The sequence below is a fragment of the Streptomyces sp. NPDC003027 genome, assembly GCF_053591435.1.
In genome coordinates this window covers 1-45828 of the sequence record NZ_JBSFTU010000049.1, presented here as the reverse complement: position 1 = coordinate 45828, position 45828 = coordinate 1, and the positions used below count along the sequence as shown (strand labels likewise).

Genomic DNA, 45828 nt, shown 5'->3' with positions numbered 1-45828 from the left:
GTCACCGCCGTCGCCGTCGCCGCCCTGCTCGCCGCCCCGCGTCATCCGCGGGTGCTGGGGGCGCTGGCCGGCTTCGGGGCGATGCTGAAGGTGTGTCGGCTCGGCGGCACCGCCAGGGAGGCGTGACCGGTCAGGCCGGCCAGATCTCGCGGACCTGCCTCAGCCGTCGCGCCCGATGCGCGGGTCGGCGTCCCGGACCATCGTGGCGCGGCTCTCCGCCGTGCACGGCGGCCACTTCTCCCCGGGTCCTGCTCGCACACGAAGGAGACCCAGGCCCGGCGCATCCGCGTCGGCGAGCGTCCGCGACGGTGCGTCGCCCTCGGCGTCGAGCAGGTCGAATCCGAACGGCAGGTCGATACAGTGGTCCGCCTGGGAGCGGGTCGACGGGAGGGGCGGGGCGGTGACCATCGGCTCCGATACAGCGGTCGGAATCGTCATCCTGGCCACCGGCGCGGCCTTGATGGCGGCGGGAGCCACCTGGAAGGGGCGCGCCGTCAGGCCGTTGTCCCCCAAGCGGGCGCGGGCGGTGGCCGAGCGCGCCTCCGCCCGGGCTCTGCTGCGCGCGGCCGACGTGGCGATCGCCTCCGCGCGCGGGGCGGCCGCACCGGGTGAGCCGGTCATCGTCACCGTCGAGGACGTCGAACGGGTGGCCCGGGAGCACTTCGGGCAGGTGGACGTCGAGCGGCCACGGGCCGCCGCGGCCCTGCGGCGGCAGTACGAGCGCGGCGCGTGCGACGCCGACTGCGTGACCGACGCCTACGGCTGACGTTCCGGCCCTCCGGCCGGTTCGGCGGTGGTGCTACGACGGGTCGACGACGCCTTCGGGTACGGGTGTCGCCTGGTGGTGGTACATGCGCCATCCGGTGCCGTCGGCCGTGCGGCGCCACAGTGAACTGCGGCGGGCGCGATGCCCGTCGATGACCGTCTCGTAGGTCAGATGGACAATGCCGGGTGCCAGCACGACTCCTGTCATGGCGGAGGGCTCGTGGCGTGGGCCGTCCTCCGTGGCGCCGGCCATCTCGGGGAGTGCGGCGAGCATGGTGTCGTACGTCCAGCGGCGGCCGGAGGCGCCGATCTCGACGAACTCGGGGTCGAGGAGTGCGGCGGCGAGCGACCGGGAGGTGCGGACCGCCGGGTCCATGAGCCGCAGCTCGGCGGCGACGGCCTGGGAGACCTCCGCGGCGCCGCCGGTCGCACCCGGCTCGTCGGCGGCGGGGGCCCTGACGACGCCGCTCGGGTCGGCCGCCCGGGCGTCCTCGGCAGCCTGGCGGGTCTCGACGAGCCTGGCCGCCCCGCTCGCCCCCGTCGCGTCGGCGGCTTTCCCGTTCTCGTCGCGGATCCCGCCCTCGTGCCCGCCGCTCACAGCGCGATCCAGTAGCGTCGCTTGCGGCCGAGTTCCGTCTCGCGGATGTCCTCCAGAACGCCGCCGTTGCGCTCGATGGTGCGCGCCGAGGCGATGTTGTCGTCGTCGCACGTCACCAGGACGCGGTCGAGCCCCAGCGCGCGGGCCTCGGGGAGGACCGCGCCCAGGGCCCAGGTGGCGAGTCCCCGGCGGCGGGCGGAGGGGCGGATGCTGTAGCCGATGTGGCCGCCGGCCCGCAGCAGGATGTCGTTCAGTTCATGTCGCAGATCGATGGCGCCCAGGTACGCCCCGTCCTCGACGATCCACCAGTGGGTGGCGTGGACCGAGCCTTCGGCGAGCGGCCTCGTGGGGTCGGACTGGTCGCGGAGTCGGCCCACCCACGCGGCGAAGACCTCGGGGATCGCCAAGGCGCCGTCCAGCGCGAGCCGCATACCGGCACCGTCCTGGTGGGCACCGGGACTCCACTCGGCATGAGCTTCGAGCCAGGAGGAGTGCAGACGTGCCGTGGGGGCGATCAGTTCGGGCATGCGGGCGACGATAACAGCCCAACGCCCCCGTGATCAGCGGATATCCGGTCCGGCCGCGCCCTCGCGACGGCGGCTCACGGTCCCCCGTCAGGGGTCAGGTGCTCTGGGCCGTGGCGTAGTCGCCGAAGCCGACCCAGTCCAGGGCCACGCACGGTTCGTCACCGAGGACCAGCGCGTCATGCCCGGGGGTGACCGTGAAGAAGTCTCCCGGACCCACCTCGCCGGACTCGCCGTCGTCCATGACGATCTTCATCCGGCCGCTCACCACATAACCGACGTGGGACGCCTGGCAACTGTCGGTGCCCGCGATCGGCTTGACGTGCTTCGACCACTGCCAGCCCGGCTCGAAAACCGCCCGGCCCACCGGGCCGTGCTCGGTGGTGAGCAGGTCCAGCCTGCCCTTGCCCTCCTCGAAGGGGCGGGTCTCATCCGCGGAGTCGAAGCTCCGCCGCACGAATCCGGTCATGATCATCCGCCTCCCGGCGGTGGCGCGTGACAACCCCGAGTCCTCTTCCAGGCTACGCCGGGCCGGCCCTCCGGACCGGCCGCCCGCACATCGGCCCCGCCGCAGTGATCGCATCGGCAACTGTTCACCGGACGGTTTCTTCGTCCGGCGGTAGCGGCACATCCGCAGGCCGTTTCCTGTGCGCATCCTTTACCGGACAGAACTACACATAAAGGCCAGATAAGAGCACAATGAAACCGCGGCACAATGCCGCACGCGTGGTCAGACGTGTATGACGCCAGAAGGAGGCGAGTCGTATGTCTGACGTCTCTCACCGTCCCGGTGATATCAGGGGCCACCCTGACGCACCAGAAATGCGTGAGCGCTACTCCAGGATGCTCCAGACCCGGGGCGTCACGGCAGTCGAAGAACTCGTGATGCTCGCGGGTGTCTGGGCAGCGATCTCCGCATACACGGTTCACTTCGCAGCCGCCAGGCCAGAACTCGCCCTCAGCAACCTGGTCGTCGGTATCGCGCTCGCGGTCGTCGGCCTGTGCATGTCGATGGCTCCGGAGCGGACGGGCGATCTCAACCTCGCCGTCCTGCTGATGGGCGCCTGGCTGATCATCTCTCCCTGGGTGGTCGTCAGGGACCCCGGCACCGGTGCGATCCTGAGCAACGTCATCACCGGCGCGTGCGTCTGCCTCTTCGCGCTCGTCGCAGGCGGTCTGCTGATGAGCAAGAGGAAGACGTGACCCATCACTGATCCTCTTCCGACCGGTGCCGCATCCGCGTGGATGCGGCACCGTTCCTTGTGCGTTCACGCACACGCGGCACAAACCCAGACACACCGGCGCCCAATGCCCCCTAGCAGGTAACGAATTGACCCACGCCGTTTCGGCCACATAAGTTCTGCGTAAGCTTGCTCCACAGGGACAGGCTCCCGCATCACATCCCAGTCCTTGGGGGGACAAAGTGAACTGGTACCTCGACGTTCTCAAGAAGTACGCGGTATTCAGCGGCCGTGCGCGCCGCAAGGAATTCTGGATGTTCACGCTCTTCAACGTGCTCATCAGCATCGTGCTCTCGGTCATCGACGCCGCGCTGGGCATCCAGCTGCTCAGCCTGATCTACACGCTGGCCGTGCTGATCCCGGCGCTCGCGGTCTCCGTCCGCCGACTGCACGACACCGGCCGCTCCGGCTGGTGGATCCTCATCGGCCTGGTGCCGCTCGTCGGCTTCATCATCCTCATCGTGTTCTACGCGAGCGAGGGCAACCAGACCGAGAACGCCCACGGCCCGAACCCGAAGCTCGCGCCCGCGTACTGACGGTAGCCCGCGTACTGGCAGTAGTGCTCCGAAGCCCCCGGAAGGTTCCTTCCGGGGGCTTCGCCCGTTTCCGGCGGCTTCCGCGCAGTACGGACACGCCCTGGCCAGTGACGGTTCGTAGCATTCACCGGTCCCGCCTTGTGCACACTGGCGCACGACCCGCCTCCCCGGCCGCCCCTAGCCTCGCCGCATCAGTACGAACGAGGGGCGGTACCGGTGAACTGGCTCATCCACGACTACCGCGAGAGCGATCTCGCCGCTGTGGTCCATCTGATCGACACCACGGCCGAACTCGGACAGGAGTCGGTCTTCTCCCTGGCCGAGTGCATCGGCGCCCTGACCTCCCGTCAGCCCGCGGTCGTCGCCGTCCACCAGGGCGCGCCCATCGGTGCGGCCCTGGCCTGTGTGACCGGCGAGCGGGCCTGGGTGATGCGCATCGCCATCTCCTCGGCGTGGCGCGGCCGGGGCCTGGCCAGCGCGCTCCTGGTCGAGCTGGAGCGGCGGCTCGTCGCGGCGCGGGTCGGGCGGATCGCGTACGTACTCCCGGAGGAGGACCTGCTCGGCGAGGGGCTCCTCAACGCCGGCTACACGCGCCAGCCGGCCGTCGCCTACTTCGAGAAGGTCGAGCCGCTGCACGGGCCCGCCGCCAACCTGCTCGACGACCTCGGCGGACGGCTCCTGCCGGGCGACCTGTGGGCCAAGGTGGCCGGCATGGAGCGCGAGAAGGACCTGATCGAACGGCGTGTCGTGCTTCCCCTCGCCGAGCCGGAGCGCGCGGCGCGGCACGGTGTGCGCCCGCCGCGCGCGGTGGGCCTGTTCGGCCCTCCGGGTACGGGCAAGACCACCTTCGCGCGGGGCATCGCCTCGCGGCTCGGCTGGCCGTTCGTGGAGATCCTGCCCTCCCGTCTCGCCGACGAGGGCAACCTGGCGGCCGCGCTGCGCTCCGCGTTCGCCCGGATCGCGGAGCTTGAGCGGGTCCTGGTCTTCATCGACGAGGTCGAGGAGATCGCACCGGTCCGCTCCGAGCCCGCGCAGCCCGGCGGCATGCACGGCGTGACCAACGAACTGCTCAAGCTGATACCGGGCTTCCGGGAGCGCGACGAACGGCTGCTGGTCTGCGCGACCAACTCGATCCGCTCCCTCGACCCGGCCTTCCTCCGTCCCGGCCGGTTCGACTACCTCATCCCCATCGGGACGCCCGACAAGGCCGCCCGGGCCGCGATCTGGGCGCGCTACACCGGCGGCCGGGCCGATGTGGACATCGACGAACTGGTCACGGCGAGCGAGCTGTTCACCCCGGCCGACATCGAGCACGCGGCCCGGATCGCCGCCCAGAACTCCTTCGAGCGCGACCTCGTCGCGGTGGGGGCCCGAGGTGGCGTCGAGGAACGGGTACCGGGCGCGAGCACCGCGGACTATCTGGAGGCGATCGCCCAGTGCCGCCCGACGGTGACGCCGGAGATGATCACCCAGTTCGAGTCGGACATCACCACCCACGCACGCTTCTGACGCGCCCACCGGGATCCGCGCCGTCCTCCCGTGCGAGCGGCGGCGCGGCCCCGCCCGCCGCTGCCTACCCTGTCCACCGGGCGGTTTCCGCCGCTCGGCGACGACAGGGGGCTGGTCCGTGGAGCGGTACGAGGGGCTCGAGATCATGACCGTGACGACGGTCGAGGAGCTGGAGTCCTGGCTGGAGACACACCACGCCGAGGCCCCCGGTGTGTGGCTGAGGATCGCCAGGAAGGGTGCGGGGGGCGAGTCGCTGTCCCTTCCCGAGGTGCTCGACTGCATGCTCTGCTTCGGCTGGATCGACGGGCAGCGCAAGGGCGGGGACGGCGTGTACTACTTCCAGAAGTACACGCCACGCCGGCGGAGCAGCCTCTGGTCGCAGGTGAACGTCCGCAAGGTGGAGGCGCTCCTGTCGGCCGGGCGGATGCGGGAGCCTGGGCTCGCGGAGGTACGGGCGGCGCAGGCCGACGGGCGGTGGGCGTCCGCGTACCCCTCCCAGAGGGAGGCGACCGTGCCGGACGATCTGACGGCAGCTCTGGCGGCGGACGACCGGGCGCGGGAGTTCTACGAGAGCCTGGGGAAGACCGACCGGTATCTGGTGGTCCTGCGCTTGTGGCAGGCCCGGGCGCCGGAGGTCCGGGCGCAGCGGCTGGAGCGGATGATCGCGCGCCTGGCGGCGGGCGAGAAGGTGCGCTGACGGCGCGGCGGACAGGTCAGGCCCGCTTGCGGTAGAGCACCTGATGGGCGTCGAACTCCTCGAAGGAGGCGGCGTGGGTCATGCCGATGCCCTCCAGGAGCCGCCGGGAGCGGTCGTTCGCCTCCTGGGTCACCGCGACCACGCTGGGCGTGCCCTCCAGGGCCCGGTCGACGGCGGCGGCGACGGCCTCGCGGGCGTAGCCGTGGCCCCAGTGCTCGGGCAGGAACTGGTACGACACCTCCGTCTCCCCGTCCCGCGCGTCCCACTCCAGCGTCACCAGGCCGAGCAGCGCCCCGTCCGACGCCCGTACCACCGCGTGGACGCCGGGGGCCCCGACGATCCGCCGCTGGCGAATCCGTACGACGTGGTCGGCGACCGGACCGCCCAGGTGATGACGGACCGTCGGGTCCGTCCACAGCCGCGTGACGGCCGGGACGTCGCCGGTGCGCACGGGCCGCAGCAGCAGCCGTCGGGTGGTGAGCGTCCAGGTTGCCCGGTGGCCCGCGGCCGGCGCGGAGGAGGTGGCCATGGATCGATCATGGCACTCCCGCCGGATCGTGCGCGCTCCGCGTCCGGGACGAGATGACGGAGCGTCGGCGCCGTCCCGGGCGCGCCGGTGCGGGGCCCGGGTCGGCCGTGGGTGTGAGCGGTGAGCGCCTCCGAGCCACGGCTTCGGGTGGCCGCCGTGTCGCCCCCGGCTCAGCGCATCCGGCGCTGGAGCGCGGCCAGCGCGCCGGGCTGACGGCCCGGTACCTGGCGGCGCAGGGCGATGAGCGCGGGGCCCAGTTCGCGGGCGCGGGCGGGGTCCTGGATCTGTTCCCACTGGTGGTGGGCCCGGTCGACGGCGCCTTCGACGTCGGGGTCGCCGGGGCCCTGGCGCAGGCCGAGTCGGGCCTGGGCAGCGGCGATCCACAACTCGCAGCTGCGGGCGGGCTCTCCGGCGAGCCGCGCGAGGTCGGCGCGCACCTCCATCCAGTGCACGGCCTCCTGCGAGCGCGCGCCGTACCGCCGCAACGCCTCCCGTTCCCAGGCGGCCGCCACCGCGATGGCCTCCCCGTGCCGTCCGGCCTGCGCCGCGGCGAGGATCTCGCGGTGCGGGTCGTGAGCGGCTGCGACGGCCGACGCTCCACCACTGGTGCCGTGCGGCGAACGGGACGACGGCGACATGGTCGGGGCCGGCTCCGCGGGTCGGGCGGTCACATCGGACGGCGTCGCGGGGGTGGGGGAAGGACCCCCGCCGGGCGCGATCGCCGCGCCTGCCTGACCCGAAGGCCCCCATGTGCCCGAAGGTCCCCGTGTGCCCGACGGCACAGGCGGCGCCACCGGTGCAGGGCCCGCGGCTCCGGCCGGAGTCGGCCACGCACCGGGCGGCGTATCCACTCCCATGCGGCCCGACCGCCCGCCGTCGGTGGGGGCAGCCCCTGCCGGAGCCAGGGGCGCCGCCGGACCGACCGCCGCCGACGCCCCGGACGGCACGGCCGGCACGGCCGGCACGACACGGTCCGCAAGGCCGCCGGACAACGACGACGCCCCGAGCGGCGCGGAGGAGACCTCGACCGGCCCCGACGTCCCTGCGGGCGGCGTCGCTCCCTCCCTGAGCGACCCGGCAGGAGCCCCCGGGGCGGGAAGGCCGGCCGGCGGCGGCCACTCGCTCGGGGCCACGGCCTCGACCACCGGACCCGAAGGACCGGTGCCGGTCCGCGACTCGCTCGCCGGAGCGGTCTGTTCCGGCACCGTGGGCGCGGGACGGATGGGCGCCACAGGAAGGGGCGCCGCGGCCACCGGAAGCGACCCCGCCGGCACGCCAAGAGACGCCCCCGACCCCGGAAGCAGCCCCGGCGCCACAGGAAGTGGCGCGGACGCCCCCGGAAGCGACCCCGGCGCCACCGGCAGGGACGTCGCCGGGGCCCCGCCTCCAGGTCCCACCGGCCCGGCCGTCACCGGAGTCGGAATCCATCCACCCCCCGCCCCCTCCCCCGCGGGGCCGACAGCATGCGGTGGCGCCCCCGTCGGGGCGAGCAGCAGCGCGTCGCTTCCCGCCGTGCGCGCGGCCGCCTCCTCGTGAAGCTGGGCCAGGGACGGACGGGCGCCCGTGCGCCAGATCGTGGCGAAGGTGCGCAGGTACTCCGGTGTGGCGGGCTCGCCACGGCGAGGGGCCGGGGCGACACGCCCGTACAGGAGCGGGCCGGGCCCGAGGGACAGGAGCCCGGGCGTGGCGGTCAGGCGTTGCCAGAGCTCCGCCTCCACGACCAGGTCCGCCACCACCGTCGTCGTCCCCGGGCCGCGCACCGCGAGTTCGGCCGCCAGCCAGTGCCACGGCAGCCCGGTGTAGCGCAGCGTCGTCGACGTCGTGCGGGCGAGCGCCAGATGCGGCAGGTGCTGGCGGCGGTCCAGATGGACCTGGCCCGCGAGGTAGACCGCCATCGGCCCCGGCGTCGCCGCGGCCGCCCGCAACCGGGTCAGAACGGTCTGCGGGTCCAGCGGGTCGGCCAGTTCGACCACCGTCGCCGACGGCGTGCCGGTCAGCACGCTCGGGGGCACCGCCGCCAGCGCCGGAAGCACCGACGCCGCGTCCATCGCCCTGCCCCGTCCGGTCGGCGCAGCCGCCAGCAGCACCGCCGTACCCACCGTGTCCACCTCGTCGCTCACCACAGCAGCACCGTAACCCGAGAGCCGGTGGCCGATAATCGGCGGGCCGTTGGCATATGTCAGAAGCACCACCGGATCGAGTGTTGCCAAATCGCTTACGGCCTGCGTCAGCCTGTGCAACAGTCGTGTCCGGGCCTTGTTTTCCACACCTGGCCGCGCCGCGCCTGTATCGGAGTACGACATGCCGTCCCATCTGTTCGCGGACCGTCCCGCCCAGCCGCCGGAGCCCGGCATGGTGGACGCGTTGATCTCGCAGACACGCCGTCTGCGCGGTGACGTGGACGCCGTGCGCCGGGACGCCGTACTGGACGAGGACGACCCCCGTAACCGCTGGCAGCGCGCCCTGTGCGATCTCGCGGTGCACCAACTCGACGACCTGGGCTCCCACTTGAGCCAGCTCAAGGTCGGCCTCCCCGACGAGCTGCCCACCACGCCCGGCTCCGCCCCGGAGAGCGACACCGGCACCGGCTTCCCGTCCGAACCGGGCGCCGCCTACGGCGATCCCGCCCCGGCGCCCACCGGTTCCCTGCTGAGCCGTGTGGGCAGCGCCGAGTGGAATCTGCTCACCGACGAGGTCAGCTGGTCCGAGGAGCTGTTCCAGATCTTCGGCCGCGCCCCGGAGAGCGGCCCCATGTCGCTCGACGAGCTTCCGTCGATGGTCTTCGCCGAGGACCAGCCGCTGCTCCAGGCGATGGTGACGGACTGTCTGATCGACGGGAAGCCGATCGACGGCGAGTTCCGGATCGTCCGCACCGACGGCCGGGTCCGTACGCTGCACATGATGGGCGAGCCGGTCCTCGACGAGGACGGCTGCACCGCCTCCATGTGGGCCGTTTTACGGGACGTCAGCGAACTGCGCCGCAGTGAGCGCGCGGTCCGTGAGTCCCGTGACTCGCTCCAGCGCCGTCGGCACATCGAGCGCACGGAGCACCGAGTCGCCGTCGAGCTCCAGGAAGCCGTGCTCCCGCCCTGGCGCGGTTCGCTCAGCTTCGCCCACGGCGGCCCGGGCGCGCCGCTCGACGTGGCGGGCCACTACCTGCCCGCCTCGACGACCGGTCTGATCGGCGGCGACTGGTACGACGCGCTCGCCCTCCCGGACGGGGACGCGCTGCTGACGGTGGGCGACCTGACCGGGCACGGCGTCTCCGCCACCTCCTCGATGGCCATGCTCCTCGGCGCCCTGCGCGGCATGGCCGTGGCCGGGATCCGGCCGGGCGCCCTGATGAGCCATCTCAACCAGCTCCTTGAAACCGCCGTGCAGCCGGCCCTCGGCAGCGCGATGTGCTGCCGTTACGACCCGGCGGGCCAGACGCTCTCCTGGGCGCAGGCCGGTCACCCCGCCCCGCTGCTCTTCCGCGACGGGACGGGGCGCGCCCTGGCCCGGCCCGACGGTGTGCTCCTGGGAGCGACGACCGGGGCCGCGTACGAGGAGGCCGAAGTCCGGCTGCTCCCCGGTGACCTGCTGATCCTGCACACGGACGGGCTGACCCGGGGTACGGGCGGCGCGCAGGACGACTCGGGCACGCGGCGCCTGCTCGCGCTCGCGCCACGACTGGCCGGGGCGCGGGACGCGCAGGACTGCGTACGCGCGGTGGTCGAGGAGTTCGGCGAGGCCCCCCGTGAGGACGACGCCTGTGTGATGGTGGTCCGGGTCGGTCGGTAGGCGCGCGACCGCGCCTCGGTGGGCATACCGGCGATCGCCGGTGTGCCCTTTCTCTCGTACGTACGGGGATGGCCGCCCTGGTGCTGGCGTACGGTGCGGGTGCCGCGGGTCGCCCCGGGTGCCGGTGCGGTGGGACGGGCGGCTCAGACGTCGCCGAACCCGGGGCGCTTCGTCGCGGGCCCGGGCAGTGCGAGCGCGATCTCCTCGCGCAGGTCCTCGATCCGGGCGTAGCCCGCGTACTGCCCGGTCAGCCGGTACATCTCGCGGAGCCGGTCCCAGGTGCGGTGCGAGGAGGTCTCCCCCATCGACACCAGCGCCAGCCGGGCGTACCGGTCGGCCTGTTCCGGGTCGTCGGCGATGAAGCACGCCGAGGCGAGCGAGATGTAGTCGAAGAGCTTGGAGCGGTTGTGGCCGCTGCGGCGGAGTTCGAGCGCCAGCTTGGCGTGGCGCTGCGCCGGTACCGCGGCCGCCGGATCGTGCTCGGCGAGGGTGCGGTAGGCGAGGGCCTGCATGCCGTGCATGTCCGCCTCGTCGAAGTTCTGCATCCAGCTCGGCGGCTTCTCGTTGTTCCGGTCGGAGACGAAGAGCTCCTCGGCCTCGCCGAGGGTCCGCCTCATGGCCTGCCCCTTGCCCATCGACGCCTGCGCCCACGCCTCGATGGTCTGCAGCATCGCCTGGGTGCGCGGCAGGACTTCCTCGCCCGAGCCGGACTTGGCGAGCTTCATCAGGTCGAGGGCCTCGTCGGGCCGGCCGAGGTGGACCATCTGCCGGGCGGCGCGGGAGAGCGCCTCGCCCGCGCGAGGCCGGTCGCCGCCCTCGCGGGCCGCGTGGGCGGCGATGACGAAGTACTTCTGGGCGGTGGGTTCGAGGCCCACGTCGTGGGACATCCAGCCGGCGAGGACCGCCAGATTGGCGGCGACGCCCCACAGGCGCCGCTGGAGGTGGTCGGGGTGGCGGTAGGCGAGCATGCCGCCCACCTCGTTGAGCTGGCCCACGACCGCCTTGCGCTGGAGGCCGCCGCCCCGGGAGGCGTCCCAGGCGCGGAACACCTCCACCGAGCGCTCCAGTGCCTCGATCTCCTCCGACCCGATGGGGGCGGCCTCGTAGCGGTCGAACCCGGCGGGGTCGGCGTGGAGGGGATCGGTGCCACGCGGGAGGTCGGTCTTGCGTGCGGGGTCGGTGTGGAGCCAGTCGTGCATGGCGTTGCTGAGTGCGGCGCCCGCGGTGAGTGCGGCGCCCGCGCCCACCAGGCCGCGTCGGTTGAGCATGAGGTCCATTCCCGTGAATTCGGTGAGGACCGCCGCCGTACGCTCGGGCGCCCACGGCAGCCCGTCAGGGTTGTCGTCATTCCTGACGTTCTGCCGTTTCCCGGCGCGCCCGTGTCGTACGAACCCGAGGTCCTCGATGGTCACGACACGGCCGAGTCGCTCGGTGAACAGTGCTGCCAGCACCCGCGGAACGGGATCGCGCGGGGTCTCCCCCATGTCGATCCACCGCCTCACCCGCGAGGTGTCGGTCGCCAGCTGGGGGTGGCCCATGGCCGCCGCCTGCCGGTTCACGAGTCTCGCGAGTTCGCCCTTGGACCAGCCGGTGAGGCCGAAGAGGTCCGACAGGCGGGTGTTGGTTTGTCCGGTCACGTCTAAGCCCCCAGGTTCTCGGCTGAGTTGACAGTAACCCCGTGTCATAGGGCTGGCGACTATTCGCCAGGGTTCGCCAGGGTGCGCCCGATGTTCCGCCACCCGCGCCCGGGTGTCGGGTAGGAACGCGCCACCCCGCCTTGGCAACCGGCCCTCATTCCCCAGGGTGCGGACCGGAGGCCGGGCGGGGCGACGCACGCAACTCGTCGGCACACGAAGGGATCTGTCTCCTCCATGTACACAGCATCGTCCTCCGTGTCCGCCCCGCCCCGGCCGCAGCACCGTTCCGTGCCGGCCGGCAGCGGACCGTATCTCGCCCCCGCGGCCCAGCCCGTACGGGCCCGGCGCTGGCCGGGGGGTGTGACCCAGCCGCCCAGCGGGAGAATCGATCTGTCCGGCCCGCAGGGCGCGCAGGTGCGCATGGCCATCGCGTCCGTCCACCGGATCTGCCCGGAGTTCAACCCGGTGCAGGTGCTGCGGCGCAGTGGCCGTTCGGTCCTGATCGTGGGCACGACCGGGCGGACGACGGCGGTCGCGAAGTGTTTACTGGACCATTCCCCCGCGTGGGTCGAGCGGTTCCAGCACGAAATAGCTTCTTACCGCGCCTTCGTCCGGCACCGCCCGCCGGTGCGCGCTCCGCGGCTCATCGCCGCGGACCCGGAGAACTGCGCGCTGGTGATCGAGCGGATGCCGGGACGGGCGGCGGCGCTGACGCGCCACCCCGTGGAGGCTCCGCCCCGGGCGGACATCCGTGCGGCGCTCGGTGCGATCGCCCGGCTCAACGCCTGGCGTCCGCCGGCCGGGACCTTCGACGCGCCGCTCGACTACGGGACGAGGATCGCGCGCTACCACGAGCTGGGCCTGTTCACGGACCGTGACCGGGACGATCTGCAGAAGCTGCTGCACGGTCTGGCGCACGCGGGCGGCCGCCAGGGCATGGGCCAGTTCTGCCACGGCGACGCCCTCCTCTCCAACATCCTCCTCTCCCCCACGGGCCCGGTCCTGGTCGACTGGGAGCACGCGGGCTGGTATCTGCCCGGGTACGACCTGGCGACGCTGTGGGCGGTGCTGGGTGACGCTCCGCCGGCCCGGCGTCAGATCAGCCAGCTGGCGCAGCAGGCGGGTCCGGCGTCGCGGGACGCCTTCCTGGTGAACCTGATGATCGTGCTGACGCGGGAGATCCGTACGTACGAGACGGCGGTGCAGCGCACCATCAAGGAGGCGCCGCCCGCCGGTTCCGTTCCCGTCCCCTCCGGTGCGGTCTCGCCCGGTGAGGAGCAGCGGCTGCTGCTGCGGCGGCTGCACGACGACTGCGCCATGGCACGGCGGGCCGTGCGCGCCGCGGTCGGCACGCGTTGACGGCGCGGCACGCGTCGACGAGAGGACAGGCGTCGACGGCGCGCGCACGCCGGCCGGTTCCACGGGGGATCGCTCGTCGCGCCCGGTGCCGACACACCGGGCGCGAGGGGCGTCATCGATTCCGGGCGCCGCCCGGCACCGGCATTGGTCCACTCCACTGACGCGCCGCAGGCCCGGGCCATGGCGTCGCGAAACTCCGTGAGATGGCGTCTGACATGGGGAATCCCGTGTCGGACAGGGTGATTGACGGAAGGTCGGTGAGCCGATACCCCTGTACGGGTTCGGCCACCGCACGCCCCTCACTCCCCCGTTCCGGAGGCTGCCTTGCACCGTTCCGCCGCACGCAGACGTGTCCCTGGAGCGGTGTGCGCCATGGCGTCCGCCGCTCTGCTGTCGCCCCTCTTCGTCGCCGCCCCCTCCGCCACCGCCGAACCGCGGGAGCCTGCCTCGCTCCAGCGCCAGTTCGCGGCGGCCGCCGCCCGCCAGGGCGTGCCGGAGAGCCTCCTCCTCGCCGTGTCGTACCTCCAGTCGCGGTGGGACGGGCACGGAGGGGCGCCGAGTGTGACGGGCGGCTACGGCCCGATGCACCTGACGGACGCCGTGACCGCGCTCGCCCAGGCCCCGCACCACTCGCACGGGGAGGAGGACGCGCGCGGCGACGACTCCCGTACCCCTCGTCATGGCGCGGAGGCGCGGACCCCGCTGCCGACGGCCGCCGATCTCCCCGCCCGCCTGAAGACCCTGGACCGTGCGGCGGCCCTGTCGGGAATCCCCGCCGAGGAGCTGCGGACGAGCACCGCGGCGAACATCGAGGGCGGGGCCGCGCTGCTCGCCGCGGCCCAGCGGGAGTCGGGCCGGCCGCTCAGCGCCGACCCGGCCGACTGGTTCGGGGCGGTGGCGCGCTACTCCGGCGCGGACGACAGGGCGACCGCGACGACGTACGCGAACGACGTGTACGACATCATCCGCGGCGGTGAGACCCGTACGACCGACAGCGGTCAGGTGGTCACGCTGGCCGCCGACGCGGACATCGCCCCCGCGACCGGGCAGGTGGAGTCCCTCGGGCTGCGGACCGCCGAGGCCGGAGGGACGGAGTGCCCCCGGACGGTCGCCTGCGAGTGGATCCCGGCGCCGTACAAGGAGTTCGGTGACGGGGACTACGGCAACCACGACAAGGCGAACCGGCCCGCGTCCCAGTCCATCGACTACATCATCGTCCATGACACCGAGGCCGCCTGGGACGTCACCCTGAAGCTGGTGCAGGACCCGACGTATGTGTCCTGGCAGTACTCGCTGCGTTCGTCCGACGGGCACATCGCCCAGCATCTGCCGCTCAAGGACGTCGGCTGGCACGCGGGGAACTGGTACGTGAACGCCAAGTCGGTGGGTCTGGAGCACGAGGGGTTCCTGACCTCGCCCGACTCCTGGTACACGGAGGCGATGTACCGGACGTCGGCGCGCCTGGTGCGTCATCTCGCCAAGCTCCACGACATCCCGCTGGACCGGCAGCACATCCTCGGCCACGACAACGTGCCGGGCACGGTCGCCTCGACGATCCGGGGCATGCACACGGACCCGGGCCCGTACTGGGACTGGGCGCACTACTTCCACCTGCTGGGACGTCCGTTCACGCCGAGCGCGGGCCCGGACGCGGGGGTGGTGACGATCCGGCCGGAGTACGCCGAGCACCAGCCGGTGTACACCGGCTGTGTGAAGGCCGGCCAGGCGTGCGCCCCGCACGGCAGCGGCGCGGTCCGGCTGCACACCGCGCCGGGCGCGGACGCCCCGCTGGTGAACGACGTCGGTCTGCGGCCGGGCGGTCAGGACTCGACGACCGGGGTGAACGACACCGGGGCGCGGGCGTCGACCGGCCAGCAGTACGCGGTGGCGGAGCGCCGGGGTGACTGGACGGCGATCTGGTACCTCGGGCAGAAGGCGTGGTTCCACAACCCGAAGGCGGAGCCGACGGCGGTCGGCGCGCGGGGGTGGGTGCTGACCCCGAAGGACGGTGCCGCGGAGATCCCGGTGTACGGGCGCGCCTATCCGGAGGCGTCGGCGTATCCGGCCGGTGTCCCGGTCCAGTCGGTGTCGCCGTTGCCGTACAAGCTGCTCGCGGGGCAGCGGTACGTGGTGGGCGGCCGCACGCCGGGCGAGTACTACTTCGCGCCGGTGTTCGATCCGACGGGACACAAGGTCGTGCGAGGCCAGGAGGAGTACCACGAGATCCAGTTCGGGCACCGGGTCGCCTTCGTGAAGGCCGCCGACGTGCGGGTTTCCCGCGCCTGAGGCCGGTGACGGGGAAAGGTCTCGGGGTGTCGCCGGGCGGGAGGCCCGGCGACACCCCTCGGCGTTGGTATGACTAATACGGGTGCGGCGTGGGCGCCTCGTACGGAGGGTAGGGCTCGACGGACATCGCCCGTCCTCAGCGAGAGGCACCGCACGCATGGCTCAGCCCTTCGTACTGCCGGATTTCTATGTCCCGTATCCGGCGCGGCTCAATCCCCATGTGGAGACCGCCCGCACGCACACCAGGGAGTGGGCGCGGTCGATGGGGATGCTGGAGGGCTCCGGCATCTGGGAGGAGCACGACCTCGAGTCCCACGACTACGCGCTGCTGTGCTCCTACACCCACCCGGACTGTGACGCCGAGGCGCTGTCGCTGGTCACCGACTGGTACACCTGGGTCTTCTTCTTCGACGACCACTTCCTGGAGACCTTCAAGCGCACCCAGGACCGGCCCGGGGGCAAGGCGTATCTGGACCGGTTGCCGCTGTTCATGCCGATGGACCCGACGGCCGCGACGCCCGAGCCGGTCAATCCCGTCGAGGCGGGGCTCGCCGACCTGTGGACGCGCACGGTCCCGTCCATGTCGCCGGCCTGGCGGTCCCGGTTCGCCGAGGCCACCGAGCATCTGCTGTACGAGTCGCTGTGGGAGCTCGACAACATCAACGAGGGGCGGATCGCCAACCCCGTCGAGTACATCGAGATGCGCCGCAAGGTCGGCGGCGCACCCTGGTCGGCCGGGCTCGTCGAGTACGCGGCCGGCGCCGAGGTCCCCGAGCAGGTGGCCCACTCCCGCCCGCTGCGGGTGCTGCGGGACGCGTTCTCGGACGCGGTGCATCTGCGCAACGACCTCTTCTCGTACCAGCGCGAGGTGGAGGACGAGGGAGAGAACAGCAACGGCGTCCTCGTGCTGGAGAAGTTCCTGGGCTGTACGACACAGGAGGCCGCCGACGCCGTCAACGACCTGCTGACCTCGCGGTTGCAGCAGTTCGAGAACACGGCTCTCACCGAAGTGCCGGGGCTCTGTCTGGAGAAGGGGCTGAGCCCGGGGGAGACGGCGGCCGTGGCGGCGTACGCCAAGGGACTCCAGGACTGGCAGTCGGGCGGCCATGAGTGGCACATGCGCTCCAGCCGCTACATGAACGAGGGTCTGGCGCCGGCCGGGCCTTCGCACCTCGACGGGGTGCTCGGCACGTCGGCCCTCGACATCAGGACGCTGTTCGGCCGGCCGGCGGCCTCGCGGCTGCGCTCGCTCTCCCATGTGCCGCACCAGAAGGTGGGGCCGTCGCTGCTGCCCGAGTTCGACCTGCCCTACCCTCTGTCGCTCAGCCCGCACCATCAGGAGGCGAAGCGCCGTTCGGAGGACTGGGCGGAGCGGATGGGGCTCCTGGACGACATCTGGGACCGTCCGATGATGGACGGCTTCGACCTCGCGCTGTGCTCGGCGGGGCTCGACCCGGACGCCACCCTGGAGGAGCTGGAGCTCAGCGCCGAGTGGCTGACCTGGGGTACGTACGGCGACGACTACTACCCGCTCGTCTTCGGCCGGCCGCGCAATCTGCTCGGCGCCAAGGAGTGCACCGAACGGCTCAAGGCGTGCATGCCGCAGGCCGATCCGGCGGCCGGGCGGGCGCTCGCCGTGAGCCCGATGGAGCGGGCGCTGGCCGACCTGTGGGCCCGCACGGCGGAGCCGATGGGGCCCGAGGCCCGAGCCCAGCTGCGCGCCGCCATGGACACCATGCTGGACAGCTGGATGTGGGAGCTGCACAACCAGGCGCAGCACCGGGTGCCCGATCCGGTGGACTACATCGAGATGCGCCGGCTGACCTTCGGCTCGGATCTGACGATGTCGCTGTGCCGGCTGCGGCACGCCGACGGGCTGCCGCCGGCCGTCTACCGCTCCGGCACGGTCCGCGCCCTGGAGAATTCGGCCGCCGACTACGCCAGCCTCCTGAACGACCTCATCTCGTACCAGAAGGAGATCGAGGTCGAGGGCGAGGTGCACAACGGCGTGCTGGTGCTCCAGAAGTTCTTCGACTGCGACTATCCGACCGCCGTGGCGATGGTCGACGACCTGATGCGGGGGCGCCTGCGCCAGTTCGAGCATGTGAAGAAGTACGAACTGCCCATGCTGTACGAGGACTTCGCCCTGGACGACGCGGGCCGCGCGGCGTTCGAGGCGTATGTGCGGGAGCTGGAGGACTGGCTGGCCGGCATCCTCAACTGGCACCAGGGCGTGCGCCGTTACCGTGCCGAAGACGTCCACACCGGAAGCGGTACGGCGCTGGCGCGACGCGGCCCGACGGGGGTCGGCACCTCGGCCGCGCGGCTGGCGGCGCTGTACACGCCGTAGCGCGCGGTCGGCAGGGCGCCGGAGACCCCGGCGCCCTGCCGAGCCCTGGGGGTCAAGAATCCCGCCCGCGCCGGGCCTCGGCCGTTACGTCCGCATCCACGCCGGGCGTCGGTCAGACCGGGCGGTGGCCGCGCAGCTGGTCGAGTTCACGGCGCTCGCGCTTGGTCGGACGCCCGGCGCCCCGGTCGCGGACGCCCGCCAGGGCGACGTGCTCGCGCGGGGGCGGCGGCGGGCTGTTGTCGACATAGGCGGTGGCGGCCACCGGCGGGCCCACCCGCTTGGTGAAAAGCTCCTTCACCTCGACGATCCGCTCCCGGCCGCCGTGGAAGAGGCGTACCTCGTCACCGGGCTTCACGGGCTGGGCGGGCTTGGCCCGCTCGCCGTTGACCTTGACGTGCCCGGCCCGGCAGGCCGCGGCGGCCTGCGAACGGGTCTTGGTGAGGCGTACCGCCCAGATCCAGCTGTCGACGCGCGCGCTCATCTGCCCCCGCTCCCCCGTCAGCCCTGCTGGAACAGCTCGGCCGGCAGCGGCTTGAGAAGCGCGTAGAGGTCGTCCGTGATCGGCCGGTCCCAACTGGCGATCGTCACCAGGACGTTGTCGCTGCGGTCGAACTGCACGCAGGAGATCCGGCTCTCGGAGAGCTTGACGCGGCGGACGATCAGCAGGTTGTCGCCCTGCATCACCGGCATGTCCTCGGTCTCCAGGGCCTCGACCGGCTCGTCGTTCTCCAGGGCCGCGAGAAGCTGCGCGACCTCGAAGGGGATCTGTCCGTCGCCCAGCTCGCGCGCCGGGGAGCCCTCCGGGAGGTTACCGATGATCATCGCGGGGCCGCGGCCGCCGAAGAGGTCGTAGCGCAGGAAGACGCCCTGGCAGGTGCCGTCGGGGGCGGGGAGGAGGCCGGCGCCGAGGTTGCCGGGCCAGTCCCCCGGGTCCATGGCCAGGACGTCGAAGTCCGGGCCCGCGGGTGTGGCGGCGCTGCGGCGGCGGAGGAAGGACATACGGCCATGGTACGTGCCCGGGCGCGCGACACGGCGCGCCGGGGCGGGTCCGGCGCCGCCCGCCTCCGCGCCCGTTCCGGCCCGCGGCCCGACGCCCCGGCGGCGGGCCCGCCGACCCCTCCGACGGTGACCGGTAGCGGCGGCGCGGTCGCGCAGAGTGGTGTCCGGGGGCGTCGGCGGCCGTCACACGGAGGTGCGGGAGGCGCGCTCCGCGAGCCGGCGCAGCACGGCCAACGACTCCTCGGCCCTGGCGTGTTCGACGAAGAGGTGGTCGTGGTGGAAACCGGCCACGACGTTGCAGCTCAGGCCCGCGTCGGCGAGTGCCCGGGCGACCGCCGCCGTCAGCCCCACCGCGTCGAGCGCGGAGTGCACCCGCAGCGTGATCCATCCCGCCACGTAGTCGTACGCCAGGCCGGCCCGGTCGGCCTCCTCCTGGCGTACGACCAGGGTGAGCCCCTCGGTCTCGGCGACGGTGGCGACCGGGGAGAGGCCCGCCGGGACGGGGCCGTCCACGGTGACGAAGACATAGCGGCCGGGGTTGAGCTCCGGCCGCATCCCGGCGACGAGCCGGGTCAGATCACGCTCTGCACTCATGATCACCACCCTAGGTGGCGTGGGACCGCCGGCGGGTGTGACGGGGTGTCAGGTCAGGTCGAACTCGCCCTCGCGCGCGTTGACCACGAACGCCCGCCACTCCGCCGGGGAGAAGATCAGCGACGGGGCCTCCGGCCGTCCTCCGTTGCGCATCGCGATGAAGCCCTCGACGAAGGCGATCTGGACGTCTCCCGCGCCCTGGCTCCCCGATCGCCAGTCGGCGTTGCTGAGGTCGAGTTCCGGCTTGTCCCAGCCCGCGAAGGCGTGCTGGGTGGTGGTGCTCTCCGCCACGTCCGTGCTCCTCCCGCATCCCGCATGGTCGTCGTCCCGGCTCAGCGTAGCGAGCGGCACCGGGGCCGGACAGACCTCACACCGTGGGGGGCCGGTCCGCGACGAGCCACAGGGAGAAGAACCGCGCGCCCCCTCCGTACGCGTGTCCGAGCGCCCTGCGCGCGCCGTCCACCTGGTGCTGGCCGACCGCATCCGGCGCGCACCTGTCCGGTGATCCCGGCCCGCCGCCGGGGCGGCGCGGCCGGGTGCGCCCATGACGACGCCACAGGAGCGACTACTGGGGTGGTGCTGACGGGGTCACGGCGGTCCGGGCGCCGGTGTCCCGGTGGGCGCAGGCCGCGACGGCGACCGCCGTGGCGGCGAGGGCGGCGCTGACCCACACCGCGTCCCGGTGGTCCCCCGTCGTCTCCGTCGCGGCGCCGGCGAGCAGCGGCCCCGCGAACGCACCGACATTCAGCGCGACGGTGGCGAAGGCCCCGCTCAGCGAGGGCGCGTCGGCGGCGACACGCAGGACGCGGTGGACGAGGGCCGACCCGATCCCGAACGACAGCCCGCCCTGGACCGTCGTCAGCAGGAACAGGGGCACGGCGTGCGTCCCCGCGAGGGCCAGCACCGCCCAGCCCGCGGGCAGAGCGCACAGGGCGAGCATCATGCCCCGGCCCAGCCGGCCGTCGGCGGAACGACCCGCTGTCCGCACGCCGGCGAGGGCGCCGATGCCGAAGGCGGCGAGCAGCCCGGGGACCGCGCCCGCCGACAGCCGCGCCACGTCGGTGGCGACGACGGCCAGATAGGCGAAGGTCGCGAACGTCGCCGCGTTGACCAGGATCGCGAGGACCAGTGCCGACCTCACCGCACGGGACCGCAGCGTGCGCGCTTCCCGCCCGACCGAGACGCCGTGCCGACCGGCGGCGTCGGCGGGCGCCGACCGCAGGACGAGCGCGAGCGCGGGCAGGCACAGCGCGGCGACGGCCCAGAAGACCGAACGCCATCCGGCCCAGCCACCGAGCAGAGCACCCGCGGGTACGCCGACGACACAGGCCAGCGTGACTCCCGAGAGCAGGATGGCGGTGGCCCGGGCCCGCCTGGCGGGCGCCACGACGCTGCTCGCGACGGTCATCGCCACGGCCAGGAACCCGGCGTTGGCGATCGCGGCGACGACGCGGGTCGCGAACAGCACGGCGAAGTCGGCCGTGACGGCGCCGACGACGTGCACGACGACGAAGGCGGTCAGGAAGACGGCCAGCGCCCGACGGCGTGGCCATCGCGCGCTCAGCACGGCCATCACCGGCGCTCCGGCGATCATGCCGACGGCGTAGGCGGAGGTGAGGCTCGCGGCGGCTCCGACCGGTACGGACAGGTCATGGGCGATACCGGGTACGAGGCCGGACAACATGAACTCGGAGGTCCCTTGCGCGAAAACGGCAAGGCCGAGGACGTAGAGGAACAGGGGCACGGGAACGGCTCCAGCGTGAGAGGTGCGGACATGAACATCCGCGCGCTGGACGTCGCACCACGTCACCTGTCGCAGGGGGCGGGAGCAGAAACCGGACCAGACGCACGGAGCGCGCGCCGGTCACTCACGGCGAAGCCGGCCGAGGACCTGATCGGTCCTCGGTCAGACCACGCGGCGCCGCCGAGTGACCGGCGGCTCGGTTCTGTCCGACTCCGGGCTCGTCACCCGAGGCACGGTAGCCATGCCGGCACCGGCCATCAACCGGATTTCCGTCAGACCCCGAACTCGCGCAGAACGTCGAGGAACTCCGCCGGACGCGACGCGTGGATCAGGTGGCCGGCCTCGATGGTGACGTGCCGGGCGTCCGGGATGCGGTCGGCCGTCCACGCCTGCTGCTCCTGCGGAAGGTGGCTCTCCCGTCCGCCGCCGAGCACCAGGGTGGGAGCGGTGACGGCGGCCGGGCCCTCGCGCCAGGGCGGGTCCGGGTCGTTCAGCTGGGCGTCGGTCGCCGCGATCCGCCCAGTCGAAGCCGAGGGGGCCGTCCGGGCGGTCGACCGGGCCGCGCCGCAGGACGAGGCGGGGCCGATCCTCGGCGCTCCCCGACGATCACCGCAACGGGGTTCGCCCACAGCGCGATACGGTGGGGTGACCCCACCCCTGGCGACGAAGGATCAGCACCACCATGCCCGACACCCTGCGCGGCGACTGCGCGAACTGCTTCGGGCTGTGCTGTGTCGCTCTCCCCTTCGCCAGGTCGGCGGACTTCGCGGCGGACAAGTCCTCCGGCGATCCCTGCCGGAACCTCCAGGAGGACTTCCGCTGCGGGATCCACACCCGGCTGCGGCCGAGCGGCTACTCCGGCTGCACCGTGTACGACTGCTTCGGCGCCGGCCAGAAGGTCTCGCAGGTCACCTTCGGCGGGGTCTCGTGGCGTGAGGCGCCGGAGAGCGCGCGCCGGATGTACGAGGTCTTCCCCGTGATGCGCCAGCTCCACGAACTGCTGCGCTATCTCACGGAGGCCCTCGCCCTGCCGGCCGCCCGGCCCGTCCACGCCGGCCTGCGGGCGGCGCTCAACCGGGTCGAGGAGCTGACCCGGGGCACGGTGCAGGCCCTGGAGAAGCTGGACGTGGCACCGGTGCGGGCGGAGGTGAACCCGCTGCTGCTGAGGACCAGCGCGCTGGTCCGGGCGGCGGCCGGCGGGAAGACCAAGAACCGGCGGGGCGCCGACCTCATCGGCGCCCGGCTGCGCGGCGCGAAGCTGCGCGGCGCCGACCTGCGCGGGGCGTTGCTGATCGCCGCCGATCTGAGCGGCGCCGATCTCTCCCTGGCCGACCTCATCGGCGCCGATCTGCGGGACGCCGACCTGTCGGGCGCGGATCTGACCGGCGCGCTCTTCCTGACCCAGCCCCAGCTGAACGCGGCCCGGGGCGACGCCGCCACCCGCCTCCCCGCCGGCTTCGACCGCCCCTCGCACTGGGCCCGCTAGACGGGCTCCGGCACGTAGACGTACGGGGTCGTCGTGGTGAGGGCCGTGAAGCCCAGGCGCTGGAGGATCGGGCGGCTGGTGTCGGCCGCGTCGACCTGGACGTAGCGGTGGCCCCGCTCGGCGGCGAGGCGGGTGCGGAAGGCGACCAGGGCGCGGTAGAGGCCCCTGCCCCGCCAGGCTTCGACCGTGCCGCCGCCCCAGAGTCCGGCGAAGTCGGTGCCGGGGTAGAGCTCCAGGCGTGCGGCGCTGACCGGCTCCTGCCCGGCCATGGCCAGGACCGCGGCGACGGTGTCGGGGGCGGTGGCGAGCTGGTCGAGGAGCTGGCGGCCGATGTGCGCGCTGTCCCCGCCGAAGGCGCGGTCGTGGACCTCGGTCACGAGGGCGACCCCGGCCGCGTCGGTGACGGGCCGCAGCTCCACCCCTTCGGGCAGCTCCACGGCGGTGGACAGCGCCGCCGTCTCGGCGGCCATCAGGGTCTCCTGGTCCTCGGCGGTGAACCCGGCGGCGAGGAGCCGTTCGGCGAGGTCGGCCGGGCCGTCGTGGCCGTACACCTTCCACTCGAACGTGCGGCCGTGCTCGGTGTAGTGGCGGATCTGCCCGGCGATGGCGGCGTCGGCGTCGGTCTCGCCGAGTCCTGACCAGAGGACCCCGTTCCAGGTGTGCGCGGGCCCCGTCCGCCGCACGACCCGGCCGTCTCGTTCGACGCTGACGCCGGGGCCTTCGGGGTGGGCGCCGAGCCGCAGCTGCCGGTCGTACAGGGCGCGTACCGCTTGGTGATCGAGGCAGTCCATGGGGGCACTTCAGCATCGGCCGCCGGAGCCCGCAAACGAGTTTCGGGGCTCCGGCGGCCGCGATCGCGCTTCCCGCTACACCGGGGAGTGGCGCAGCGGGGTGAGCTGTTCGATGTCGTAGCGGCGGCGCAGCTCCTCCACGGCCGCGTGGTCGACCTCTCCGCCGGAGCCGAGGATCTCCATCAGCTCCTCGAAGTACCGCTCGTGGTCCGGTGGCGGGGACGCCTGGAACAGCATGCGCGCGGGCTCGCCGGTCGGGTTGGCGAAGGCGTGCGGGCAGCCCGGCGGTACGAGGATCAGGGTGCCGGGGGTGGCCCGCACCGCCCGCTCGCCGGAGGCGGACTCCCAGTCGCGCCAGCGGTCGGGGGTGCGCACCAGCGGTTCGAAGGCGAGGACGTCCAGCTCCCCTTCGAGGACGTAGAAGAGTTCCTCGCTGTGGCCGTGGGTGTGGGCGCCGACGTCGAACCCGGGCGGGACCTCGACCTCGAAGGTGGAGGCGGTCGGCGTGTGCTCCCCGGTGACCTTGAAGGTGACCCGTTGCGCGGCGGTCGTGAGGGTCTTCCCGTGTCCGGGCGGCACGACGAGCCCGTCGCGCGCCTGAATGGCTGTCATCCGGCTGTACGTCCTTTCACCAGGTCACGGGCAGGGTCTCGGGGCCCCGGATCAGGGCGCCGCGCTGCCACTGGATCTCCGTCTCGGGCACGGCGAGGCGCAGTCCCGGGAAACGCTTCCACAGCGAGTCGAGGAGGATCTCGGACTCGATGCGGGCCAGGGCGGAGCCCGGGCAGTAGTGCGGGCCGTGGCCGAAGGCGACATGGGGGTTGTAGTCGCGGTCGAAGTCCAGCCGCTCGGGGTCGGCGAAGACGTCCGGGTCGCGGTTGGCGGTCAGGTAGGAGACGTAGACGGGGTCGCCGCGCGGGATGAGCACGCCTCCGACCTCGACGTCCTCCATGGCGATGCGGGACAGGCCGACGGCGTTGCGGTGCGGGATGTAGCGCAGGAGTTCCTCGACGGCCTGGGGCAGCAGGTCCGGTTCGGCGCGCAGCCGGGCGAGGTGGTCGGGGTGGGTGAGGAGCGCGTACACCATGTTGGCGCTGTTGTTGCGTACCGCGTGCCCGCCGCCGATCTGGATGAGGACGGCGAGGCCGACGGCCTCGTGCTCGTCGAGGGTCGCGTCGTCGACGGCGTCCGCGAGGACGGCGACGAGGGTCTCCTTGCCGGTGCCGTGGCTGCGGCCGATGAGGTCGGTGAAGTACTGCCCCATCTCGGCCTTGGCCTTCTCGCTGGCGTCGTGGCCGGCGCCGGCGGAGATGATCGTGTCGGACCAGTGGGCCATCAGCGGCTGGTCGTCCTCGGGCACGCCCATGAGTTCGCTGACCATGGCGAGCGGGAAGGGCCGGTTGACCATCGCCATGAGGTCGGCGGGGGCGCCGTGTTCCTCCATCGCGTCGAGCAGGCGGTCCATGGTGGCCTGCGCGTGGTCGCGCAGGGACCGCAGGGCGCGGGCGCTGAAGGCGCGGGCGACCACGCGGCGCATCCGGGTGTGGTCGGGCGGGTCGGCGAAGCCGACGGCGCCGTCCATCGGGATGAAGTGGGGGGCGAGCCGGGTGACCTGGCGTCCCCAGACGGCCTGCCGGCTGAAGCGGGGGTCGACGGAGACGAACTTGACGTCCTCGTAGCGGGTGACGAGCCAGGCGTGGCCCTCGCCGTGCGGGAGGCGGACGCGGGTGACCGGGTCCTCGTGCAGCAGCCGGGCGAGCAGGGGGTCGAAGTCGAGGCCGGTGAGGTCGGGCACGGCCCAGAAGTGGACCTGGGGGACATCGGCGGACTCGGCGGTGACAGTCGTGGTCATGGGGCGGCCTTCGCGGGTGCGGGGGCGGGTGCGGTGCTCTCGGGGGTCTCCGCGACGGTGGTCGCGGCGGCGTGGGAGGGCATGCGGGAAGCCCCTGCACACGGGCGTGGCCGGGGGGCGGTGGCAGCAGAACGGCGCAGAACGGGCATGTCCGTCATGGTGGGGCACGGGGTGCGAGGTGGAAACCCCGGGCGTCCACCCGGGGCACCACACTGCGCCGTAAGGGTCAGACCCGGTCGGCGACGATCATCAGATAGTGGAAGCTGCCTTCCTTGTACGCGGTCAGGAACGGGTCCTCGATCCCGGTGGCCACGGAGCACCGCGCCCGCAGCTCCCAGTACGGAATCGTGGCGGCGGTCAGGTCGATGACCTCGATGGGCACGAGGTTGTTCTCCGCGAGCGCCTTGAAGTAGGCGCTGCGGGGGTGGATGTTGCAGGTGTAGTGCTCGTCGATACGGCTGACGGCCTTGGAGCGCAGACCGGTGACGTCGTTGGAGCAGCCGGTGACGCAGACGTACCGGCCGCCGCGGACCAGGAGCCGCGAGAACTCGTCGAAGAGCTCGTAGAGGTCCACGTACATCGTGGTCTCGTTGGTCCAGACGGCCTGGCGGGAAGCGGTGGCGAAGCCGGTGTCCAGCATGTTCCGGAAGTGGAACCTCACCCGGTCGGCGACGCCGCGCTTCTCCGCCTGCGCGTTGGCGAAGTCGACCTGGTACTCGGAGATCGACACGCCGTCGACCTGGCAGCCGAAGCGCTGCTCGGCCATGATGCTGGTCCCGCCGCGCCCGGAGCCGGCGTCGAGGAGCCGGTCGTTCGGGGTGCGCTCGCCCAGGTGGTCGAGGAGCAGGTCGGCCTGGGCGGTCTCCAGGCGGTGGAGCTCCTGGATGATCCGGGCGTCGCGGGTGTCCTCCGGGCCGGTGAGGACCGAGGGGTCGTAGTCGCCGATGCCGTAGTGGTGGTGGTAGAGCCCGTCGATCTCGCCGAGTCTCAGGTTCACCGGGTCCTGCTGGTGGGTGTTCCAGTAGCGCGCCACGGACTCCTGGTAGGGCGTTCGCAGCACGGCGGATGGCGTGGACGTGGTCATGCGCGGGGTTCCTCACATGGTTCGGGGGAGGGATCTGTGGGGGCGGAGGGCGGTACGGCGTCAGTCCGTGCCGCGGTACCGGGCGCTGCCGGCGTGCCATTCACGGTTGCCGCCCACCCAGGCCCACGTTCCGGCCAGGAAGCGGGCCAGCTGCGGGGAGCCGGTACGGGCGAGGGCGGCCGCCTCGGCCTCGTACGTGTGCATCAGCTCGTCGTGGATCAGGACGCTCTGTTCGACCGCCTCCTCCATGGAGCACCGCTCCTCGGAGGCGATCAGCATGGGCAGGCTGAAGTCCGTGGGGTCTTCCTTGCCCATCGAGTACAGATCGTTCATCAGGACCGTCGCGGTGCCGGCCAGATTGAACACGCGGCGCACTCGGGGGTCGGAGAACTCCGCCATCGGCACCTCGTAGCCGGCGATGGCGTCGACCAGGACCATGCAGGGGACGAAGCTGTTCTCGTGGCGGTGCGTCAGGTACTCCCAGACGGGCGGTCGCTGCCCGGTGGTGTGCCAGACGCCTTCCTGGTTGTACGCGACGAACATGATGGCCAGCTCGTGACGGAGCCGGCGCACCTGGGTCGTCGAGGCGAATCCGGTGAGATTGGCCAGGGCGGAGCGCAGGGCCATCGCCACCGGGTCCTTGCGGACCGCCTCCTCCAGCTGGGGGGCGTAGCGCAGCGGGAGCTGGGCCTGGTCGATCACCGAGTGGCAGATCGCGAGGCGCTGGCCCAGCACCTCGTGCCGGGCCTCCTCCACCTCGCAGTCGACGATGTGGTCGTCGACCGCCCATTCGGACAGACCGCACTTGGCCGCCGCGAGGAGCCGCTCCGGGTCGTCCGTCTCGGGGTGCGCGAGCATCATCAGCCGGCCGAAGTTCGCCGAGCGGACCTTGTCGAGGTGGCCGGGGTAGATGCCGACCTCCTCCGCCCACAGGACCAGGCGCTCGTTGACCAGTTCGCCCAGGGCGGGGTCGTCGCGTGCCGCGGGCGGGCAGTACAGCGTCGGCACGCCCTTGGGCGGGGGCGTGCCCGTGGCCGGGGTGGCGGGGGCGGGCCCGGCGGCCGCGCCGGTGCCCACGCGTTCGGCGAGGCGGGCCGCGGAGGTGCCGAGACCGGTGGGCCCACCGAGCGCGGGGACGGTGGGCACCGGTGGGCCGGACGCCCCGGGCGCCTCGGTCCCCGGGGCGGCTGATCCGCCGGAGACAGGAGAGACAGAGGAGAGGGGAGAGCGCGGGATCAGGACACGGGCGGCCGAGGTTCCCAGCCCCGTGGGGCCCGGCGCGAGCCGTGTCACGGCGAGCCTCAGCCGTCTCCCGCCGGAGGGCGCGGGCGAAGGCGAGGGCGGGGCCGGGTCGAGCGACGCGGTCGGCTCGGGAGGCCCGAGCAGCTCGGGCCTCCCCGGTCGTACCGGGTCGGAGAGCACCGCGTCGATCAGCGCCGCCACGTCGTGGGAGCCGGCCGCGGCGGCCATGCGGGAGAGCACGGACACGGCTCAGCCCCCGTACGCGCGCGGCCGGCGCACCGGACGGTGACGGTCAGGCACGCGGACGCACCTCGACGTTCTCCAGGATCCCGATCGCGTCGGGGACCAGTACGGCCGCGGAGTAGTAGGTGGAGACGAGGTAGGAGATGATCGCCCGCTCGTCGATCCCCATGAACCGGCAGTTGAGGCCCGGCTCGATCTCGTCGGGCAGACCGGTCTGGTGCAGGCCGATAACGCCTTCGTTGGTCTCGCCGGTGCGCATGGCGATGATCGAGGAGACCTGGTGCTCGGTCACGGGGATCTTGCCGCAGGGCAGGATCGGCACCCCGCGCCAGGCCGGGATGTGGTGGCCGTCGACGTCCACCGAGCCGAGGGTGATCCCGCGCTTGTTGCACTCCTTGCCGAAGGCGGCGATCGCCCGGGGGTGGGCAAAGAGGTACTGGGTGCCGCGGCGCATGCTCAGCAGGTCGTCGAGGTCGTCCGGCGTGGGCGGTCCCGAGTGGGTCTGGATGCGCTGGTCGAAGTCGGTGTTGTGGAGCAGCCCGAACTCCCGGTTGTTGACCAGCTCGTGCTCCTGGCGCTCGCGGAGCTCCTGGATGGTCAGGCGCAGCTGCTGCTGCGTCTGGTTCATCGGCTGGTTGTAGAGGTCGGCGACGCGGGTGTGCACCTTGAGCACGGTCTGGGCGACGCTCAGTTCGTACTCGCGCGGCCTGGGTTCGTAGTCCGCGAAGGCGCCGGGCAGCGGGACCTCGCCGACATGGCCGGCGCTGAGCTCGATGGCGGCCTCCCCCGCCCTGTTGGTGGGCCGGTGGAATCCGTTGGCCCCCAGGCCCTGGACATGGGCGCGCAGGTTCTCGTACTGGTCCGCGACGGCCTGGTACGCCGTCTGGGGCAGGGCCAGGATCGTCACCCCGGTCGCGGCCTTGGCGGTGAACTCCCATTTGCCGTCGCCGGCGAGGACCTGGCCGCCGAAGGTGTCGCCGTCGCCGAGCCGGCCGAGCAGGGTCTCGTCGCCGTACTTTCCGGTGCCGATCTTCTCGACCTTGCCGTGCGCGATGAGATAGACGTGGTCGGCCTTCTTGCCCGAGTGCACGATCACCTGGCCGGGCTCGTACTCCTTCTGGACGAACCGGTCGGCGAGCGCGCCGAGCGCGGTCGGGTCGGCGAAGCCGCGCAGCAGGGGGAGTTCGGCGAGTTCGGCCGGGATGACCTCGACCTTGGAGCCGCTCTTGACGAAGGTGACGCGGCCGTCGCCGACGACGTACGAGAGCCGCCGGTTGACGCGGTAGGTGCCGCCGGGCGTGTGGATCCAGGGCAGTTTGCGCAGCAGCCAGCGGGAGCTGATGCCCTGCATCTGGGGTTCGGACTTGGTGGTGGTCGCGAGGTTGCGCGCCGCCGCCGTGCTGAGGCTGATCTGGACCTGGCGTACCTCGGCGGAGGGGGCGGGCGCCGGGGCGGCCGCCGGCTCTGTGTCGACCGACATGGGGGCTCCGTTCTGAAGCTTTCGACTTTCGTCACTCTGCGCGTACAGATGTAACGCATCGTTGCCGCTGTCATATGCACCTGGCGCGGCCGTCCCGGAGCACGCGGTCGGGAGGGAGCGCCCCTCCGGCACCTCGCGCGCTCCGCCGTTCGAGCAGGCGTACGCGTACAAAAACCCGTTCCGCCCCCTTGCCAAGGACGGGGCCCGGCCGGATTTACTGATCCCGCAACGCATCGACCGAATGATCGGTCGCCCGATTCACGTCACGGGCGGCGGCACAGGACGGGACGGAGTACGGCGCATGACGGAGCTGCTGGACCGGGGCGAGCGACTCGGACGTGAGGAGTTGGAGGCCCTCCAGCTGGAGCGGCTGCGCGCCACGCTCCGGCACGCGTACGAGAACGTGGACTTCTACCGGCGGTCCTTCGACAAGGCGGGGCTGCGCCCCGAGGACTGCCACTCGCTCGCGGACCTCGCGCGGTTCCCGTTCACGGCCAAGACGGACCTGCGCGACCAGTACCCCTTCGGCATGTTCGCCGTCGACCGGTCGCGCGTCCGGCGCCTCCACGCCTCCAGCGGCACCACCGGCCGCCCGACGGTGGTCGGCTACACCGACGGCGACCTCGACATCTGGGCGGACGTGGTGGCCCGCTCGATCCGCGCGGCCGGCGGCCGCCCCGGCCACCGGGTCCATGTCGCGTACGGGTACGGGCTGTTCACGGGCGGCCTCGGCGCCCACTACGGCGCGGAGCGGCTCGGCTGTACGGTCATCCCCGCCTCCGGCGGCATGACGGCCCGCCAGGTCCGGCTGATCCAGGACTTCGAGCCCGAGATCATCATGGTGACGCCCTCGTACATGCTCACGCTCCTCGACGAGTTCGAGCGCCAGGGGGTCGATCCCCGTACCACCTCGCTCAAGGTCGGCATCTTCGGCGCGGAGCCGTGGACGGAGGAGATGCGGCGGGAGATCGAGGAGCGGTTCGCCATCGACGCCGTCGACATATACGGACTGTCGGAGGTCATGGGCCCGGGGGTGGCGCAGGAGTGCGTGGAGACCAAGGACGGCCTCCACATCTGGGAGGACCACTTCTATCCCGAGATCGTCGATCCGTTCACGGGCGAGGTGCTGCCGGACGGCGAGGAGGGCGAGCTGGTGTTCACCTCGCTCACCAAGGAGGCCATGCCCGTCATCCGCTACCGCACACGGGACCTGACCAGGCTGCTGCCGGGCACGGCAAGGGTGTTCCGGCGGATGGAGAAGGTGACCGGCCGCAGCGACGACATGGTGATCCTGCGCGGGGTGAACCTCTTCCCCACCCAGATCGAGGAGATCGTGCTGCGTACGGCGGGGATCGCCCCGCACTTCCAGCTGCGGCTGACCCGTGAGGGGCGGCTCGACGCCCTGACCGTGCGCGCCGAGGCCCGGCCCGGGGCGACGCCCGAGCAGCGCGCCGAGGCGGCCCGGGCGATCGCGGTGGCGTGCAAGGACGGAATCGGGGTCTCCGTCGGGGTCGAGGTGGTCGACCCCGAGACGCTGGAGCGGTCGGTGGGCAAGATCAGGCGGATCGTGGACCTGCGGGCTCAGGACTCCTGATCGGAGAGCGCCGCGAAGCGGTCCCTGAGCTCCCGCTTGAGGATCTTCCCGCTGGCGTTGCGGGGCAGCTCGTCCACCAGGAGCACCCTCTTCGGCGCCTTGAAGTGGGCGAGCCTCTCCCGGGCGTGGTCGAGGAGTTCGGCCTCGGTCACCTCCCCGCGCGGTACGACCACCGCCGTCACCGCCTCGATCCAGCGCTCGTCGGGCAGCCCCACGACGGCGGCCTCCGCGACACCGGGGTGGGTGTACAGGACGTCCTCGACCTGGCGGGAGGCGACCAGCACTCCCCCGGAGTTGATGACGTCCTTCACCCGGTCCACGACGGTGAAATAGCCCTCGGCGTCGCGTACCGCGAGGTCGCCGGAGCGGAACCAGCCGTGGCGGAACGCCTCCTTGGTCTCCTCGGGCTTGCCCCAGTAGCCGTCGCACAACTGCGGTGAGCGGTAGACGACTTCGCCGGGGGTGCCGTCGGCGACGTCCTCGCCGTTCTCGTCGACGACCTTGGCCTCGACGAAGCGGACCGGCCGGCCGCAGGAGTCCATCCGGCCCTCGTGCTCGTCGGGCCGGAGGACGGTGGCGAGCGGGCCGATCTCGGACTGTCCGAAGCAGTTGTAGAAACCCAGTCCGGGCAGCCGTTCGCGCAGCCGCTCCAGAACGGGCACGGGCATGATCGAGGCGCCGTAGTAGGCCTTGCGCAGGGCCGACAGATCGCGGGCGGTGAAGTCCGGGTGCTGGGACAGGCCGATCCAGACGGTCGGCGGGGCGAAGAGGCTGTCGGCGCGGCCCTCCTCGACCAGGTCGAGGAGCACGGCCGGATCGGGTCCGTCGACGATGGTGTTCTCCGCGCCGACCGCGAGATAGGGCAGCAGGAAGACGTGCGTCTGCGCCGAGTGGTAGAGCGGCAGCGCGTGGACCGGCTTGTCGTCCTCGTGCAGGTCGAGCGCCTCGATGGCGCTGGCGTACTCGTGGACCAGCGCGCGGTGGGTCATCATCGCGCCCTTCGGCAGGGCGGTGGTCCCGGAGGTGTAGAGCAGTTGGACGTACTCTCGGGCGTCGCGGTCGGTGTCGTACGTGTCGGGCTCGGCGAGCGCGGTCAGGAGCGAGTCGTCCGTGTCGCGTAGCGCCTTACGGGCGAAGCCGTCCGGGACGCGGTCGGCGAGGCCGGGGTCGGTGAGGACCAGGGACGTCCCGGACTGCTCCAGGATGTACGCCAGATCCTCGCCGGTGAGGTGGTGGTTGACCGGCACATGGATCAGGCCGGCGCGCGAGCAGGCCAGGAAGGCGATCAGATACGCGTCGGAGTTGTGGCCGTAGGTCGCGAGCCGGGCGCGCTCGGCCAGCCCGTACCGCTCCCGCAGCACGGCGGCCGCGGTGGTCACGGCGGCGTCCAGTTCCGCATAGGTCCATGCGCGGTCGGCGTACCGTACGGCGATCCGGTCGGGGACACGCTGGGCGCTCATCCGCAGGACGCCGTCGACGGTACGGGTGAGAAGTCGTCGTTCCCAGGCGTGTCGTCGTTCCATGGCGTGATCCTCGGCCCGTCCCGAGGGCGGGTCAAGTGGGCCGGGGGACACCGGGTGGGCGGCGGAACGCTTCGACCTCGGATACCGAACGGGATGTTGACATTGCGGTGCTCGGCTGCGTGCATGGTCCGATCCGCCGTCCACGCCCCTCTGTCGGGAGGAACGTTGAACCTCCGTACCCGTCTGAAACAGCTGGCTCTCACCGGCGCGGCCCTCGCCACCGTCACCGCCTCGCTGCCGGCCGCCGCGGTCGCGGACTCCGGCGGCCGGCACCACCGACCCGCGGAGCGGGGCCTGTCGGCGGTCATCCGCTACACCGAGTACGGCATCCCGCACATCGTCGCAAAGGACTACGCCGGCCTCGGCTTCGGCACCGGCTGGGCGCAGGCCGCCGACCAGATATGCACCCTCGCCGACGGCTTCGTGACGGTGAACGGCGAACGCTCCCGGTACTTCGGCGCGGACGGGGCCCCGGACGGCTCGCTCTCCTCGGCCGCCACCAACCTCTCCAGCGACCTCTACTTCCGGGGGGTACGGGACGCGGGCACGGTCGAGTCACTCCTGAACCGGCCCGCCCCGTCCGGTCCGAGCGGTCAGGTCAAGGAGCTGATGCGGGGCTGGGCGGCCGGTTACAACGCGTGGCTCAAGGACCACCGGATCACCGACCCGGCCTGCGCGGGCGCCGCCTGGGTCCGCCCGGTCACCGGGCTGGACGTCGCCCGGCGGGGGTTCGCGGTCTCCGTGCTCGGCGGGCAGGGCCGCGGCGTCGAGGGCATCACGGCCGCCCGGCCGCCCGCCGCCGCGGCGCCCGGCTCGACGAGCGGCCCGGACCCGGCGCGTACGGCCGCCGCGGCCCGGGAGCTGTTAGCGGCCGAGAACGCCACCATGGGCTCCAACGCCGTCGCCTTCCACGGCAGTACGACGGCGAACGGGCGCGGACTGCTGCTCGGCAACCCGCACTACCCCTGGCAGGGCGGCCGCCGCTTCTGGCAGTCGCAGCAGACCATCCCCGGCGAACTCAACGTCTCCGGCGCCTCGTTGCTGGGCACGCCCGTCGTCAACATCGGCTTCAACGAGCGGGTGGCCTGGAGCCACACGGTCGCGACGGGTGTCACGCTCAACCTTCACCAGCTGACGCTGGACCCCGCCGATCCGACCTCCTATCTGGTCGACGGCACGCCGGAGCGGATGACCCGGCGGACCGTGACCGTTCCGGTGAAGGACGGCGGCACCGTCACCCGTACGCAGTACTGGACCCGGTACGGGCCGGTGGTCACCGGGCTCGGGCCGCAGCTTCCGCTGCCGTGGACGGCGACGACCGCCTACGCCCTGGGCGACCCCAACGCCGTCAACCTGCGCGGGTCCGACACCGCGCTCGGCTTCGGCAAGGCGCGCTCCACCGAGGACATCCTCCGCACGCTGCGCCGCACCCAGGGCCTGCCGTGGGTCAACACCATCGCCGCGGACTCTGCCGGGAACTCGCTGTTCACCCAGTCCCAGGTCCTCCCCCGGATCACCGACGAACTGGCCGAGCGCTGCTCCACCCCGCTCGGCAGGGCGACGTACCCGGCCTCCGGTGTGGCGGTCCTCGACGGCTCGCGGGGCGACTGCGCGCTCGGTTCGGACCCGGACGCCGTACAGCCCGGCGTCTTCGGCCCCTCGAAGATGCCGGTGCTGCGGAACGCGCCGTACGCGGCGAACTCCAACGACAGCGCCTGGCTGGCCAACGCCGACCGGCCGCTGACCGGTTACGAACGGGTCTTCGGCACCATCGGCACCCCGCGCTCGCTGCGCACCCGCGGCGGGATCGAGGATGTGGCGGCGATGGCAGCCGGGGGCCGGCTGACGGTGGCGGACCTGGAGTCGCAGCAGTTCGCCAACCGGGCTCCCGCCGGTGACCTGGCCGCGGCCGACGCGGCGCGGGCGTGCCCCTCGGTGCTTCCCGGGGACGAGGAAGCCTGCCGGGTGATCGGCGCCTGGGACCGCACGGTGGACACCGGCAGCCGCGGAGCGCTGCTCTTCGACCGGTTCTGGCGGAGGTTCACCGGTGGGGTGCCTGTCCCGGAGCGGTGGAAGGTGCCGTTCTCGGCCGCCGATCCGGTGCGTACCCCGCACACCCTGAACACCTCGTCGGCCGGCTTCGGCAAGGCGCTCACCGACGCGGTCGCGGAGCTGCGGGCGGCCCGGATCCCGCTGGATGCCCCGCTCGGCGCCCACCAGTTCGTGGTGCGCGGCGGCAAGCGGATCCCGGTGAGCGGCGGCACGGAGGCCCTGGGGATCTGGAACAAGACGGAATCGGTGTGGGATCCGGCGGGCGGCGGCTACACGGAGGTCGCGCACGGGACGAGCCATGTGCAGGCGGTGGGCTGGGACGGCAGCCGCTGCCCGGTGGCCCGCACCCTGCTGACGTACTCCCAGTCGTCCAACGTCCGCTCGCCGCACTTCAGCGACCAGACGGAGCTGTACGCGGGCGAGCACTGGGTGACGTCGCGGTTCTGCGAGAGGGACATCCTCGGCTCGCCGGAGCTGAGGGTCGTGCGCGTCAGGGGCTGAACGACAGGAAGACGAAGGCGGCGAAGATCGAGAGGTGGACGCCGCCCTGGAGGAGAGTGGCCCGTCCGGGCACCACGGTCAGGGCGCTCACCGCGGCGGTGAGCGCCAGCAGCACCATGTGCAGGGGGTCCAGGCCGAGCACCAGGGGCCCGGACAGCCAGATCGAGGCGAGCGCGATCGCCGGAATCGTCAGGCCGATGCTGGCGATCGCGGAGCCGTAGGCGAGGTTGAGACTGGTCTGCATCCGGTCCCTGCGGGCCGCCCGCACGGCCGCGAGGGTCTCGGGCAGCAGCACCATCAGGGCGATCACCACGCCGACGACGGCCTGGGGAAGGCCCGCCGACTCGACGCCGTCCTCGATGGTCGGCGAGACGAGCTTGGCGTTGCCGACGACGGCGACGAGGGCGAGGACCAGGAGACCGAGGCTGGTCCAGGTCTCCCGGACGGTCGGCGGCGCGGCGTGCACGTCCTCCGACTGGGGCGCGTCCTCGCCTTCGGGCGGGACCGGCAGGAAGTAGTCGCGGTGCCGGACGGTCTGGACGGTGACGAACACCGCGTACAGGCAGAGCGAGGCGACGGCGGCGAAGGCGAGCTGAGCGGTGGAGAACTCGGGGCCCGCGTGGCTCGTGGTGAACGAGGGCAGCACCAGCGTCATGGTGGCGAGGGTGCAGACGGTGGCGAGCGCTCCGCCGGACCCCTCGGCGTTGAAGACGGCGACACGGTTGCGGAGCGCTCCGACCAGGACGGAGAGTCCGACGATGCCGTTGCAGGTGATCATGACGGCGGCGAAGACCGTGTCACGGGCGTAGGCGGAGGCCTTGTCGCCGCCGCCCGCCATGAGGGTGACGATCAGTCCGACCTCGATGACCGTGACGGCGACGGCGAGGACCAGCGAGCCGAAGGGCTCGCCGACGCGGTGGGCGACGACCTCGGCGTGATGGACGGCCGCCAGGACGGCGGCGACGAGACAGAGCGCGATGAGGGCGACGGCGAAGCCGGGCAGCTCGCGCCCCCAGGCGACGCCGAGGGCCACGGCCGCCACGACCGGTCCCCAGGTGGTCCACTGCCGTGTCAGCTTCGCCGCGCTCGAACTCATGATCAGCATACTGCCACAAAGGGTACGATCAGCGCCCATAAGCCCCGGCGGCCGGAGGTCTCACGCGCTGCACGGCGCGCTCGTCTTCATGGGCGGCACGGATGCCGCAGTGGATCGGACGAGGGAAGAAATTTGCTGATGAAGTGTCAGATTCTTTGCGCCGCCGCCCACTTCCTTGACGCACCCGCACCCCGGTAAGAAAGTTTCAGGCGATACGGGTGTGCCCGAAGGATTCTTTCAGCGGTGTGGGAGAGGGTAGGGGATGACGGAGGAATCGGCAGCGGGTCCGGTGGACCGGGGAGTCGGTCGCCGCGCTTTCGGCGGCGGACTGCTCGCTCTGGGAGGTGCGGTGATGGTCGGCTCGATCCCGGGGGTCGCCGCGGCCTCCGGGGGCGGCGGCGGGGGCGGGCGGCTCACGCTGCGGCACGGCACCGCCGAGCGGGCCGGGCTGCTTCCCGGGCATCTGGACCGGCTGGTCGCCGACGCCGAGAGGTTCCTCGGCCCCTCCCCCAAGCACCCCTGGTACGCGGGGGCGGTACTGCTCGCCGGACGAGGCGGGACGGTCGCGCTGCACCGCGCCGTCGGATCGGCCGTACGGTACGCGCGGTACGACGAGAAGACGGACACCGGCGTCGAACTTCCCCCCGACGAGCGGATCGCGATGGTTGAGGACACCGTCTTCGACCTCGCCTCCGTCTCCAAGCTCTTCACCTCGGTCCTGGCGGTCCAGCAGATCGAGCGCGGGGCGCTGGAACTGGAGGCGAAGGTCACGGCGTACCTGCCGGAGTTCGGCGGTGGCGGGAAGCAGGACGTCACCGTCCGTCAGCTGCTCACCCACACCTCGGGCTTCCGCGCCTGGATCCCGCTCTACAAGGAGCCGACCCGGGAGGGGAAGCTGCGGCTGCTGTGGAACGAGACCCTCGCCGAGCGGCCCGGCACGAGGTACCTCTACTCCGATCTGAACCTGATCTCGCTCCAGCTGATCCTGGAGGAGATCACCGGCCACCCCCTGGACGTCCTGCTCCACGACGAGATCACCGCTCCGCTGGGGATGGACCGCACGCGGTTCAATCCCCCGCCGTCCTGGAAACCGGGGATCGCGGCGACGGAGGACGCCCGGCTCCCCTGGTCGGGCCTCGACCGGGGCATGGTGTGGGGCGAGGTCCACGACGAGAACGCGCACAGCATGGGCGGCGTCGCCGGGCACGCGGGGGTCTTCTCCTGCGCCTGGGACCTCGCCGTGCTCGCCCGCACCCTCCTCAACGGAGGCGCGTACGGCCGCGCCCGCATCCTCTCCCCCGCGTCCGTCGAGCTGATGTTCACCGACTTCAACACCGCCTTCCCCGGCGACGAGCACGGCCTCGGCTTCGAGCTGTACCAGCACTGGTACATGGGTGCGATGGCCACGCCGCGCACGGCCGGGCACACCGGCTTCACCGGCACCAGCCTCGTGCTCGACCCGACCACCGACGCGTTCCTCGTCGTGCTCGGCAACTCCGTCCACCCCGTGCGTAGCTGGCGCTCCGGCTCCGCGCCCCGGGTCGCCGCCGCGAACAACCTGGCCCGCGCCGTGCCGGTCCGGCCGGCGCGCGGCCGGACGGCCTGGTTCTCGGGGATGGCGAGCGCGGCCACCGCGACGCTCACCCTGCCCCCGCTCACCGGCGCACGACGGCTGGAGTGCGCGCTGTGGTGGGACACCGAGCCGGTCACCGACGCCGCGTTCCTGGAGGCGTCGCGGGACGGCGGCGCGACCTGGGGGCCGGTCCCGTTCACGACCGTACGCGGAGGTGGGCGGCCGCGGGAGCACCCCGGCGGCTCGGTGAGCGGCTGGTCGGGGCGGGTCTGGCACGAACTGACGGCCGATCTGCCGGACCGCGCCCCCGGCTCCGTACGGCTGCGCTGGCGGTACACGACGGACCAGCGGTATGTCGGGCGGGGAGTGTACGTCGACGGGCTGCGGGTGGTGGGCGGCGACGGCCGGGCCCTCTTCGACGAGGCGCGGCCGTCGGACGCGGGCCGGATCGAGGCGATGGGCTGGAGCAGATCGGCGGACTGAGCCGCGTCCGGCCACGCGCCGGGACCGCATCGCCGGGGTGGCACGGCTCGGGCGCCCGCTCAGTCGCGCGGTTCGGCCGCCGTTCGCAGGGCCGCGAGGACCGGGCTGATCAGGGGGTGTTCCTCGGCTCCGCGGCGTACCGCCGCGAAGACGCGGCGGGTCGGGGCGACCCCGTCGACCGGCCGGACGACGACGGCGTCGAGTTCCATCCCGCGCAGCGCCGAACGCGGCACGAGCGCCACACCCGCCGCGGCCGAGGCCAGCGCGACGACGGCGCGGAAGTCGTCGGAGGAGTGCTCCAGGCGGGGCTCGAAACCGGCGTACTCGCAGGCCAGGACGGTGACGTCATGACAGGGGTTGCCGGTGGACTGGCCGATCCACGCGTCCTTGGCGAGGTCCGCGAGGGCGACCCGCTCGTCGTCGGCGAGCCGGTGGCCGACCGGCAGGACGGCGTCGAAGGGCTCGGCGTACAGCGGTACGCGGGTGAGCCGGGCGTCGTCCGCCCCCGGCGCCCCCCGGTACTCGACCGCCACGGCGACGTCGACCTGCCGGTCCAGGACCATGAGCAGGCTCTCGTCGCCCTCCGCGTCCCGCACCCGCACCCGGATGCCGGGCGAGGTGCGGGCGAGACCGGTGATGGCGGGGGCGACGACCAGGCCGATACCGGTGGCGAAGGCCGCCACCGTGACCGTGCCGGCCTCGCCGGAGCCGTACGCGGCGAGCTCGGACTCGGCGCGTTCCAGCTGGGCCAGGACCGCGTTGGCGTGGTTGAGCAGGATCTCGCCGGCCGGGGTGAGCCGCGCCCCGCGCGCACTGCGCTCGACCAGCCGGTGGCCGGTCTCCTGCTCCAGGGCCGCGAGCTGCTGGGAGACCGCGGAGGGGGTGAGATAGAGCGCGGCGGCAGCCGCCGTGACCGTACGGTGGTCGGCCACCGCCCGGAGGATGTGCAGCCGCCGCGCTTCGATCATGCCCCTAGGGCCCTTCTTTCGGATCAGGCCCGATCAGCGAGCGGCGTCTGGTGCGTGCAGATGCAAGGCGGAGGAGGGAGTCCATGCGAAGCATAGGCGACCGACGACAGCGCGGCAGATGCGCGTGCCAGACGCCGCGAGCCCGGCACGATCCGGAAGAAGGGCCCTCAGTCTCGCAGGGCGGCGCGGGCGTCGACGAACGCGTCGACCGCGCGGTTGACGTCCTCGGTGGAGTGCGCCGCCGAGAGCTGGACGCGGATGCGCGCCTGGCCCTGGGGCACGACGGGGTACGAGAAGCCGATCACGTACACGCCGCGCTCCAGGAGCAGCTCGGCCATCCGTCCGGCCTCGGACGCGTCGCCGATCATGACGGGGGCGATGGCGTGGTCGCCGGGGAGGATGTCGAAGCCCTCCTCGGTCATCCGGGAGCGGAACAGCGCGGTGTTGGCGCGCAGCCGCTCGCGCAGGTCGCCGGCCGACTCCAGGAGGTCGAGGACCTTCAGGGAGGCGGCGGCGATCACCGGGGCGAGGGTGTTGGAGAAGAGGTACGGGCGGGAGCGCTGGCGCAGCAGGGCGACGATCTCGGCGCGGGCGGCGACGTAACCGCCGGACGCGCCGCCGAGGGCCTTGCCCAGGGTGCCGGTGATGATGTCGACGCGGTCCATGACGCCGTGCAGCTCGGGGGTGCCGCGTCCGCCGGGGCCGACGAAGCCGACGGCGTGCGAGTCGTCGACCATCACCATGGCGTCGTGGCGCTCGGCCAGGTCGCAGATCTCGTCGAGCGGGGCGACGTAGCCGTCCATCGAGAAGACGCCGTCGGTGACGATCAGCTTGCGGCGGGCGCCGCCGTCGGCCGCCTCCTTGAGCTGCTGCTCCAGGTCGGCCATGTCGCGGTTGGCGTAGCGGAAGCGGCGGGCCTTGGAGAGGCGGATGCCGTCGATGATGGAGGCGTGGTTGAGGGCGTCGGAGATGACGGCGTCCTCGGGGCCGAGGAGCGTCTCGAAGACGCCGCCGTTGGCGTCGAAGCAGGAGGAGTAGAGGATCGTGTCCTCCTGGCCGAGGAAGGAGGACAGCCGCGCCTCCAGCTCCTTGTGCACCTCCTGCGTCCCGCAGATGAAGCGCACGGACGCCATGCCGTAGCCCCAGCGGTCGAGCGCCTGGTGGGCGGCGGCGATCACCTCGGGGTGGTCGGCGAGGCCGAGGTAGTTGTTGGCGCAGAAGTTGAGCACCTCACCGGGCTGCCCCCCGGCGGTGACGGCGACGGTGGCGGACTGGGGGGTGCCGATGACCCGCTCGGGCTTGTGCAGACCGGCGGCGCGGATCTCGTCGAGGGTGGTGCGGAGGTCGTCGCGTACGGAGGAGAACATTCGGGGTCCTTCAGGAAGCGGGAAGCGGGAGGGGCGAGTGAGCCGAAGGGGCGCCGCGGGTGTCGAAAGGGCGAGCACGGTCGTCCGTCGGCACACGCATCAGGCGCCCCGGAGGTGAGCCGAACCCTCAGGAAGAAGGCGCGGTCCAGTCGAGGATGATCTTTCCGCCCTTGCCGGAGGCCGCGTCGTCGAAGGCGGCCTCGAAGTCGCGGTAGTCGTACCGGCCGGTGATCACGGGGGCGAGGTCGAGCCCGCCCTCCAGAAGCACGGACATCGCGTACCAGGTCTCGTACATCTCGCGGCCGTAGATGCCCTTGATGGTGATCATGGAGGTGACGATCTTCGACCAGTCGACCGAGAAGTCCTCGGCGGGCAGGCCCAGCATCGCGATCTTGCCGCCGTTGGTCATGTTGGCGACCATGTCGCGCATGGCGCGCGGGTTGCCGGACATCTCCAGGCCGACGTCGAAGCCCTCCTTGAGGCCGAGTGTGCGCTGGCCGTCGGCGATGGTCCGCTCGGCGACGTTCAGGGCCAGCGAGACGCCCGCCTTGCGGGCGAGGTCGAGGCGCTCCTCGCTGACGTCGGTGATGACGACGTTGCGCGCGCCCGCGTGCTTGGCGACGGCGGCTGCCATGATGCCGATCGGGCCGGCGCCGGTGACCAGCACGTCCTCGCCGACGAGCGGGAAGGACAGGGCGGTGTGCACGGCGTTGCCGAAGGGGTCGAAGATCGCGGCCACGTCGAGGTCGACGGCCACCCGGTGGACCCAGACGTTGGACGCGGGCAGGGCGACGTACTCGGCGAACGCGCCGTCGCGGCCGACGCCCAGCCCGACGGTGGCACGGCAGAGGTGGCGGCGGCCGGCCAGACAGTTGCGGCACTTGCCGCAGACGAGGTGCCCCTCGCCGCTGACCAGGTCGCCGACCTTGATGTCCGCGACGTCACGGCCGGTCTCGACGACCTCGCCGACGAACTCGTGGCCGAGGGTGAGCGGCGTGGCGATGGTCTTCCGGGCCCAGCCGTCCCAGGAGCGGATGTGGAGGTCGGTGCCGCAGATACCGGTCCGCTTGACCTTGATCAGGACGTCCGCGGTGCCGATCTCGGGCTCCGGCACGTCCGTGAGCCAGAGACCCGGCTCCGCCTTCTGCTTGACCAGTGCCTTCAATGCCTTGGCTCCCGACGTACGAGTCCTGTGAGTGAGGGGGTCCGGGCGCGGTTTCACGCCAAGATCCCGCAGGAGAATCTTCCGTACGCCGGGCCGCTGGTCCATCGAGGTTTTCTTAAGCGCGGTCGCAGGTCAGCTTCACGCCGCTGGTGGGGACGGGCCGCCGGTCAACGTCCGAGCACCGCCATCGCCGCATTGTGACCGGGGATGCCGCTGACTCCGCCGCCCCGGACGGCTCCCGCTCCGCACAGCAGGACGTTGGCGTGGGCGGTTTCGACACCCCAGCGGCCCGCGCCTTCCTCCCCGTAGGGGAAGGAGAGGTCGCGGTGGAAGATGTGGCCGCCGGGCAGCCGCAGCTCGCGTTCGAGGTCGAGCGGGGTCTTCGCCTCGACGCAGGGGCGGCCGTCGGCGTCGAGGGCGAGGCAGTCGGTGAGCGGTTCGTCGAGGACGGCGTCGAGCTCGGCGAGGGTGGCCTTGAGGAGTTCGGCGCGGGTGGTGTCGTTGTCGGTGGCGAACAGCCGGGCGGGGGTGTGCAGTCCGAAGAGCGTCAGGGTCTGGTGGCCCTGGGCGGCGAGGTCGGGGCCGAGGATGGTGGGGTCGGTCAGCGAGTGGCAGTAGATCTCGGACGGCGGGGTGCTCGGCGGCCGGCCGGCGGCGGCTTCGGCGTACGCGGTCGCCAACTGGTCGTAGCCCTCGGCGATGTGGAAGGTTCCGGCGAACGCCTCGCGCGGGTCGACGGACCGGTCCCGGAGCTTCGGCAGCCGGGTGAGCAGCATGTTGACCTTGAGCTGGGCGCCTTCCGCGGGCGGCGGGGGTGTCGCGCCGAGCAGGGCGGCGAGGGCCTGCGGGGAGGCGTTGACCAGCACGTGGCCCGCCTCGACGGTGGCCTCCCCGTCCGCCGTGCGGTAGGTGACCTCGGCGCGGCGGCCGTCCGTCTCGACGCGGGTCGCCTCGTGTCCGGTGCGGATCTCCGCGCCCGCCGCGCGGGCGGCGTCCGCGAGGGCGTCGGTGAGCGCGCCCATGCCGCCGACGGGGACGTCCCAGTCGCCGGTCCCGCCGCCGATGACGTGGTAGAGGAAGCAGCGGTTCTGGAGCAGGGAGGGGTCGTGGGCATCGGCGAAGGTGCCGATCAGGGCGTCGGTGAGGACGACGCCGCGTACGAGGTCGTCGGTGAAGGTCGCTTCGACGGCGGCGCCGAGGGGCTCCTCGAACAGCATCCGCCACGCCGTCTCGTCGGCGACGCGGGCGCGCAGCTCGGCGCGGGTGGGCAGCGGTTCGGTGAGGGTGGGGAAGACGCGCTCGGCGACCTCGCCCGTACGGCCGTAGAACGCCTGCCAGGCCTCGTACTCGCGGTCGGAGCCGGTGAGCGCGGCGAAGGAGGCGCGGGTGCGGTCGGGGCCGCCGCCGACGAGCAGCCCGCTGTCGCCCTTCGGGGTGTACGAGGAGATGGACCGTTTCCGCAGTGTGAAGCGCAGCCCCAGGTCGCGCACGATCTTCGGCGGCAGGAGGGAGACGAGGTAGGAGTAGCGGGAGAGGCGGGCGTCGACGCCGGCGAAGGGGCGGGTGGAGACGGCGGCGCCGCCGGTGGAGCCGAGGCGTTCGAGGACGAGGACGGTGCGTCCGGCGCGGCCGAGGTAGGCGGCGGCGACCAGTCCGTTGTGGCCGCCGCCGACGATGACGGCGTCGTACGAGCGCTGTGCGGTCATGTCTCTTGCTAGCACGCGAAGATCGCCGGCGAAAGACCCTAGGCATGCCTCGGAGCGGGGTGGCGGAGCGCGGCTACCTTGCGGTAGAGCTCGACGGCGGCGGCGTGCCGGCCGAGCTGTTCCAGGCAGTGCGCCTCGTCGTGGCGGCCGGCCAGCGTGTCGGGGTGCGTTTCGCCGAGGACGCGCTCGCGGACCTCGGCGACCTGCCGGTGGACCGGCAGGGCCTCCTCCCAGCGGTCGAGCCGGCCGAGGGCGACGGCGGTCTCGCGGAGGCTGACCAAGGTGTCCGGGTGCTCCGCCCCGAGCACGCGCTCGCGGACGGCGCGGACGGCACGCGCCTCGGCGAGGGCCTCGTCCCAGCGGTCCGCGCGCCCGAGGTTGACGCCCAGCGCGTGGCGGGCGCGCAGTGTCTCGGGATCCTCCGCGCCGTGGACGCGGGTGCGGGCCGCCACGAGGTCGCGGAAGAGGTCCACGGCCTCGGCGCCCCGGCCGAGCCGGCCCAGACAGATCCCGGCCTCGTAACGGGCGGCGAGCGTGTCGGGGTGGTCGGCGCCGAGGACGGAGTCGCGTGCCGTCGCGACCTCCCGGTAGCCGGACAGCGCCTCGGACCAGCGGCCCAACCGCCCCAGCGTGTAGGCGACCTCGTAGCGGGTCACCAGGGTGTCGGGGTGCTCGGCGCCGAGCAGCCGGGCCCGCGCCTCGGCCACCTCGCGGGCCATCCGGTACGACTCCTCGGTGCGGCCGAGCCTGCCCAGGTTCAAGGCGAGGTTGTGGCGGCAGCGCAGCGTGTCGGGATGGTCCGGTCCCATCGTGCGCTCGCGGGAGGCGAGCACCTCCGTGTACAGCCGGTGTGCCTCGAAGTGCCGCCCGAGACGGCCGAGTACGTAGGCGGTCTCCTGGCGGGCGGCGAGCGTGTCGGGGTGGTCGACACCGAGGAGGCGTACCCGGCCCTCGCCGACGCGGTCGAACTCGCGCAGGGCGTCGGCCGGGCGGGCGAGCCTGCTGAGCGTGAAGGCGTATTCGTAGCGACTGGCGAGGGTGTCGGCGTGGTCGGGGCCGAGGACCCGTTCGCGGTCCTCGGTCACGGAGCGGAGCACGTCCCGTGCCTCGTCCCAGCGGCCGAGCCGGCCGAGGCCGAGTCCGGCGCGGTGCCGCCCGGCGAGGACGGCGAGCAGTTCGGCGGACGGGGCGGGGCGCGCGGGCGGGGAGTGCTCGGCCGGCGGAAGGAGGCGGGAGGGGCGGGTCCACACGCCCGTGAGCCCGGCGGCCGGGTCGTAGGCCGGTTCCCGGGGCGCGAGCGGGCCGGTGATCGCCTTGTGGCCGGCGGTCATGCCCCGCGTCCAGTACGGCAGTCGGGGCGGAGCGGACTCCACCGGGGCCGGGTCGAGGACCTGGGCGGGGACGGAGACGACCGGGACGCCGCCGGTGCGGGCGGTGACGATCCGGCGGCGCAGATCGGCGGCGTCGGCGGGCCGCCCGTCCGGCGTCTTGGCCAGCAGATCGAGGACGATCCGGTCGAGGTAGTCGGGGAGTTCGGCGCGGCGCGTGCGCAAGGGTTCCGGCGGGGTGTCGCGGTGTCCGACGAGGACGGCCCAGGCGTCGTCGAGGTCGAAGGGCGGGACGCCGGTGGCGATCTCGTACAGCACGCAGCCCAGCGAGTACAGGTCGCTGCGGTGGTCGATCTCGCCGCCGCTGATCTGCTCGGGCGACATGTAGTGGGGGGTCCCCATGGCGATGCCGGTGCCGGTGAGCCGCGAGGTGAAGCCGATGTCGGCACCGAGGCGCGCAATCCCGAAGTCGCAGATCTTCACGGCACCGTCGCCGAGCCGCATGATGTTGGCAGGCTTGAGGTCCCGGTGCACGATGCCCTGGCGGTGGGTGTACGCGAGTGCGTCGGCGACCTGTTCGGCGATGTCGACGACATCCTGGACCGGCAGCGGGTGCTGCTTGTTCTCCTCCAGGAGCTGGCTGAGGTTGTGACCCTCCAGCAGCTCCATCACCAGGAACAGCACGCCGTCGGACTCGCCGAAGTCGTGGACGACGGTGACCCCGCGGTGCTGGAGGGAGGCGGCGACGCGCGCCTCGCGCCGGAAGCGCTCGCGCACCACCCTGGTGAAGTCGGGGTCCCGGTGGGGACCCAGCGGCTTGAGGCACTTGACCGCGACGCGGCGGCCGAGCGATTCGTCGGTGGCGCGCCACACCTCGCCCATGCCGCCGCGCCCGATCACGTCGTGCAGCCGGTAGCGGCCCTGGATCAGCCTGGTCTCCGCCATCGCGTGCTGTCGCCCCCGTCGATTCGCCACGCCCTCCCCGGGCCCGTCCAGTATGGCGGCCCGCCTGCGGAGTTTGTACGGTGCGGGGGCGGTTCCGCGTGTCAGCGCCAGATGGTCTGGATCGAGTCGAGCTGGACCCAGGTGATGGGGTTGCCGCTGTTGGCGCCGAAGATGGTCACCGTTCCGGCGGGGCTGATC

At 72.6% G+C, this 45828-nt stretch carries 39 protein-coding genes; 13 read left to right on the top strand and 26 right to left on the bottom strand.

Annotated features, from left to right (window positions below; translation table 11 throughout):
* Positions 1-159: 159 nt before the first annotated feature.
* Positions 160-408 carry a hypothetical protein gene (locus tag ACWDX6_RS26710; RefSeq protein ID WP_451487434.1) on the bottom strand — a complete coding sequence of 83 codons (249 nt, stop codon included), beginning with the start codon at positions 406-408 and terminating at the stop codon, positions 160-162.
* On the opposite strand from ACWDX6_RS26710, the gene ACWDX6_RS26705 reads away from it, so the two are divergent.
* Positions 401-766 carry a hypothetical protein gene (locus tag ACWDX6_RS26705; protein ID WP_451487433.1) on the top strand — a complete coding sequence of 122 codons (366 nt, stop codon included), beginning with the start codon at positions 401-403 and terminating at the stop codon, positions 764-766. The two genes, ACWDX6_RS26710 and ACWDX6_RS26705, sit on opposite strands and share 8 nt — an antisense overlap.
* 33 nt (positions 767-799) lie before the next feature.
* On the opposite strand, the gene ACWDX6_RS26700 is transcribed toward ACWDX6_RS26705, so the two are convergent.
* From ACWDX6_RS26700 to ACWDX6_RS26690, 3 genes are all read right to left on the bottom strand, one after another.
* A complete protein-coding gene (locus ACWDX6_RS26700) occupies positions 800-1150 on the bottom strand; it encodes a nuclear transport factor 2 family protein (RefSeq protein ID WP_451487435.1) in 351 nt (116 codons plus the stop codon).
* Positions 1151-1359: 209 nt separating this feature from the next.
* Positions 1360-1890 (bottom strand): GNAT family N-acetyltransferase, encoded by a 531-nt coding sequence (locus ACWDX6_RS26695; RefSeq protein WP_451487432.1) that lies wholly within the window; start codon positions 1888-1890, stop codon positions 1360-1362.
* 94 nt (positions 1891-1984) lie between these two features.
* Positions 1985-2356, bottom strand: a complete 372-nt coding sequence (locus ACWDX6_RS26690; RefSeq protein WP_451487431.1) for a cupin domain-containing protein — start codon at positions 2354-2356, stop codon at positions 1985-1987.
* A gap of 353 nt (positions 2357-2709) precedes the next feature.
* Between ACWDX6_RS26690 and ACWDX6_RS26685 the strand changes: the two genes are divergently transcribed.
* The 4 genes from ACWDX6_RS26685 (at position 2710) to ACWDX6_RS26670 (ending at position 5870) form a co-directional block, all read left to right on the top strand.
* A complete protein-coding gene (locus ACWDX6_RS26685) occupies positions 2710-3090 on the top strand; it encodes an SPW repeat protein (protein WP_451487430.1) in 381 nt (126 codons plus the stop codon).
* 220 nt (positions 3091-3310) lie between these two features.
* Positions 3311-3664 (top strand): DUF805 domain-containing protein, encoded by a 354-nt coding sequence (locus ACWDX6_RS26680; protein ID WP_451487429.1) that lies wholly within the window; start codon positions 3311-3313, stop codon positions 3662-3664.
* A gap of 216 nt (positions 3665-3880) precedes the next feature.
* Positions 3881-5173, top strand: a complete 1293-nt coding sequence (locus ACWDX6_RS26675; RefSeq protein ID WP_451487428.1) for an ATP-binding protein — start codon at positions 3881-3883, stop codon at positions 5171-5173.
* 145 nt (positions 5174-5318) lie between these two features.
* Positions 5319-5870 (top strand): YdeI/OmpD-associated family protein, encoded by a 552-nt coding sequence (locus ACWDX6_RS26670; RefSeq protein ID WP_451487427.1) that lies wholly within the window; start codon positions 5319-5321, stop codon positions 5868-5870.
* Between the two features lie 16 nt (positions 5871-5886).
* On the opposite strand, the gene ACWDX6_RS26665 is transcribed toward ACWDX6_RS26670, so the two are convergent.
* Both ACWDX6_RS26665 and ACWDX6_RS26660 read right to left on the bottom strand, forming a co-directional pair.
* A complete protein-coding gene (locus ACWDX6_RS26665) occupies positions 5887-6399 on the bottom strand; it encodes a GNAT family N-acetyltransferase (protein ID WP_451487426.1) in 513 nt (170 codons plus the stop codon).
* Positions 6400-6569: 170 nt separating this feature from the next.
* Entirely contained in the window at positions 6570-8522 is a 1953-nt protein-coding gene (locus ACWDX6_RS26660; RefSeq protein ID WP_451487425.1) for a hypothetical protein, read from the bottom strand.
* A gap of 178 nt (positions 8523-8700) precedes the next feature.
* Here ACWDX6_RS26660 and ACWDX6_RS26655 point away from each other — a divergent pair, with 178 nt between their 5' ends.
* Complete coding sequence (locus tag ACWDX6_RS26655; protein WP_451487424.1) at positions 8701-10182, top strand: PP2C family protein-serine/threonine phosphatase; 1482 nt, start codon at positions 8701-8703, stop codon at positions 10180-10182.
* A gap of 143 nt (positions 10183-10325) precedes the next feature.
* On the opposite strand, the gene ACWDX6_RS26650 is transcribed toward ACWDX6_RS26655, so the two are convergent.
* A complete protein-coding gene (locus tag ACWDX6_RS26650) occupies positions 10326-11819 on the bottom strand; it encodes a DNA-binding protein NsdB (RefSeq protein ID WP_451487423.1) in 1494 nt (497 codons plus the stop codon).
* Between the two features lie 234 nt (positions 11820-12053).
* Between ACWDX6_RS26650 and ACWDX6_RS26645 the strand changes: the two genes are divergently transcribed.
* From ACWDX6_RS26645 to ACWDX6_RS26635, 3 genes are all read left to right on the top strand, one after another.
* Complete coding sequence (locus tag ACWDX6_RS26645) at positions 12054-13178, top strand: aminoglycoside phosphotransferase family protein (RefSeq protein WP_451487422.1); 1125 nt, start codon at positions 12054-12056, stop codon at positions 13176-13178.
* 372 nt (positions 13179-13550) lie between these two features.
* On the top strand, positions 13551-15464 hold the full coding sequence (locus ACWDX6_RS26640; protein WP_451487421.1) for an N-acetylmuramoyl-L-alanine amidase: 1914 nt from the start codon (positions 13551-13553) through the stop codon (positions 15462-15464).
* 157 nt (positions 15465-15621) lie between these two features.
* The gene (locus ACWDX6_RS26635) at positions 15622-17814 is read left to right on the top strand and encodes a terpene synthase family protein (protein WP_451487420.1); all 2193 of its coding nucleotides are present in this window, start codon (positions 15622-15624) and stop codon (positions 17812-17814) included.
* A gap of 112 nt (positions 17815-17926) precedes the next feature.
* Here ACWDX6_RS26635 and ACWDX6_RS26630 read toward each other — a convergent pair whose 3' ends face one another.
* The 6 genes from ACWDX6_RS26630 to ACWDX6_RS26605 form a co-directional block, all read right to left on the bottom strand.
* The gene (locus ACWDX6_RS26630; RefSeq protein ID WP_451487419.1) at positions 17927-18295 is read right to left on the bottom strand and encodes an RNA-binding S4 domain-containing protein; all 369 of its coding nucleotides are present in this window, start codon (positions 18293-18295) and stop codon (positions 17927-17929) included.
* Positions 18296-18312: 17 nt separating this feature from the next.
* On the bottom strand, positions 18313-18813 hold the full coding sequence (locus ACWDX6_RS26625; RefSeq protein WP_451487418.1) for a hypothetical protein: 501 nt from the start codon (positions 18811-18813) through the stop codon (positions 18313-18315).
* Between the two features lie 183 nt (positions 18814-18996).
* Positions 18997-19407 (bottom strand): ACT domain-containing protein, encoded by a 411-nt coding sequence (locus tag ACWDX6_RS26620; RefSeq protein ID WP_451487417.1) that lies wholly within the window; start codon positions 19405-19407, stop codon positions 18997-18999.
* Between the two features lie 48 nt (positions 19408-19455).
* Positions 19456-19698, bottom strand: a complete 243-nt coding sequence (locus ACWDX6_RS26615; protein WP_403294098.1) for a DUF397 domain-containing protein — start codon at positions 19696-19698, stop codon at positions 19456-19458.
* Positions 19699-19972: 274 nt separating this feature from the next.
* Positions 19973-21151: a Cmx/CmrA family chloramphenicol efflux MFS transporter gene (locus tag ACWDX6_RS26610; protein ID WP_451487416.1), complete on the bottom strand. Its 1179-nt coding sequence runs from the start codon at positions 21149-21151 to the stop codon at positions 19973-19975.
* A 272-nt stretch (positions 21152-21423) separates the two neighbouring features.
* The gene (locus ACWDX6_RS26605) at positions 21424-21780 is read right to left on the bottom strand and encodes an alpha/beta fold hydrolase (protein ID WP_451487415.1); all 357 of its coding nucleotides are present in this window, start codon (positions 21778-21780) and stop codon (positions 21424-21426) included.
* Between the two features lie 53 nt (positions 21781-21833).
* Here ACWDX6_RS26605 and ACWDX6_RS26600 point away from each other — a divergent pair, with 53 nt between their 5' ends.
* Positions 21834-22637 carry a pentapeptide repeat-containing protein gene (locus ACWDX6_RS26600; RefSeq protein ID WP_451487414.1) on the top strand — a complete coding sequence of 268 codons (804 nt, stop codon included), beginning with the start codon at positions 21834-21836 and terminating at the stop codon, positions 22635-22637.
* Here the strand turns inward: ACWDX6_RS26600 and ACWDX6_RS26595 are convergent.
* The 6 genes from ACWDX6_RS26595 to ACWDX6_RS26570 all read right to left on the bottom strand — a co-directional run bounded on the left by ACWDX6_RS26595 (position 22634) and on the right by ACWDX6_RS26570 (position 29329).
* Entirely contained in the window at positions 22634-23428 is a 795-nt protein-coding gene (locus ACWDX6_RS26595) for a GNAT family N-acetyltransferase (RefSeq protein WP_451487413.1), read from the bottom strand. The genes ACWDX6_RS26600 and ACWDX6_RS26595 overlap by 4 nt on opposite strands.
* Before the next feature lie 75 nt (positions 23429-23503).
* On the bottom strand, positions 23504-24040 hold the full coding sequence (locus tag ACWDX6_RS26590) for a cupin domain-containing protein (RefSeq protein WP_451487412.1): 537 nt from the start codon (positions 24038-24040) through the stop codon (positions 23504-23506).
* 16 nt (positions 24041-24056) lie between these two features.
* On the bottom strand, positions 24057-25280 hold the full coding sequence (locus ACWDX6_RS26585; protein ID WP_451487411.1) for a cytochrome P450: 1224 nt from the start codon (positions 25278-25280) through the stop codon (positions 24057-24059).
* Between the two features lie 226 nt (positions 25281-25506).
* A complete protein-coding gene (locus ACWDX6_RS26580; RefSeq protein WP_451487410.1) occupies positions 25507-26364 on the bottom strand; it encodes a geranyl diphosphate 2-C-methyltransferase in 858 nt (285 codons plus the stop codon).
* A gap of 60 nt (positions 26365-26424) precedes the next feature.
* Complete coding sequence (locus tag ACWDX6_RS26575; protein WP_451487409.1) at positions 26425-27852, bottom strand: family 2 encapsulin nanocompartment cargo protein terpene cyclase; 1428 nt, start codon at positions 27850-27852, stop codon at positions 26425-26427.
* 46 nt (positions 27853-27898) lie between these two features.
* Complete coding sequence (locus ACWDX6_RS26570) at positions 27899-29329, bottom strand: family 2B encapsulin nanocompartment shell protein (protein ID WP_451487408.1); 1431 nt, start codon at positions 29327-29329, stop codon at positions 27899-27901.
* A gap of 301 nt (positions 29330-29630) precedes the next feature.
* Here ACWDX6_RS26570 and paaK point away from each other — a divergent pair, with 301 nt between their 5' ends.
* The gene (gene paaK / locus ACWDX6_RS26565; protein ID WP_451487407.1) at positions 29631-30923 is read left to right on the top strand and encodes a phenylacetate--CoA ligase PaaK; all 1293 of its coding nucleotides are present in this window, start codon (positions 29631-29633) and stop codon (positions 30921-30923) included.
* Here paaK and ACWDX6_RS26560 read toward each other — a convergent pair.
* Positions 30911-32446 carry a fatty acyl-CoA synthetase gene (locus tag ACWDX6_RS26560; protein WP_451487406.1) on the bottom strand — a complete coding sequence of 512 codons (1536 nt, stop codon included), beginning with the start codon at positions 32444-32446 and terminating at the stop codon, positions 30911-30913. The two genes, paaK and ACWDX6_RS26560, sit on opposite strands and share 13 nt — an antisense overlap.
* A 165-nt stretch (positions 32447-32611) precedes the next feature.
* On the opposite strand from ACWDX6_RS26560, the gene ACWDX6_RS26555 reads away from it, so the two are divergent.
* Positions 32612-34999, top strand: a complete 2388-nt coding sequence (locus ACWDX6_RS26555; protein WP_451487405.1) for a penicillin acylase family protein — start codon at positions 32612-32614, stop codon at positions 34997-34999.
* On the opposite strand, the gene ACWDX6_RS26550 is transcribed toward ACWDX6_RS26555, so the two are convergent.
* On the bottom strand, positions 34989-36095 hold the full coding sequence (locus ACWDX6_RS26550; RefSeq protein ID WP_451487404.1) for a calcium:proton antiporter: 1107 nt from the start codon (positions 36093-36095) through the stop codon (positions 34989-34991). The genes ACWDX6_RS26555 and ACWDX6_RS26550 overlap by 11 nt on opposite strands.
* A gap of 262 nt (positions 36096-36357) precedes the next feature.
* Between ACWDX6_RS26550 and ACWDX6_RS26545 the strand changes: the two genes are divergently transcribed.
* Positions 36358-38151 carry a serine hydrolase gene (locus tag ACWDX6_RS26545; protein WP_451487403.1) on the top strand — a complete coding sequence of 598 codons (1794 nt, stop codon included), beginning with the start codon at positions 36358-36360 and terminating at the stop codon, positions 38149-38151.
* A 59-nt stretch (positions 38152-38210) separates the two neighbouring features.
* On the opposite strand, the gene ACWDX6_RS26540 is transcribed toward ACWDX6_RS26545, so the two are convergent.
* From ACWDX6_RS26540 to ACWDX6_RS26520, 5 genes are all read right to left on the bottom strand, one after another.
* The gene (locus tag ACWDX6_RS26540; RefSeq protein WP_451487402.1) at positions 38211-39119 is read right to left on the bottom strand and encodes a LysR substrate-binding domain-containing protein; all 909 of its coding nucleotides are present in this window, start codon (positions 39117-39119) and stop codon (positions 38211-38213) included.
* Positions 39120-39286: 167 nt separating this feature from the next.
* Positions 39287-40486 carry a glycine C-acetyltransferase gene (locus ACWDX6_RS26535; protein ID WP_451487401.1) on the bottom strand — a complete coding sequence of 400 codons (1200 nt, stop codon included), beginning with the start codon at positions 40484-40486 and terminating at the stop codon, positions 39287-39289.
* A gap of 127 nt (positions 40487-40613) precedes the next feature.
* A complete protein-coding gene (gene tdh / locus ACWDX6_RS26530) occupies positions 40614-41651 on the bottom strand; it encodes an L-threonine 3-dehydrogenase (RefSeq protein WP_451487400.1) in 1038 nt (345 codons plus the stop codon).
* A gap of 167 nt (positions 41652-41818) precedes the next feature.
* Positions 41819-43357, bottom strand: coding sequence for a phytoene desaturase family protein (locus ACWDX6_RS26525; RefSeq protein WP_451487399.1), 1539 nt, complete (start codon positions 43355-43357; stop codon positions 41819-41821).
* Positions 43358-43395: 38 nt separating this feature from the next.
* Positions 43396-45630 carry a tetratricopeptide repeat protein gene (locus ACWDX6_RS26520; RefSeq protein ID WP_451487398.1) on the bottom strand — a complete coding sequence of 745 codons (2235 nt, stop codon included), beginning with the start codon at positions 45628-45630 and terminating at the stop codon, positions 43396-43398.
* Positions 45631-45828 lie beyond the last annotated feature (198 nt).

Coding starts and splice junctions, on each gene's coding strand:
- ACWDX6_RS26560 (WP_451487406.1), bottom strand. CDS start 32,446: ATGGAACGACGACACGCCTGGGAACGACGACTTCTCACCCGTACCGTC.
- ACWDX6_RS26590 (WP_451487412.1), bottom strand. CDS start 24,040: ATGACAGCCATTCAGGCGCGCGACGGGCTCGTCGTGCCGCCCGGACAC.
- ACWDX6_RS26695 (WP_451487432.1), bottom strand. CDS start 1,890: ATGCCCGAACTGATCGCCCCCACGGCACGTCTGCACTCCTCCTGGCTC.
- ACWDX6_RS26710 (WP_451487434.1), bottom strand. CDS start 408: ATGGTCACCGCCCCGCCCCTCCCGTCGACCCGCTCCCAGGCGGACCAC.
- ACWDX6_RS26520 (WP_451487398.1), bottom strand. CDS start 45,630: ATGGCGGAGACCAGGCTGATCCAGGGCCGCTACCGGCTGCACGACGTG.
- paaK (WP_451487407.1), top strand. CDS start 29,631: ATGACGGAGCTGCTGGACCGGGGCGAGCGACTCGGACGTGAGGAGTTG.
- ACWDX6_RS26690 (WP_451487431.1), bottom strand. CDS start 2,356: ATGACCGGATTCGTGCGGCGGAGCTTCGACTCCGCGGATGAGACCCGC.
- ACWDX6_RS26595 (WP_451487413.1), bottom strand. CDS start 23,428: ATGGACTGCCTCGATCACCAAGCGGTACGCGCCCTGTACGACCGGCAG.
- ACWDX6_RS26550 (WP_451487404.1), bottom strand. CDS start 36,095: ATGAGTTCGAGCGCGGCGAAGCTGACACGGCAGTGGACCACCTGGGGA.
- ACWDX6_RS26570 (WP_451487408.1), bottom strand. CDS start 29,329: ATGTCGGTCGACACAGAGCCGGCGGCCGCCCCGGCGCCCGCCCCCTCC.
- ACWDX6_RS26685 (WP_451487430.1), top strand. CDS start 2,710: ATGCGTGAGCGCTACTCCAGGATGCTCCAGACCCGGGGCGTCACGGCA.
- ACWDX6_RS26635 (WP_451487420.1), top strand. CDS start 15,622: ATGGCTCAGCCCTTCGTACTGCCGGATTTCTATGTCCCGTATCCGGCG.
- ACWDX6_RS26665 (WP_451487426.1), bottom strand. CDS start 6,399: ATGGCCACCTCCTCCGCGCCGGCCGCGGGCCACCGGGCAACCTGGACG.
- ACWDX6_RS26620 (WP_451487417.1), bottom strand. CDS start 19,407: ATGAGTGCAGAGCGTGATCTGACCCGGCTCGTCGCCGGGATGCGGCCG.
- ACWDX6_RS26540 (WP_451487402.1), bottom strand. CDS start 39,119: ATGATCGAAGCGCGGCGGCTGCACATCCTCCGGGCGGTGGCCGACCAC.
- ACWDX6_RS26625 (WP_451487418.1), bottom strand. CDS start 18,813: ATGTCCTTCCTCCGCCGCCGCAGCGCCGCCACACCCGCGGGCCCGGAC.
- ACWDX6_RS26535 (WP_451487401.1), bottom strand. CDS start 40,486: ATGTTCTCCTCCGTACGCGACGACCTCCGCACCACCCTCGACGAGATC.
- ACWDX6_RS26655 (WP_451487424.1), top strand. CDS start 8,701: ATGCCGTCCCATCTGTTCGCGGACCGTCCCGCCCAGCCGCCGGAGCCC.
- ACWDX6_RS26545 (WP_451487403.1), top strand. CDS start 36,358: ATGACGGAGGAATCGGCAGCGGGTCCGGTGGACCGGGGAGTCGGTCGC.
- ACWDX6_RS26645 (WP_451487422.1), top strand. CDS start 12,054: ATGTACACAGCATCGTCCTCCGTGTCCGCCCCGCCCCGGCCGCAGCAC.
- ACWDX6_RS26580 (WP_451487410.1), bottom strand. CDS start 26,364: ATGACCACGTCCACGCCATCCGCCGTGCTGCGAACGCCCTACCAGGAG.
- ACWDX6_RS26640 (WP_451487421.1), top strand. CDS start 13,551: ATGGCGTCCGCCGCTCTGCTGTCGCCCCTCTTCGTCGCCGCCCCCTCC.
- ACWDX6_RS26600 (WP_451487414.1), top strand. CDS start 21,834: ATGCCCGACACCCTGCGCGGCGACTGCGCGAACTGCTTCGGGCTGTGC.
- ACWDX6_RS26670 (WP_451487427.1), top strand. CDS start 5,319: ATGACCGTGACGACGGTCGAGGAGCTGGAGTCCTGGCTGGAGACACAC.
- ACWDX6_RS26525 (WP_451487399.1), bottom strand. CDS start 43,357: ATGACCGCACAGCGCTCGTACGACGCCGTCATCGTCGGCGGCGGCCAC.
- ACWDX6_RS26630 (WP_451487419.1), bottom strand. CDS start 18,295: ATGAGCGCGCGCGTCGACAGCTGGATCTGGGCGGTACGCCTCACCAAG.
- ACWDX6_RS26585 (WP_451487411.1), bottom strand. CDS start 25,280: ATGACCACGACTGTCACCGCCGAGTCCGCCGATGTCCCCCAGGTCCAC.